This is a genomic window from Tahibacter harae, from assembly GCF_024437735.1.
Lineage (GTDB): Bacteria > Pseudomonadota > Gammaproteobacteria > Xanthomonadales > Rhodanobacteraceae > Tahibacter > Tahibacter harae.
Window position 1 is genome coordinate 401672 of sequence record NZ_JANFQO010000002.1, and the last position, 57671, is coordinate 459342.

Sequence of the window (57671 nt, forward strand, 5' to 3'; positions counted from 1 at the left end):
TAGCTCTGCCGCATCTCGTCTTCGATATTGACGCGTATGACTTCTTTGGCTAGTTCCGCCATCGGGATTCCAGGGTTCTGACGCCGGTTTCGTGCAGCGGCGGCGCCCTTCCGGGCCCGCGCCGAAAATAACGCGCAAGCATACCACAGAACCGGCCCGGACCGGCACTGGAAGCCCTTGGTTTGCTACGGTTTTTTGCTCGCGGCGGCGGCGCCCAGCGCGGCCAGCTCCTCGGCCAGCAGCACCGGCACTTCGGCCGCCTCGAACTGGCGCGCGAACAGCGGCACGGCAAAATGCAGCTGTTCGGCCCGGCGTGCGAACACATAGGCCAGCTGCAGGCGCGAGAACGCGCGGCGTATGGCCTCGACCTCGATCGCCGCATGCGGACGCAGCAGTTCCACCATGTCGGCCAGACTGGTGGCTCCCCGGGCCGCGACGCGGTAGACCGCGATGCGGTCCAGGCGCGAGGCCAGATCGTCGTGGCTGAGCCGGCCCCAGCCAGCCAGGGCGTCCAGCACGGCCTGGGAGCGCAGCGCCTGTTCCACGTCGGCGGCCTCGATCACGCCGCCGCCGTCCAGCCCTTCCAGGCATTCCTGGCACAGGATGGCGACCAGGTTGGCGCGGCGGCCGCTCTGCTCGACGATGCGCCCGACCAGGGCCGGATCGGCAAAACGCAGGTTGAGCACGCCCAGCGGCACGGTCGCCAGTTCGCGGCAGGCCTCCTCTTCCAGACCGCCGACGCTGATGACCTCGCCGAAGTTGCGCAGCGGCGACTGATAATCCAGCGCGGCCGCGGCGTACAGGTCCCAGAAGCCGGCCAGCAGGAAATGGCAGTGGCCTTCCTCCGACAGTGCGCGCAGCGCCGACAGCTCGGCATAGTCGCGCGCCGCATCGGCGCGGAAGAACGGATCGGCCTCGTCGATCAGCAGCAGCAGGCGCTTGCCGCCCTGCTGGCGCACCAGCTCGGCGACGATGGTGGAAAGATCGCTGTCCAGCGGCAGACCGCTCTGCGCCGCCAGGCGCGGCAGCAGGCGGTGGTCGCGCAGCACCACATAGATGCAGGCCAGGCGCGGGTGATCGCGCAAGCGCCGCTCTATCGCTTTCATCAGGCTGGTCTTGCCCAGCTGGCGGCCGCCGACCAGCAAGTAGTTCGACGGCTCGCGCTGAACCACCCGGGCCAGCAGCGATTCGCGGCCGAAGAAGCCCGAGGCGCGCGCGACGCCGCCGCGGGTCTGGTAGGGCGAAATGCGGCTGAGGCGCAGCTGGCGCGCGAGCTGGGCCAGCAGCAGGCCCAGCGGCTCGCGCTGCAGCAGCAAGCCGGTCAGCGTTTCCTGATCCAGGCAGACGTAGAGATTGCCGCGGTCGATGCAAAGCCGGCGCAGGGCCGGTTCGGCCGCCGCATCGGCGCCGGCGATCAGCAGCACGTCCAGGCCGGTCTGGGCCTGGCGCAGATGGCGCACCAGTTGCTCGCCGTCGGCCTGGGCCGGCACCAGCCACAAGAGGCAGCGTTCCAGCGATACCGGCATGTCGCCGGAAAATGTCCATTCGTAGACTTTTCCGGGCAGATTCCAGCCGCTGCTGGGACTGCTGCGTGCCGCCACGCGCAGGGCGAGCAGGTCGGCGCGGCGGTCCTCGGGCAGCGCCGCATAGCCCAGGGCCTGCTTCCAGTCCGCCGCGCTGACGCCGGCCGCGGCCAGGGTATCGCGGCGGCGGCGCAGCCAGCCCAGGGCCGCGTCCAGCCGCGGCAGCAGGTGCAGCGGCATGCGCCTGAGACGCGCCGGATCGCGCTGCACCGGCGCCAGCAACGGATGGCGCCAGACCAGCAGCAGCCCCGCCGCCAGCAGAACCAGCACTCCCATGACGATCAGCGAGAGCAACCAGCGGGTCAGGTCGGTGCTGTTGTCGCCGTCGCTGCGGCAGTTCATCGGCAGATAGCGCGACGGCAACGGCGGATCGCCGGGACTGCACTGCCATTGCAGACCGTTCTGGCCGTAGCGGAAGGTCACGCGGCGGCCGCGCACTGCACGCTCCACGCGCGGGTCGTCGCGCACGGTGGCGACCAGCACATAGGGCTGGGCGACACTGAACTCGAACACCTGCCCCTGCAGCGGCACCTGCAGCACATCCAGGCTGGCCGGCCATTCCTCCTTGTCGAGGACGTAGTCGTTTATATGCAGGCGCACCACGTTCACTTCGCTCCAGCCCTGCGCCATCCAGGCGGCAGTCTGCGGCCGGGTCACTACCCAGCCGGCGAGCAGCGGATTCCACTGCGGCGCGATCAGCGCCGTGCCGAAGAACAGGGTGGCGGCAACGATGACGGCCAGGCGCAGCGCATAGCGCAAACGGGGATTCATGCGCCGGCCTGGTCCCAGGCCGCGAGGATGCGCCGGCCGGCCTCGCGCACGGCTTCGCAGCGCCAGTGCAGCTGCGGCCCCTGCGGCGCGGCGCGCGCGGTGATGAGGTTGGCCCAGAACAGGCGCCGCAGCAGGCGGTCGATCAGGTAGGGCTGGGCCCGCCCCAGCGCCGGCTGCTCCAGCCAGGCGGCGATGCGGCCGCGGGCCTGGGCCTCGCCCAGCAGCGGCACGAAGCCTTCCCACAACCGTACGCTGCCCGCCAGGCACTCAGTCAGTTGGTGGTCCTCCAGGACGGTATCGACGGCATGCAGGCTCAGCGCTTCATCGATCAGGGCGGGATGACCGCCGCATTCGCGCTCCAGCCGCGCCAGCAGGCCGGCGTCGACCCGTTCCGGCGGCAGCTTGCGCGCGGCCAGCGCGCGCAGCTCGGCCGCGCCCGGATCGGGCCAGTTTTCCACGCTGGCAATATTCAACAGCGACAGATCTCCACTCTGGTACTTCAGCTCGGCCAGCGCCTCGCCGCCGCACAACATCAGGTGCAGGCGACCGCTGTACATCTCGCTCAGGCCGCGCAGGATGCCGGCCAGGGCCTCGCGCAGCGCGGCATCGCCCTGCTCGAAGCGGCTGACCAGGCAGAACACGCGCTCGCCGGCGGCCAGGCGTCGTTCCAGCGCGGCCTCGAAGGCGAAATCCGAATCCACACCGGCGAAACCGCACTGGGCGCCGATCGCGGCGAAATAGCCGCGCACATCGGCTTCCACACTGTAGGGCGGACGTATGTGCAGCACCGCGCCGGCGCCGTAGACCGGCTGTGCGCTGGCCAGCAGCGCATCGCGGAACGGCGGCTGGCCCCAGTGGGCCTGGCTCAGCAGCAACAGTATGGGATACGGCGCCAGGCGCTGCAGCCGCTCGAACAGCCCGGCGATGTAGTCCGCATAGGGCTGGCCCGGGGCCTGTCCGCCGACCGGGTATTCCGGCTCGAAACCGGCGGCCTGCAGCAGGCGGTCGGTCTCGGCCTCGCTCAGGCGCAGGTAGCGCGCGCAGTCCACCAGCTTGTGGCGATGCTTGCGGCTGGGCTGGGACAGGCCGTGGCGCCAATTGTTGACCGCTTCGCGGCTCATGCCGATCTCGGTCGCCACGCCCGAGGCGCTGGCGCGGATACGGCGCATGTAGGCGGTCAGCAGATCGGCGAAATCCTCGGACATGGCGGCGGGGTCGGACACGGGGGGAGCGCGCACGCTACGCGGCTGGTCGGCAAAGTCAAACAGGCGCGCCGCCGCCGCCGGCCACCCGGTCACGTTCCTTCCCATCGCCCATTCCCCCTGCCCTGCGGCGTTGCAGAAATTCTCGCCGCGTCCCGTATTCACAGGAAGACGGCAGTTGTCCGGCGCGCTCCGCGTTCGCTTGACACGGCGTCAAGTCTTGCCTTGAACCGCGCTACCGCGCTTTTCCCACCCACCACGAGGATCACCGCATGAACGCCCTACGTCCGCGTCATCTGCTCGCCTGCGCCCTGCTCCTGCTGCCGCTGGCCGCCGGTGCCGGCACGCCCACCACGTTCGCCGTCAGCGCCGGCAGTTTTTCCGCCTGGACCATCGACGGCCAGGCCAATCCGCCGCTGACCCTGGAACGCGGCCGCACCTATGTCTTCGACCTCACCGGCGTGTCGGCGGTGCATCCGTTCAACATCAACACCAGCAACACCACCGGCAACGGTGCGCGCTACAACAGCGGCGTGACCAACAACGGCGCCACCGGCAACACCGACATCACCTTCGTGGTGCCGCTGGATGCGCCGGCCAGCCTGCACTACAACTGCGGCAACCACGCCGCCATGAACGGTGCGATCACGGTGGTCGACCCGGTCGTGGATCCCGTCTTCGCCAACGGCTTCGAGCTGGGCGCGGGCCGGCCGGGCAAGTCCTCGCGCTGAGGTGCAAACGAAGAAGGCGGCCGACCGGCCGCCTTCTTCGGGTGCTTTTCCGCTGCGGGACTTCAGCCGAGCACGTCGGCCAGTTCCTTCTCTATCTTTTCCGGCGTATCGGTAGGCGCGTAGCGCTTGACCACATGGCCTTCGCGATCGACCAGGAACTTGGTGAAATTCCACTTCACCGCCTCGGTGCCGAGAAAGCCTGCCTTCTCGCTCTTGAGCCACTTGTACAGCGGATGCGCCTTGTCGCCGTTGACGTCGATCTTGGCGAACAGCGGAAAGCTCACGTCATAGGTGAGCGAGCAGAAATTGCGGATCTCGTCGGCGTCGCCCGGCTCCTGGTGGCCGAACTGGTCGCAGGGAAAGCCCAGCACTACCAGGCCTTCGTCCTTGTGCTTGCGGTACAGGGCTTCCAGGCCGGTGTACTGCGGCGTGAAGCCGCACTTGGACGCCACGTTGACGATCAGCAGCGCCTTGCCGCGGTAGGCCTTGAGCGGTTGCTCGTCGCCGTCCAGCGTGGTGGCGGAAAAGTCGTACGCAGTAGTCATGCTTCACCTCGTTGAGGACAGACGACGCCTGGCGCAGCAGCGGAGGACGCGCCGGCGCGTTCTCCGCCCGGCCGAATCAGTGGTGATGACCGCCCGGACCGTGCACATGGCCGTGCATCAGTTCTTCCGACGTGGCTTCGCGCACGTCGGTGATCTCGATGGCGAAATGCAGGGCCTGGCCGGCCAGCGGATGGTTGCCGTCGATGGTGACGGTATCGCCGTCCACCGCGGTCACGGTAACCGACATCGGCCCCTGCGGACCGTTGGCGTGGAACTGCATGCCGGGTTCGATGGTATCCACGCCCTGGAAGGCGGCGCGCGGCACTTTCTGGATCAGGCCGGCGTGATGCGGGCCGTAGCCTTCTTCCGGCGCGACCACGACATTGAAGGTGTCGCCGGCGCGCTTGCCCGTCATCTCGCGCTCCAGGCCCGGCACGATGTTGCCGGCGCCGTGGAGGTAGGCCAGCGGCTCGCGCCCGCTGGAGGAATCGATGACTTCGCCCTGCTCATTGGTCAGGGTGTAGTGAAACGCGGCGACACAGCGCTCGGCAATCTGCATGAAATTCTCGGAATGGCGCCCGGAACGGGCAGGAAGCCGGGCCAGCCCGGCGGCGGCGGAAGAATGCAGGCGAAACCCCGGGGTTTCAAGTCAGCCCGCGGCGGGCGCCGGCGCGGCGCCGTCCAGCGTGTCCTCCACCGGGCCGCGCTCAAACGCCGCGTGCATGCGCGCATCGTCGCGCAGGCCTTCCCAGCGCGCGACCACCATGGTCGCCACACCGTTGCCAATCAGGTTGGTGATGGCGCGCGCTTCGGACATGAAGCGGTCCACGCCCAGCACCAGGGCCACGCCTTCCACCGGCACCTTGCCGTTGAGCGCCGCCAGGGTCGCGACCAGGGTGGTGAAGCCCGCGCCGGTCACACCGGCCGCGCCCTTGGAGGTGAGCAGCAGCACGCCGATCAGGACCAGTTCGTCGCGCAGGCTCAGCTGCACGCCCACAGCCTGGGCGATGAAGATGGCCGCCATGGTGAGGTAGATGCAGGTGCCGTCCAGATTGAAGGAATAGCCGGTGGGCAGCACCAGCCCGACCACGGAACGGTCGCAGCCGGCCTGTTCCAGCCGCACCAGCATGCGCGGCAGGGCCGATTCGGACGAGGACGTACCCAATACCAGCATGAGTTCGCGCCGGATGAAGACGAGAAATTTCCACAACGAGAAACCGGACAGCCGCGCCACCACGCCCAGCACCACGAACACGAACAGGAAACAGGTCAGATAGACCGCCAGCAGCAGCCAGCCCAGCGAGACCAGCGCATCCACGCCGAAGCGGCCTATCGAGAAAGCCATCGCGCCGAAAGCACCTATGGGCGCGGCGCGCATGATGATGGCGACGATCTTGAACAGCACATGGGCGATCTCGTCGCACAGGTCCAGCACGCGCCGCCCGGCCGCGCCGCTGCGGGTCAGGGCGATGCCGAACAGCACCGCGACGAACAGTACCTGCAGCAGGTCGGCGCCGACGAAGGCCGAGACCAAGGTGTCCGGAATGATGTTGAGCAGAAAGGCGACGACGCTCTGGTGCTCGGCCGCGTCGACATAGACGCCGACTTTCTTCGCATCCAGCTGCGCCGGATCGACGTTCATGCCGGCGCCGGGCTGGGCCAGATTGGCCACGCACAGGCCTATGACCAGGGCCAGCGTGGTCAACACCTCGAAATACACCAGCGCCTTGACGCCGATGCGGCCGGCGTGGCGCAGCTCGCCCATGCGCGCCATGCCGACGACGATGGTCAGGAAGATCACCGGTCCTATGACCATCTTGACCAGCTTGATGAAGCCATCGCCCAGCGGGCGCATGGCCTCGCCGTACAGCGGCCAGAAATACCCCAGCAGCACGCCGGCCACGACCGCGGCCAGCACCTGGACATACAGATTCTTGTAGGCGTCGCGCCACATGTTTTTCGGCCTCCCCTGGGCAGGCCGAGGCTAGCCGGAAATTCCGGCGGACGGAACGGTGCGCGGGCCTGGCCGCGTCACGCGCGCAATAAAAAACCCCGGATGTTTCCATCCGGGGTCTTTCGGTAAACCGTGATCCGCGAGGATCAGCTCACCCGAGCTTGCTTCAGATCACCTGGACCTGGTCGGCCTGCATGCCCTTCTGGCCCTGCACGGCGATGAAGCTCACGCGCTGACCTTCCTGCAGGGTCTTGAAGCCGGTGCCCTGGATGGCGCGGAAGTGCACGAACAGATCGGCGCCGCTTTCCGGGGTGATGAAACCAAAGCCCTTGGCGTCGTTGAACCACTTGACGGTGCCAGTCTGACGATTCGACATACTCTTAACTCCATGAAACGATTTGGGAAAATCACGATCGCGGTGAATCCGGACCGAGACTGAGGTTGCAGGGAGCAAGCAGGGCGAATCGATGAAGCGGATCCACTCGGGATCAACCGCATCAGGCCACAATTTACCGTGACCCAGGCAAACACAGTGCCGCGAAGATACTCGTATTTCACATTCCTGCCAATAGGTTCAGGAACACTTTTGATGCCTGGCCGCGAAACGCGGCCGGCGCGCCGACCAGCGTAGCGCTGAGGCCGCCTGGCGGCCGCGGCCGCGTTCGCTCCTAACGCCGGCCTACGTTCTTCTTGTGCAGAATGAACCGGCCTGCCTACGGAGATCCACCATGACGTCCGCGGAAACGGTCTGGTCCGCCCCGCAGCGCGCGCTGTGGCAGCGGCTGGAGCAGCACGACTTCGGCACCTGCGGCCACCGCCTGGACTTCACCGCCCGCCTGGCGCGGGAGCACGGCTGGAGCGAAGCCTACGCCGCCGGCGCGGTGCGCGAATACCAGCGCTTCTGTTTCCTGGCCATGGCCAGCGGCCACGCGGTCACGCCCAGCGACGCGGTGGACGAGGTCTGGCATCTGCACCTGACCTACAGCCGCGACTACTGGACCCGCTACTGCCCCGACGTGCTGGGCGGCAACCTGCACCACGAACCCAGCCGAGGCGGCCGCGAACAGGCCGGCCTGCACTATGCGCAATACGCCCAGACCCTGGCCAGCTACCAGCATTGGTTCGGCCCGCCCCCGCTGGACTACTGGCCCGACGCACAAACCCAGAACGCCAGCCCCGCCCGCTACCGCCGCATCGATCTCAACCGCCACTGGCTGCTGCGCCGCCCGCGCCTGCCCCGCCCGCGCTGGAGCCAGCTGGGCCTGGCCGGCCTGCTGCTGGGTGCCGCGCCGCTGCTGCAGGCGTTGCCGCTGAACCCGCTGGACATGAGCGGCCCGGCCTTCCTGGGCCTGTTTATCGCCCTGCTCGTCCTTTGCTTCGCGGTCCAGGCCGTGCTGCGGCGCCGGCTGCGCGATACCGGCCCGGCCCGGCCGGGTGCGCAGCCGGATGAATGGTCCATCGCTTACCTCGCCGGTGGCACCCGGCGCGTGGTCGAGGCTGGCATCGCCCGGCTGCTGGCGGAAGACCGGGCGCAGTGGAATCGCAAGACGCGCCGGCTGGAATTCCCGCGCGGCCGCAGCGGGCTGGAATTCCCGCTGGACCTGATCGCCAGCCAGGCCGGCCGCGACATTGATGAAATGACCAAGCGGCTGGATCCGCAGCTGAACGAATTGCGCCGCAGCCTGCGCGACCGCGGCCTGCTGCTGCCGCCGCAGCGGCGCCGCCAGGCCGGCCTGCTCGCGGCCCTGCCCTTCGGCCTGCTGACCCTGTTCGGCATCGCCAAGGTCTGGATCGGCATTCTGCGCGATCGTCCGGTAGCGTTCCTGGTGATGCTGCTGCTGATCGGCGTCATCGCCGGCCTGATCGTGCTGTTCCGCATGCCCGAGCGCAGCCGCGCCGGCGATGCGCTGCTGCAGCAGCTGAACCTGAAATACGCCCACGCCCGGCGCGCGCCGCGCAACAGCGATGTGGGCCTGGCGGTGGCCCTGGCCGGCACGGCCGTGCTGGCGGGCACGGCCTACGCGGATTTCCATAACTACCGCGAGCGGAACTCCGGCGACAGCGGAGGCGGCGGCAGCAGTTGCAGCAGCAGCAGCGACGGCGGCAGCAGTTGCAGCAGCGGTTGCGGCGGCTGTGGCGGCGGCGACTGACGCCCGCGCCGGCTCAGGCCGGCTGGCGCTGCTGGGCCAGGTAGGCCTGCACCACGCGCACGTTGACGCCGACCTGGGCCACTGCACCCAGCAGTTCGTCCGGCGTGACGCCCCAGCGGGTGGACCAGTAGTTCACTTCCCAGTTCGCGACGATATTGATGCGGTCGCTGCTGTTGGACGGATCGGTGGTATGGGCATCGAGCATGGGCCTGCTCCCAAGTCGTGACGGCTGGCGCCTCGGACACTGCCCCCTGTGCACGGCAGCCTAGCCGCGGCCCGGAAAAGATTGCGTTAAGGCGGCGGAACGCGGTCACACAATCGCAATCCACGAATAAATAAACAAAGATCAATTTACAGGTTTTATCATTCCGTCATCCGCACCGTGCCTGTCCGGGCTTGCGCCGGCCCCGTCCCACGGCGCCCCGTCCGCCTGCCCGATGTGCGGCTGCGAGATCGCCCCTGTCCGCCGTCCACGCCGCCGTTGCATTCCTTTGCAGGAAAGCCCGCGCGCGCGCCTGCCGGCGTCCCGCCTCCGTAGTACCATGCCGCGGCCTGCCACCGGAGCCGCCCTGTGCCCGCTGTCCGCCCGGCCCCCACCTGCGTCAACGCGATACCTGCACCGCCGCCTACGCTCGGCACGCTGCTGGGCCGCTGGCTGCAGGCCCAGCTGGACATCATCGAACAGCAGTTGCGCCGGCGCACGCACCGGCACGGTGCCATCCATGAAACACGCAAGGCCGCCCGCCGCTTCCGCGCCGGGCTGGAACTGTGCGCCGCCTTGAACGACGACGCCGTCGCCGCGGCCGGCCGGCGCGTACGCCGCATCGGCAGGAAACTCTCCCCGCTGCGCGACGCCCATGTCGCCGCCGAAACCGCAGCAGCGCAGCGCAAGGGCCCGCTGGCTGCGCGCTGGCGCGAACTGCAGCAGGCACTGCGGCGGCGCCGCGACACCCTGCTGCACCAGGCCTTGCAGGCCGATCCCGCCTTCCGCCGCCTGCGCCGCCAGGCACAACGCGTCCGCACCGAACTGGACGCACTGGATTTCGCGCCACTGGAACCGAAACAGCTGCTGCAGGCCCTGCGCGACAGCGCCGCCCGCCTGCAACGCGCGCAGCGCGCTGCGCAGGCCGCCTCCGCCACCGTCGAACAGCGCCATCGCTGGCGCCGCCGCCTGCGCCGGCTGCGTCAGCAGCTGGACTGCCTGCAGCAGATCACCGCGGACGAACAAGCGCCCGCCGCCGCTCGCCAGGATGCCACTCTGATACTGACCCAGGCCGCCGAATTCCTGCCCGCCGCCGAACGCCTGAACGCGCTCACCGACGAGCTGGGCGGCCAGCAGGACAGCGCCAACCTGCGCCGCCTGCTGCGCCGCGAACCCGCCCTGCCGCATGGCGACGAACTGTGCCGCAGCCTGCCGCGCAAGCATCCCCTGCCGCAAGCCGTGCTACCGCACACCGCCGGCCGCAGGCCCAAATCACCGCCCCGCGCCCCGGCGTTACCTTCTGGCTGACGGCAGCGCCACGCAGCACACCGTGGACCCGGGATGCGCGCGACCATGATCGAAATCTCGCCGCCGCTGCTCGCGGCGATCGCCCTGACCTTCTTCCTCGCCGGCGCGGTCAAGGGCGTGAGCGGCATGGGAGCGCATCAGTCCGCCGTATTCCGACGCGGGTTCCTGGTCTGTCTGTTTCTGCCGGGGACGGGACTGGCGCTGCGCTAACGGTGCAATACAGACATCGCGCGGGACGGCGCGGCGCAGACAACCCCGGACTGCTAGCTCGACAAAATAGCCCGTACCGCCCGGATGAACCCCTGCGGAGGGTCGGACTGTTGTGAAAGGCCCTCGGCCAGCCTGCGCATTCTCCGTGCGTCGAGTTCGACCAGCGCGAGCGCGGCCACGTGCTCGGCGATCGGATCGAATTCAAAACGCCACATGACATCGCCCTCGACGTTGTACATACGCAGAATGCCGTCCTCCTTCAGCCGCTGCAGCAGCGCCGCGGCGAGTCTGGCATCATCGCCCAGCGCCCTGCTCAAGGCGGCAATACCTGCATCGTGCTTGACTGCCTTGGGCAGATAGTCCTCGGCGAGTTCACGTACCGCCAGCGCCTTGCAGGCCTTGAACAACAGCGCCTCGCTGTCGAGCTGCGAGTCTCCGGAAGGCTTGCGCCGATGCAGTTCGGCGAGATAGTCGAAATAGACCTGTACCTCCGAAGCGGTGATAGCGGGCGCTCCGGCATTTGCCGCGACAGCGGTGATCGCCTTGGCCAGATAGTTCTCGACGAACAACCGTACAAGCAGCGGCGAAACCGCTCCGGCACCAGGAAACATGCCGGAGAACGCTGTGAGCATGCCCCCCTGGATGTTCAGCACCTCGCCCGCTGGACGCGCAACGCCGCCGCTGCGCAGCAGAGAGGCAACGGTATCGATGAGCAATACAGTTGCCTCATGCGTACCCAGGTCACTGGTGCGACAGTAGGTGTAGTCGCGATTCGCGAAAGCCTCTTCCCTGCGCGTCGTCAGTACGACGAAGTTCCCCTGCTTGGCGAATTCCTGCCAGGCTTTCTGAAAATCGGCCGGCGCCTCGCTTACACCGTCGACGATGAACAGCAGGAAACGGTCTCTTGCCAGATGGCCGATGATCGCGGCTGGAAGCAAGGGCTGGCCGGCGATTTCCCGCACGCGCTCGTACATGCGTTCCGGCATTGCGGAGTCGGCGGAGAACCATAGCGGCAGCGACGGATTTCCCAGAGCACTTTCGTCCGCTACGAGCCGCGCGATGCGGCCGGCCAGCGTCGACTTGCCGGTTCCACCATTGCCGGAGATCACCATCGCCGCGAACGGGCGTCCCTTCACATGCCGCAGCGCATCGACCGTCACGCCCGCGGCGGACACCGGTGCCCCGGCGCCGTGACGCATGCCCAACGGCAACGGCACGTATTCGTATTGCTGCGGCCCATCGAGTTCCAGACGAGCCAGGAACTTGTGCCGGTGCGCACGCAACCAGGCCGCCAAGACCCGGCGGCGACTGAACGGCAACGCAAATAACAGGGGAAACAGAGACTTTATCACCGACTGAAGGAAGGGAACTCCCACCATTTCGGCCACTTTCTCCGCACTGCAAGCCAGCGAGATGACCCAGAACGGCCGCAGCCAGAACACCATGCCCAGCACCAGCAACAGCAGCGCGAGCGATGCGGCAGCGGCGATGCTGCGCCAGTCTGGCTTGTAGACCAATGCAAAGGCCTGGTCGCTGGAGGGATAGCGGACTCTGAAACCCGGCCCGCTCAGCGTGACAACGAGATAGATAGTCGAGTTTTCCACCGCGCTGAGCGTGGCAGCCGGGTCCAGCACAACGCGAACCGTATTCACGGCGGAACGGGAGATGGCATCGGAGTTGATCGGCCGCGGCGCGATCTTCGCTCGTCGCGCATAGTCGGCGCTGCTCCAACCGGCCACTTCGACGCAATTGCCTGTACAGAGACCGGACGGATCATCCAGTTCGAAATCGATGACGAGGTCGTTTCCGATCTGCCGCTGCGACTTGATGCCTGTCACCGCGGGCACGACGGCAGCCGATTCGGTGACAAGTCCGACCTGATTTCCAGGGACTACCGTGGCATCCCGCAAGGTCAGCAACCTGTTCGAGCCCGGCGCCGTCGCTTCCATCCTGGCCCAATTCAGGCCGCCGTCCTTGGCATCGTACAAGAAGCCCTGGTCGTCCAGCGCAAGCGCCTCACCGGCGGGGCCGCGCAGTGCGACATCAATAAAGCTGGTGAGATCCGGCGTTGCGAATGTGTTCCACACTTTTGCATCGGAGCCGTCGCTCAACAGATAACCGCCAGCCCCGGCCGCAAAGTAGCGCTGTCTCCTGTAATCGTAGGAAACCCGGTTGAGCGCAAATGTCGGCTCGGCTGCAACCATCCAGCTGGCGCCGCCGTCATCGGAAAGGACGACGATTCCCGACAACTGCTCGACAAGGATGTTGCCTGTGCTTGCCTCCCAACGCAGGCCGTTCGTATAGAGCGTCGATCGGCCCTTGCCAATCCGCATCAACGTTTCGCCGTAGCCGTTGGCCCTCCCCACCGCGACCACCGAATTTTCTCCGCAAGCGATGGAACGAAGGCCAAGGGCATAGCGCGTCGGATGCCTGCTCCAGGTTGCGCCGTCGTCGGCCGACCGCCAAAGCTCACTGGAATCGTCGACAGCAAGCGCAACCGCGGAACGCGGCACGAAGCAGACATCGACAAATCTTCCGCCGTCGCCCTCTCTCACCAGAGTCCATGAGGAATAGCTGCCGCCGGCAGTGCGAAACACGCGCCCGCTCGCCATGATCGCGAGCACACCGCCACCTCGATTGGCCACCAGCCGGATCACGTCGGGATCCGGCAGTGCCTTTTCCAGAGCCCACGTCATACCGCCGTCGTCGGAGAGATAGATCCCTCCTTCGTCGTCCGCCAGCAGGAATCGCTTGACGGCTGCGCTGTAAGTCGCCGCGACGAAGGGCCTCCCGCCTATCCACCTCCGCAGCCATCTTCTGCCGCCATCGCTGGTACTTGCGATCTGGCCATTCCGCGTGCCGATCACGGCGCGTTCCCCGGCATCGTCCGCTGCAAGTGCATTTGCAGCGATCTGCACTCCGGCAATTTCGCTCAGCTCGAGAAGCGCCGGCCGGAAAGGCGCCGCGCCGTTCGGTGCGACCGAAGCCATCACCTCGCCCAGGCGCGGCCTGGGCATGGATACCGTTTTCGCGTCCGCAGGTGCGGAAAGCTCGCCCACAGGCGAACCGGCTCCGTTGACGGCCGTTTCCGGAGCTGGAGAACCGGCCGTCGCGGCATCCGATCCTGTCTCTTCTGCCGCCGCCTGTCCGCTGATCCCGGGCGCTTTTTCGGCGCTGGCCGGGGGCGTATCGCTGTCCGCCTGCTGCAACTGTACGCCGCCCAGCACGCTATCGCTCGCACAACCCAGCACCATGCTCGTCGCCAGGAGGAAACTGCGCGCAACCCGTATTGCAGACCCCATCGGCACTTCCCAAAGGTGACGAAGACGTATAGTAGCTCAGGTGTTTATTTTGTCCCCAGCCGCCGCCACCGCGTCCTGTCGCTTGCGGCAATCGCCAGAGCGGTCCGGCGCGATGCCAGCGTGGCCGCTTTCAGGAAGCGCGTGCACCGCCAGTACTCCGCAATGCGGTGTTTGCCAGCGCAGCTGGTTCCGCCGTCGCGACTGCGGATGGACCGCAGTATGAGAGGACGGGCCGTAGGAATGCCCCGGGAAAAGCCGGTGGCAGATGACAACGGCGTGACAATCCCCTTGCCGCGGTCTGGGCCGCCTCCCTGCGGCCGACGCCTCCAATCCGGCATTTTCACGCCATGACCCCAGGCTCCTGCTGCTGGCGTACACGCCACCAGCCGCACCAGAGCTGCCGCGCCGCGCCACTTACCAAACCAAAAGCTCATATCGAACCAACCAGCCGCGATGATGGCGTCAACGGAAATGGCGTTTCATTTAGCAACCGTTTAACCGGCGGTTTGGCGTCATAGACACACGCCATGCGGCAACGGAGCTGCCGCCGCCAGCCCGGTTCGCTCATATCGTTCAGAGGATCAGCCATGGGTACGAAGGTTGCCATCATCGGCGGCGGCGCCGCCGCCGCGTTCGTGATAACGGAATTGCTGGAGCACGGCGTAGGCATGCCGGCCGAGCTGCACTGGTATTCGGGCCGCCGCGGCGGCAGCCGCGGCGTGGCCTATGCGACGCCGGTGGACGAACACCTGCTCAACGTGCGCGCCACGGCGATGGGGCTGAACTCGGCCGAGCCCACCGAATTCCTGGAATTCGCGCGCCAGCAGCTGCCCGATGCGCGCGGCGGGGATTTCCTGCCGCGCCGCCTCTATGGCGACTATCTCGAAGCGCGCGTGTCGCGCGCGTTTGAAGGCGCCTCGTTCCGCGGCATCCGCGCCTCGCGCCTGCGCACCGAGATCGAACGCATCGAGCCCGCGCCCGAAGGCGGCTATATGCTGACCGATTCCACCGGCTATCCCAGCCATGCGGACATCGTCGTGACTGCCGTCGGCGCCCTGCCCAACCGGCCGCTGCCGCAGGCCTGCGATACGCTGATCGAGGCCGGCCGCTACGTGCTGGACCCATGGCAGTGGCTGTCGGCCAATACGCTGCCTTTTGACCGATTGCGCAAAGTGCTGATTGTCGGCTCCGGCCTTTCCGCCGTGGACCTCGCCCTCAGCGTCACCGAACGCTGGCCGCAGGTGCACGTGACCCTGCTCTCGCGCCGCGGCCGCCTGCCCGCCGCGCATGTGCGCGAGGCACAGCTGCCGGCCGAGGGCCTGGCCGAATTGATCGAGGATCTGCGCGAACGCCCGGACCTGCGCCAGTGGACGCGCCTGGTGCGCGCCGCCTGCGACGAGGCCGACGACTGGCGCAGCGTCATCGACAGCCTGCGCCATGCCACGCCGCAGCTGTGGCAGTCGCTGCCGGACACCGACCGCCGCCGCTTCCTGCGCCATCTGCGCGGCATCTGGGAGATAGGCCGCCACCGCATGCCGCCGCAGATAGCCCGGCGCGTGCTGGAACTGCAGGCCGACCAGCGCCTGGAAACCCGCGCCGGCCGCATCCGCAGCTTCCGCGCCGGCCGCAACAACAAGCCGGTACTGACCTGGACCTCCGCCCCGGACCACACCCACGAACAGGTCGCCAGCTACGACCTGGTATTGCAGGCCGTGGGCATGGACACCGATGCGCGCGGCACCAGCCACAGCCTGGTGCGCTCGCTGCTGCAGCAGGGTCTGGCCCAGCCCGATCCGCTGGGCCTGGGCCTGCTCGTCGACGGGAACGGCCGTCTCGATCCGCAGCAGCGCCTGTGGACCCTGGGCGCGCTGTGCCGCGGCCGCGACTGGGAATCCACCGCCATCCCGGAAATCCGCCAGCAGGCCCGGCGCATCGCCGTGCAGCTGTTCCGCGAACTGGCCAGCGAGGCCGCGCAGGAGCGGCGTGCGCCGCGCGAGCGGTCGCTGGCGGAGACGGCGGATATCCACTGGTAACCCTGGCCGGCGCGACGGCCTGCCCGTCGCGCCGGCCCTTGCGCTCCGGCGCACTGCCGCAGCGGACACGGTGCGCCTGCGTTCACCGTACGGGCGCTGCGGCCCGCGCCGGCCTTACCGCCGTCGATCGAAGATGCCGCTCGCAGCGCGCCGGCGGCGGCGTCTTCTTGGCAGGTATCCGCCGCACCGGTAGATTGCCGGCCTTCCCGGAACTGGCCCCGTGGCCAGCCGCCGGCACAGGAACGGAACCCGATGAAACCTTCTTTCGGACTGGCTGCGCTGGCCGTGCTGCAGCTGACCGTCGCGCTGGCGCTGCTGTACTGGGCGGCGCCGCTGTTCTTCGATCCGCCGGTGCTCGGCAACGGCATCGACGGGGCCGCGCAACACCTGCACCATCTCTCGTCGCTGTACCCGCAGGAGTTCAAGCGCATCGACTGGGTCGGCGCTCACCTGCAGTGGCTGTTCAACCGCCATACCGAGGGCGTGCTCGTCGCGCTCGCCGCCAGCGCAGTCACCCTGTGCAGCGCGGCCGCGACCGCGTTTTTCGCCTTCGCGCTGCAACGCACGACGCCGAATCCCTGAATCCACCGCAACCGCACTGCACAACGCGGCGCTGCACGGCACGGCCTAGCCACCGCGCCCGCAATCCCCTACCCGCACGAAATCCAGGTCCGGATAGTCGTAGCTGAAGTCCGCGCCGGGATCGACGTGCGCCAGGCGCAGCCCCGCGGGCTTGCCGTCCGCGGCCGGAGCGAAATCCAGCCACGGCTCCGCGTCCACGCTGTCGTCGTCCCAGTCCACCAGCAGGCGGCCGTCCTGGCGCAGCAGCGGGCCGGACAGGCGCGGCGACTTGGCCGCCCTGAAATACACCGTGCTCCGTTGTGGACAGATTTCCACGTCGCCGAACCACGCATCGCGGTAGATGCCGCTCCACTGCGCCGCCTCCCGCGGCTTCACCGGACTGCGCGCCGGCGCAGCCTTGTCCGCGGCCGCCGCCGGACCACGCTCGCGCGCCAGTTCCCCGGCCAGCGCAGCCACGCTCACACCCTGCTGCGGCGCGCTGTAGTGCTTGACCAGGACCTGGTTCAGCACTGTGCGCGCCTCGCTGCCGTCGCCGTTGATCAGCACGACGAAGCCGACGCGCTTTTCCGGCAGCAAGGTCAGCACGGAATACATGCCGGCCAGGGTGCCGGTATGCGAGACCTTGAGCGTGCCGTCCACGTCAGACAGGCGCCAGCCATAGCCGTAGGCACTGAAATGCGCGTTGTCCCAGCGGCGCTGGCGTTCGCCCAGCGGCATCGCGATCTGCGCCGTCCACAGCACCTCGCGCTGGCTGCGCGACAGCCAGGGCCTGCCATCGGCACCGGCGGTTTCCGCATCCAGCCAGACCTGGGCCCAGCGCAGCATGTCGTCCAGGCTGCAGCGCACGCCGCCGGCCGCAGCCGAGGCCATGGCCGGTATCACCTTGTCGTCGGCGCGGATGACGATGTTGCGCTCGTCCTTGCGCATATGCGGCTGGGCCACATTGCCGACTTCGTCGCGGCGCCATTCGCCGACCTGGCAGCGGCGCAGGCCCAACGGCTGGAATACTTCGCGCCGCAGCAATTCCTCGTAGCTGGCGCCGCCGGCCGCCGCGGCGGCTTCGCCGGCGACGATGTAGAGCAGGTTGTCGTAGGCATAGCGCGAGCGGAAGCTGTAGGCCGGTTTCAGATGCGCCAGCCCGGCCAGCACGTCGGCGCGGCTGAAGTGGTTGGGCTCCGGCCACAGCATCAGGTCGCCGGCACCGGCGCGCAGGCCGCTGTTGTGGATCAGCAGATCGCGCAGCTGGATCTCCCGCGTCACCCAGTCGTCGTTCATACGGAAGCGCGGCAGGTATTTGCGCACCGGGTCGCTCCAGTCCAGCCGGCCTGCGTCGGCTAGGCGCGCAAGCAAGGCCGTGGTCATGGCCTTGCTGTTGGAAGCGATCTTGAACACGGTTTCGGCGGTCACCGCCTCGCCGCTGCCGGCGCGGGTCTCGCCGGCGGTGCGCTTGAAAACAACCTGGCCGTTTTCAACGACGCCGACAGCCAGCCCCGGCAGGCGGTAGCGAGTGAAGGTCTCGTCGAACAGCGCGTCGAGCGAGGCGCGGCGGGCCGCAGCGGCTTCCCGCGGCGGGATCTGCGTGCCCGATGCCGCAGCAGCTGCCGGCACGCCAGCCGGCGGCGCCGATACGGCCGCCGGCTCCTGCCCCTCGGACAGCGCAGGCACCGTTTCCCGGGCCGTATTCCGCGGCGGCGCAGGCTCCTGTGCTCCGCCGCGCGTCGCCGCCAGGCCGCAGACCGCCGCCAACACCCAGTGTTTCATGGCCATGCTTGCTCCGGCCGGCGCTGCCGGCTGTTCCAGGTTGCGATCACAGGATAGCGGCAGCGGATCGGTGATTCGCGGCCGCTGGCAGCCGCCGCCCGCAGTCCGCGCGAATCTAGCGCATGCGGCCAGTCCGGCGCGTGCGCGGCAGCCGGGCCGGAAAAAAAGCCGGCCGGGAATCCCTGCGTGACGTTCGAGGGGGAGGACGCAGGTTCCCGACCGGGTACCACCGAGACGCGCATCGCCGCGCAACGCCACTGCGCGGGATGCCGGCCGGCGCGCCCGCCGCGGCGCGCCGGCGCTGGTTCAGAAATCCACCTTCACCTTGAGCTGGGCGTAGCGCGGCGTCTGGTAATCGGTGCCGTAGCGGAAGGTGGGATTGAACTCGTCGCCGATATCGGTCTGCAGATCCTGGTCCACCGCCTGCACGCGCGAACCGTTGAACAGGTTGTATACCGCCAGGGTCACGTTCAGATCGGCCGCACCGAAGGAGCGCGCATAGCTGATGCTGGCGCCGACGTCGTAGGTCCACGGCAGCCGGCCGTAGGAGCCGCGCGGCGAATGGCGGTAGACGCGCTCGGACGGATTTTCCGCCGTGCAGTTCTGCACGCAGATGTAGAAGCTGTGATAGTTGGTGCCGTCGTACGGATTGCCCACGCCCAGGCCGCTGATCGGCGCGCCGGAGAGCGCGGTCAGGGTCCCGCCCAGGCGCCAGGAATCGCTGAGCGCATAGGCGCCGCGCAGCTTGATCTGATGGCGATGGTCGTTGGGCAACGGGCCTTCCGCGTCGAGATCGACATAGGGATCGTCGAAATGCTCGGTGCGGCCGGTGTCGGAGAAACCGGTGTCGGTATTGACCGGGCCTTCCGCATTGCCGCGGCTGTAGGACAGGGTATACGAGGCATTCATCGACCACAGGCCGTCCCAGGCGCGGTCCAGCTGCAGTTCCAGTGCCTTGTAGGTGCGCTTGGGCTCGACCCAGCCGCGCTCGCCGATGTAGTTGCCGTCGTCGTCGTACAGCGCCCAGCCGCGGCGCGAGGTGTCTATGGTCACGTAGCCGTCGTTGTCGCCGTCGCAGTCGGTGTCGGTATACACCGTCACGTTGCGGCCGGGATTGCCCATCACATAGCCGATGCTGCCCGGCTCGCCGTCGCAGAGCACGCCGTTGGAAGTCAGCTCCATGTCGTCGATGGCGTTGTGCAGCTTGCGGTGGATGCCACGCACGCCCCAGCCCCATTTGTCGTCGAACATGGACTGGAAGCCGAGGATGAATTCATCCTGGTAGACCGCGTCCATGTCCTTGTCGACCTCGCCGCGCAGGTCGCCGACGGTGCCGTCGCCCTGGGAATCGTCGACCGGCCCTATCTGCGGGCCGAATACGATGTTCTGGTAGGTCTGGCCGTTGTACTGGAACGGCGTGAAACCGTCGAAGGCCCAGAAGGTGCGGCGGTCGAGGAAGGCGCCGGCCTGCTTGACGTTGATGATATTGGACACCGGCAGGAAGTAGCGGCCGGCGTTGGCGAACAGCTTGGAGCGGCCGTCGCCGTTCATGTCCCAGGACAGGCCCAGGCGCGGCGCCAGCATGTCGTCCATCTTGATGTAGGTGGCACCCTCGCCGTTGCGGTTGTCGAAGCCTTCCAGGCGCAGGCCCAGGTTGAGCACCAGGCGCGGCGTGATCGACCAGTTATCCTCCAGGTAATACGCCGTGTTGATGGTCTCGAACGTGCCGCTGACTTCCTGCTGGCGCCCGCGCACATACGCCGTCACACCTTCGGGCACCACGCCGCCGTTGGCCAGGGTGGCGCCGGGCGAGGTGGTGAAGATCTCGTACAGCAGGCGCTCGGGGCCGGGATAGAAGCTGACGTTGTCGGAAGTGTTCTCTTCCCGGTCCAGGCCGAAGCGCAGCAGGTGACCGGGCAGCGACCATTCAAAATCCACGCGGTAAGCGCGGCGCTCGTCCTTGCCCTCCTCGATCAGGCCGCTGGTGGTGCAGCCCACGTCGCCGCCGCCGGAGCGGCGGTCGCGGATGCGGCTGCAGTCGATATCGTTGAGGCTTTTCTGGATGCGGTCGCGCTCATTGCCGCCGGCCAGCAGCTTGAGCGAGAAGCTGTCGCTGAGATAGCCGGTATAGGTTGCGGCGTAATTGCGTCCGCCGCTGTCAGTGAAACGGCGGTTGCTGAAGGCGCCGCGGCGGCCGGTGTCGGTGTCGAACAGATAGTCGTCGCGCACAGTGCTGTTCTTGTCGGAGAAGGCGAACAGTTCCAGCAGATGGCCGTCGCTGATCTGCCAATCCAGCTTGGCGCCCCAGAAATCGTCCGGGCTGCGGCCGCGGTAGAGCTGGGCCTCGTCGTTGGTGACAGTCGTGTCGCGGTAATCGCGCGCCTCATACATGACGTAGAAAAACAGCTTGTCCGGAATGATGGGGCCGGAGGCGTAGCCGTTGAGGCTGTAGCGGTCGTACTCGTCGTACTGGTAGCTGACCTTGCTGCCGTCGGGGTTGTACTTGTCCTTGCCTTCGGTCTGCAGCGAGCGCGGCTCCCACACCAGTTCCGAGCCGAACTTGAATTCGTTGCTGCCCGAGTTCGTCACTGCATTGATTACGCCGCCCGTGGTGCGGCCGAATTCGACCGAATAGCCGCCGGTCTTGACCTGGAATTCCTTGAAGAACGCGAACGGCACCGAGGAAAAGCCGATGCGGCGGTAGAAATCCGTCACGTTGAGGCCGTTGATATAGACCGTGTTCTCCGCCACCGAGGAACCGCCGAAGGAAACGCCGCCGAAGGCGCCCGTGGTCACGCCGGGCGCGAGCAGCGCCACGGCCTGGGCGCTGCGTTCCACCGGCAGGCGGTCCAGCTGCTGTTTGGTCAGATTGGTGGCCGATTCGGTGGAACTCACATCGACGATCAGGCTGGCGCCGGAGCCGACCACTTCGATCGCCTCCAGCGTCGCCGCGGCGGCCGCGGACAAGGTCATGTTCACCGCGGTCGCATTGCCCAGGCTGACGTGCACGTCTTCGGCGCGCGCCGGCTGGAAGCCGTCCTTGCGCACTTCGACCACATAGGTGCCGATGGGCAGGAACGGAAACCGATAGGAGCCGTCGGCCTCGGCCCGCACGCTGCGGGTCAGGCCGGTCTCCGTGTTGCGCACGGTGATCTGGGCGCCGGCGACGGCTTCGCCGGCACCGCCGACCAGCCGCCCCACCAGCGAACCGTCATTGGCCGCCGCCAGCGCCGGCGGCAGCAGCGACGACAGGCAAAGCCCCATGGCTACGCACAACGCACTCTTGCGCATACTTCTGTTGTTCATACCCCATTCCCCGTCTGGTCGGTTTGCGTGCGGCTGTTTTTCACAGCTCGTGTAATGGCGCCGGCCCTGGCCCGGCGCGGGTCTGGTCCGGCGCCGCCGGCGGCTGCGCCGGCGCCACCTGCCAGGTGAAGCGGTAGTCCCACTGGTCGAAGTAGAGATTTCCCCCTTTCCACTCCACCTCGCCGCGCTGCAGGTCTACGGTCTCGGAGCGGAAATGCTGCTTGGGCGGCACGAAATCGCGGCTGTAGTCGTCGTTGAAGGCAATGCGGTAGCCGTCCAGTCCGCCCAGGTAGAACCCTTCCAGTTCCGCCGGCGCGCCGGCCAGGCGGCCGTGGGTCACGTCCATGGGCAGCCAGCCGTAGGGGGCCAGATACAGCCAGCCCCAGTCGTGCATGGTGTCGAAATCGCGCTCGGCGAATTCCCAGCCCGACTGCCAGCGCGCCGGAATGCCGTTGAGGCGCAGCAGCGCCATCAGCAGCAGGGTCTGCTGGCCGCAATCGGCGTGGCCGGCGTGCAGGGCGTAGTCGCTGATATTGGAAATCGTCGAATATTCCCGCGCCGTGGCCCAGGGAATCGCATCGACCGCGGCGAACAGTTTCTGCGCGATGCGGTACGGGTTTTTCTCATCGCCCACCACCGCGCGCGAAAAGCGTTTCAGCGCCGGGGTGAACACGATATGCGGCGGCCGCTCGCCCCGGTGCGGCGCCAGCTCCGCCGTGACCGGCGCCGGCACGACCTTGTCGGCATCCACGGCGTGATAGGTCGCGTAAGTGACCAGTTCGTAGCGGATGGAGAACGTTGTCGTCACGCCGGCCTGGGCAGTCTTTTCCAGATACACCGTGCGCTGCAGCGCCGATTCAGGCGCGATCTGCGCCTGCGGCGGCTCGCTGGCCAGCAGCTTGAGCTGTTCCTGCTGGCCTGCAATCGCGCGCGGATACGGCAGCCAGGCGCGCACAGTCTCGCCGGCGGGCACGGCATCCGCATCGACGCTGAGGGAATAATCCACCGTGATGCGCCGCGGCGCGACACTGGCGCGGCCGGCGTCCAGCGCGAGCCGGCGCACTTCGGCGTGATAGGGCGTGTAGCGGTACAGCGGGCCGTCGTTGGATGGCAGCGGTGTGGCACGGCGCGCGGCGGCCTTCGCGTCGATGCGGAACAGATTGTCCACGGCGGACTTGAAATAGCGCGTCTCGCCGTCGATGCGCAGCTGCTCCAGCAGGCGCGGCGTATCCCAGGCACGCAGTTCGCCGGCGCGCAGATCCGGCACGGCCTGGCGCAGGCGCGCTTCCATTTCGCTGCGCGGGAGGCGGAAATCCAGGCGGATGCGGCGCATGCGCTCGCGCTCGAATTCGAGTTCATTGCGCTGCACGGCCGCGGTGGACGGCTGCGCCAGCGCCGCGGCGATGGCCGCTTCGGCGCCCTTGAAATCACCGCGATCGACCGCGGCGCGCACCGCGCTCAGGCGCTCCTGCGCCGCCTGCACCGGCAGCGATGCGAACACGGCGCAGCACAGTGCGCCCGCCGCCAGCCTGACCGCCCTCGCCGCTGCCCTGTCCACGCCGTTGCCACCCTGCGTTCATGGCTTGAAAGGCCTGTGTAACATGGGCAATCCGGTCGGTCAATAAATTATTCTTGACACCATTCCAATGCGAAGCAGATATTCCGGCAACGGCGGGAACGCTCCCGGTCCGCAGCAAGACGGGAAACGATGATCCAGTCGGTCTGGCCTTATCTCGGGTTGATGCTGCTCGCCGCCGGGCTGTTCCCCGTGCTGGAACAGCGCCTGCGCTGGCGCCTGTTCGAGGTGCTGCCGCCCATCGTGCTCACCTATCTGCTGGTGCTGCTGCTGGCGGTGGCCGGGCTGTGGCAGTCCGGCGCGGAGATCCAGGCCGCCCAGCGTGCCGTGGTTGCACAGTTGCTGCCGGCGCTGCTGTTCCTGCTCATGCTCGGCTGCGATCTGCGCGCCATCCTCGCCCTGGGCCCGCGCCTGCTCGGCGTGTTCGCCTGCGCCATGGCCAGCATCCTGCTCGCCATCGTGCTGTGCTATCTGCTGTTTCGCGCGTGGCTGCCGGCCGAGGGCTGGAAGATGCTGGCCGCACTGTCGGCGACCTGGACCGGCGGCTCAGCCAACCTGCTCGCGGTGAAACAGGTCATAGGCCTGGACGACAGCGCGCTGTCGCCGGTGCTGCTGGCCGATGCGCTGTGTTATTCGCTGTGGGTGGTCGTACTGTTTTCCTCCGCGCCGCTGGCCGCGCGCTTCAATCGCTGGTCGCGCGCCGCGGCACGGCCGGCACCGCCGCTGCGCGAGGCGCCGGCGCGCACGGCCGCGGGCGGCGGCGACATTCTGCTCTGGCTGGGACTGGGGCTGCTGGTGGCCCAGTTGTCTCAGGCCGCGGCCGTGCAATTGCCGGCGGCGGGCTTTCTCACCACGACATCCTGGTCGCTGCTGATCGCCACCGCCGCCGGCCTGGCCGCCGCGCATACGCCGCTGGCGCAGCTGCCCGGCGCGCCAACGCTGGCCTCGGCCCTGCTCGCCGTGCTGGTCGCGGTGCTGGGCTCGCAGTCGAGTTTTGCGGGCATTGCCGCGGCGCCGCTGTTTGTACTCTGCGGCCTGTGCGTGCTGGCCGTGCACATACTGCTGCTGGCGCTGGCGGCGCGCCTGTTCCGCTTCGAGCTGCACCTGTGCGGCATCGCCTCGCTGGCGCAGATCGGCGGCGTGGCGTCCGCGCCGCTGCTGGCGGCGACCTACTCGACCGCGCTGGTGCCGGTCGCCGTTCTCATGGCCATGCTGGGCCTGGTGCTGGGCACCGGCGTGGGATTGTTCATGGCCAGCGTGCTTGCCGCGCTGGCACCTGCCGCGAGCTGAATCCATGCGTGCGTATCTTTCCGTCCTGGCCTTGGTCCTGCTCGCCGCCTGCACGCATCATCCGCCGCGGGAGCGCGTATTCCCGCCGCATGGCGTACCCGATGTCGAAGCAGCCCAGCTCGATGCGGACTATTGGATACAGCGCCAGCACGCGCCGCAGCAGCTGCTGCTGAGCACCGCCGCCATCGCGGCGCAGAACCGCCGCCTGTTCGCGCAGGACCGCTCCATGCACGATCTGGAAGCACTGCCGGCACAGCTGCCGCGCGCGACGGTGGCGCAGTGGCTAGGCGTATCGGCACGGCCGCGGAAGACCTTGTACGACGAGCGCGGCGCAGAAGTCCCCGCGGCAACGCTGGATGCGCTGGTCGCCGATGCCGCCGCCGACGCCTTGCCGGAACAGATCGCGCCGCGCCACGGCCTGGTCGTGCGCCGCGCCGATCTGCGCGCGTTTCCCACGCGGCTGCGCGTGTTCTCGCGGCCCGGCGACACCGACATAGACCGCTTCCAGGAATCCGCGCTGTTCCCCGGCACGCCGGTGCGCTTGCTGCACGCCAGCCGCGACGGACGCTGGCTGTTCGTGCTCTGCGCGCAATACGCCGCCTGGATCGAAGCCGACGTCGTCGCCGAGGGCGAGGCCGCCCAGGTATTCGGCTACGGGCGCAAGACACCGTACCGCATCGTCACCGGCGCGATGGTGCGCACCGTATTCACGCCGCAGCCCGCGGCCGTGTCCGAACTGCAGCTGGACATGGGCGTGCGCGTGCCCGTGCGCGCCGACTGGCCGCCGGACCAGCCCGTCAACGGCCAGCATCCCTATACCTCGCATGTGATCGAACTGCCGCTGCGCAACGCCCAGGGCCGGCTGGAATTCACGCCCGCCCTGCTGCCGCGCAGCGCCGACACTGCGCCGGACTACCTGCCGCTGACCACGGCCAACCTGCTGCGCCAGAGCTTCAAGTTCCTCGGCGAACGCTACGGCTGGGGCCATTCCTACAACGCCCGCGACTGCAGCGGCTTCGTCGGCGAGGTGTACCGCAGCTTCGGCGTGCTGCTGCCGCGCAATACCCGCGACATGGGCACCAGCCCGGCCTTCGACCGCATTGCACTGGACGAGAACGACAGCCGTGAGAAACGCCTGGCCCTGCTGCAAGCGCTCAGGCCCGGCGACCTGGTGTTCATCCCCGGCCACGTCATGATGAACATAGGCAACATCTACGGCGAACCCTATGTGATCCACGACACCAGCGGCATCACCTACACCATGCCGGACGGCCGCCGCGTGCATGCCGCGCTCAACGGCGTGGCAGTGACGCCGCTGACGCCGCTGCTCGGCGACGAGGCGCCCTTCGTCGACCGCATCTACAGCATCCAGCGCATCAGGAACTGACTCCGACCATGAGAATCACCGACATCCGCCTGTCCATGCTGCGCGTGCCGCTGAAGACGCCGTTCAAGACCGCGCTGCGCACGGTGGAGACTGTGGAAGACATCGTCGTCGCCATCCACACCGACACCGGCCATGTCGGCTACGGCGAGGCGCCGGCCACTGCCGTCATTACCGGCGACACCCACGGTTCCATCGTCGAAGCCATACGCAAGTTCATCCAGCCGCGCCTGATCGGCGCGGAAATCGCCGATCTCAACCGCATCACGCAGCTGATCCAGACCGCGCTGGAAAAGAACTTCAGCGCCAAGGCCGCGGTGGAGATCGCCGTCTACGACCTGTTCGGCCAGCTGTACAACGCGCCCTTGTACAAGATGCTGGGCGGCGGCGACCCGGTCATCACCACCGACATCACCATCAGCGTGGACTATATCGACAAGATGGTGGCCGACTCGCTGGCTGCGGTGGAGCGCGGCTTTGAATCGCTCAAGATCAAGGTGGGCAAGGACATCGGCGTGGACATCGAACGCACCAAGGCGATCTACGCCGCGGTCGAAGGCCGCGCCCTGCTGCGCCTGGACGCCAACCAGGGCTGGACCGCCAAGCAGGCGGTCTACGCGATCCAGGCGCTGGAAGACGCCGGCGTACACCTGGAACTGGTCGAGCAGCCGGTCAAGGCGCAGGATCTTGAAGGCCTGAAATACGTGACCGAGCGCGTGCACACGCCGATCATGGCCGACGAGAGCGTGTTCGGCCCCATCGAGGTGATAGAGCTGATCAAGCTGCGCGCGGCCGACATCATCAACATCAAGCTGATGAAGACCGGCGGCATCTCCAACGCCATCCGCATCGCCGACATCGCCGCGCTGTACCAGGTCGAGTGCATGATCGGCTGCATGATAGAGACCAGCATCAGCGTGTCGGCCGCCGTGCATGTGGCCGTGGCCAAGTCGGGCGTGATTACCAAGGTCGACCTGGACGGCCCTTCCCTGTGCCAGTTCAACCCGGTCGACGGCGGCGTGCTGTTCAACGAATCGGAAATCACCATCACCGACTCGCCCGGCCTGGGCATACGCGAGATCCGCGGCCTGCAGCCGCTGGCCGCCTGAACCCATGTCGCCGCTGCTGAAGATCCGCGCCGAGCGCGATCAGATGTCGGCAATAGAACGCCGCATCGCCGACTTCATCCTCGACAACGCCCACCTGCTGCGCGACTACTCCTCGCAGCAGCTGGCCGATGCGCTGCAGATCAGCCAGTCCAGCGTGGTGAAGTTCAGCCAGAAGCTGGGCTTCAAGGGCTATCCGGATCTCAAGTACGGCATCGGCGAATCCATTGCCCACCACCGCGCGCAGGAAAGCACCGCACCGCGCACGGCCGCGGATCCCTTCGCCGCCTCGGCCGAGGCGCTGTGGCGCCGCAAGCAGGAAGCGGAAAGCGAAACCCGCCTGATCAACCCGCCGGCGCAGATCCGCGCCGTGGCCGCCGCGCTGACCGCGGCCACGCAGGTGTTCGTGACCGGCCTGGGCGAGGATGCGCCGCAGGCGCAGGCTCTGGCCTTGCGCCTGGCACTGCTGGACATACGCGCCAGCTGCCCGGGCGATGCGTTTGTCGTTTCCGCCGCGCTGTCCGGCGCGGCGCGCAACGACGTCCTGCTAGTGCTGTGCGAGCACGGCAGGCAGCCGGCCCTGGCCCAGCTTGGCCGCGAGCTGCGCGCGCGCGGCGGCAAGCTGGTGTCGGTGACGCGGCACAGCGCCAATCCCCTGCGCAGCCAGGCCGATCTGGCCCTGCTGGTCTCCGCCCATGACGAACGCGCCCATGTGGAACCGCTGCTGTACCGCGCGGCGCTGCAGCACCTGCTCGATGTGCTGTACCTGGAACTGTGCGAAACCCGCCGCGACGCGCTGGCCCGGCTGCAGGCCAATGCCGAGCGCCTGCGCCGCCTGCTCGAATCCTGAACGAGGATGCCCATGCCTGCCCTGCCCTTGCGACTGACCGCCGCGGCCCTGCTGCTGTGCTGTGCCGTGGCCGCTGCCGACAACACGAAACCGGCGGCGCAGAGCGCGGCTGGCGACGGCAGGAATCCGCCCATGTCCGCCGCTTCCGCACATGCCGCGGCCGGCGAGAATCAGGCGGCCGCCGTTGCGCAGCAGCCTGCGCCAGCCGCTGCTGCTGAAGCGCTGGCCGCTGCGGAAAACGCGAGCGACCCGCCCGCAGCGCAAGCCGAAGCCGCGCGCTGGCGCGACGCCGGCCAATTGGTGCTGGTCACCACGCCCGACTGGAATGCCGACCACGGCAAACTGCGCACCTTTCTGCGCAAGGACGGCCGCTGGAAAGCCGAAGGCCGTGCGGTCAACGTCAGCATAGGCCGCGCCGGCTCCGCCTGGGGCCTGGGCCTGCACGACAGGCATGCCGGTCCGCGCAAGCGCGAAGGCGACGGCCGCAGTCCCGCCGGCGTATTCCGCCTGGGCACGGCCTTCGGCTATGCCGGCACACTGCGCACCGCGCTGCCCTATGCGGCCATGCAGGCCACGCACTACTGCGTCGACGTGACCAGCTCGCCGCTGTACAACCGCATCGTGGACACCCGCGATGTCGGCGAAGCCGCGGTGCAGGGCTCTACCGAACCCATGCGCCGCGATATTCACGCCGACGGCGACGTGCGCTACAAGGCCGGCTTCGTGATCGAACACAACAGCGCCGGCCTGGCCGGCGGCGGCAGCTGCATCTTCGCCCATCTGTGGCGCAAGCCCGGCGAAGCCACCTCCGGCTGCACCGCCATGGACGAAGCCGCGATGCAACGCCTGCTGCGCTGGCTGGATCCTAAGCAAATGCCGGTTTTCGTTTTGCTGCCGCAGGCCGAATACGCAAAGCTCGCCGCTGGCTGGCAGCTGCCACCGGCTGCCGACTGAGCGGACGCGCGGCAGCTAGCCCGATTCCACGCGCCCGCTTCCGGCCGGCCCTTTCTCACGTTGCGGAAAACTCCTTCATGACCAGTGCGACCCGCGTACTGCTGGGCCTGATCCTCGGCGCCGTCATCGGCCTGTTGCTGGGCCATTACAACGCCGCCACGGCCACTACCGTATCGGCCGTGCTGCAGCCGCTGGGGCGGCTGTGGCTGAACGCGCTGCAGATGACCATAGTGCCGCTGGTGGTGTCGCTGCTGATCGTCAGCGTCAACCTCACCCGCGATGCGGCCGCCTCGGGCCGGGTCGCGCGCCGCGCCGTAGTGTGGTTCCTGGTGCTGCTGCTCGGCGGCGCGGTATTCACCGCGCTGTGCGCGCCGGCGGCGCTGTCGCTGCTGCCGCGCGATGAAGCGCTGATTGCGTCGCTGCGCGCGGCGATGGGCGCGCCGGCCGCGCCCGCCGCACCGGTGGGACTGGCCGACTGGTTCGCCAATCTGGTGCCGACCAACGCCATCGCCGCCGCGGCCCAGGGCGCAATCGTGCCGCTGGTCGTGTTCACCCTGCTGTTCGCCTTCGCCCTGAGCCGCATCGACGCGGCAAGGCGCCAGCCCGTGCTCGGCTTCTTCCAGGCCATCGCCGACACCATGACGGTGATCGTAGGCTGGGTGCTGTGGGCCGCGCCGGTGGGCGTATTCGCGCTGATCCTGCCGGTCTGCGCCCAGGCCGGCGGCGGCATGCTGCAGGCGCTGGGCTGGTATATCGCCCTGCTCTGCGCGCTGTACTGCGCCGCCGTATTGCTGCTCTACGGCGTGGTCGCCGTGTTCGGCCGCGACCCGCTGCACCGCTTCATCGCCGCCGCCGCGCCGGCCCAGGCGGTCGCCGCCAGCACCCAGTCCTCGCTCGCCTCGCTGCCGGCCATGCTGCAGAGCACGCAGTCGCGCCTGGGCCATCCGGCCGCGGTCAGCGCCCTGGTGCTGCCGCTGGCGGTGTCGCTGTTCCGCATCACCAGCCCTATCCAGTACATCGGCGTCAGCGCCTTCGTCGCCTGGATCTACGGCATCGACATCACCGCCGCCCAATGGGCCCTGGCTTGCGCCCTGGCCGTAATCATCAGCATGGGCTCGGCCGGCCTGCCCGGCCAGGCCATCTTCATGGGCACCAACCTGCCGGTGGTGCATTCGCTCGGGCTGCCGGTGGAACCGCTGGCGCTGCTGCTGGCCGTGGACATGATTCCCGACGTATTCGCAACCGTGGGGAATGTGACGGCGGATCTGGCGGCGGCGAGTGTGGTGGCGAAGGGGGAAGGCGAAGGGATGGACGCCGGCGGTGCGGCGGCTGGAGAAGAAGAAGCCGGAAAGCTGGAGTTCCCGGAGCCTTAAAGCCCAGCTTGCTCATGCGACGACGCGACCGTGAACTTCAGGCCCATGCAGCTCGATCCGCTTCGAACGCGCCCCGATCGTTCTCAAGTGAACGGCGGCAGCTACACCGTCAAATTGACAAATTCCCACAAAATTCTGCCGCTGCCGCCGATCACTCAGCCGGCCCCCTACTCCTGACTCTCGAATCCCCGATCCTGAATCCCAAACCACGAATCCGGATCCCGAGCCCCGAATCCCAGCCCTACTCCCCTCCAGCCAGTTCCCTCAACGCCGCCTCCCGCTCCTTCGTGAAATGGCTGCGCCACGCATCCGCGTTCACCGCCGGATATTTGCGCGCGCCGAAGGTCACCCAGGCATCGCGATACTTGATCCAGGCGCGCTCGGCCGCGCGTATGCCTTCGGGGCGGATTGTGCCGAGGTTGCTGAAATCCTCGCCTTCGACTGGCTTGGCCGCCTTCATCGCGGCGGCATAGCTCGCGTTCAGCGCCTTGTCGGCGGCGGCGAACCGGGTGGCGTCGTCCTTGGGCAGGTCGCCGCGTTCGAACGCGGTCAGGTTCTCTACCAGCGAGTTTTCCAGGTCTTCGCGCGCGCCTACGGCCATGGCGCCGCGGGCGGTGCCGCTCAGGTCGACTTCGCCGTCGACCACTGCGCCGAAATAGGCGTCGGCGGCGGCGCGCAGCTTGGCGAAGGCGGCGCGGTCGGCCGCGCTCCAGTTCCTGCTCAGTGCGGCGATGCGCTTGTCGCGGTCGACCTTGGCCGCGTCGGCGCCGCGGCTGGCGCAGAAGCCCATCATGTAGCCGCTGGTGATGTCATCGCAGAGATCGAATGTTTCCGCCTTGGCGCCGGCCTTGGCCATCTCATCCAGATGCGCCAGGCGGCCGTCCAGTTCGGCCGGCGCGCCCTGCACAGCGCAGGCGAAGCGCTTGGCCAGCGGGATATTGCGCGTCACGCCCTGGCCGTTGGCGTAGATCATCATGAGCACGGCCGAGCCGCCGAACACCAGTTCGTCGCCCTTGTCGCGCTCCAGGTAGGCGCACAGGCGCGCATCGGCGTAGTCGGGCTTGCCGCCGTCGGCGTAGTACAGCGATTCGGAATCGCAGCCGCCCAGGCGTTCGCGCGCGGCGGCATCGGGCTGGTCGGCGGCGGGAATGGCGATCTTTTCCAGCGCCGCACAGGCCGGGTTGGAAAGGGAGTCATCGGCCGCTGCCGCGCCCGCGGCCAGCAGGGCCGCGGCGGCGGCGATGGCGTGCATTCCTCGCAACATGGGCGTGTCCACAGTTCAGGGGAGGCCGCAGTGTAGTCGCGGCGGCGGCGCTTGCGAATCGCGCTGCGCCGTGCCGATGCGCGGTCGGCCGCGCCGCCGCGCCCGCATCGCCGCAAGCCGCCGCGACAGGCTACTCTCGCGGCCTGTCCCGCCGCCCGCCCCATCCATGCGAAAAGCGCTGCGTCCCGATCACGTCCTGGTCTTCTCGGTCTTCGTCGTCGCCTCCAGCGGGCTGGCCTACGAACTGGTCTCCGCCGCCCTGGCCAGCTATCTGCTCGGCGATTCGGTGCTGCAGTTCTCCACCGTGATCGGCTGTTACCTGTTCGCCATGGGTGTAGGCTCGCACCTGTCGCGTTTCGTGCGCGACGCCGATCTGCTGCGGGTATTCATCGAGGTGGAACTGCTGATCGCGCTGGTCGGCGGGCTTTCCGCCAGCCTGCTATTCCTGCTGTTCGGTGCGCAGGGAGTGCCCTTCCGTACGCTGCTCTACGCGCTGGTGTTCTGCATCGGCGTGCTGGTCGGCAGCGAGATCCCGCTGGTCATGCGCCTGCTCGATGCACGCAAGCGCGAGACCGGCCTGGCCCTGGGCGACATGCTCAGCCGCGTGCTGACGTTCGACTACCTCGGCGCGCTGATCGTCTCGCTGCTGTTCCCGCTGCTGCTGGCGCCCTGGCTGGGCATGGCGCGCACCGCACTGGTATTCGGCCTGCTCAACGCCCTGGTCGCGCTGTATACCCTGCACGCTTTCCGCGCCGAACTGGCGGTGCGCGGCCTGCTGCTGCGCGCGCTGGCGGTGATCGTGCTGCTGGCCGCGGCGCTGGCCGGCTCCGGCAAGCTCACCGGCTGGTCGGAGCAGCGCCTCTACGGCGACACCATCGTGCACGCGCAGAGCACGCCCTACCAGCGCATCGTACTGACACGCTGGCGCGACGACCTGCGCCTGTACCTCAACGGCGAACTGCAATTCTCCAGCCGCGACGAATACCGCTACCACGAGGCGCTGGTGCATCCCGCGCTGGAAGGCAGCGGCCGTGCGCGCAAGGTGCTGGTGCTGGGCGGCGGCGACGGCCTGGCGGCGCGCGAGATCCTGCGCTATGCGGACGTCGCCAGCATCACCCTGGTCGACCTGGATCCCGCCGTCACCACGCTGTTTGCGCAGCAGGAGGAACTGGTCGCGCTGAACCGCGGCGCGCTGTCGGATGCGCGCGTGCGCGTGGTCAACGCGGACGCGGGGCAATGGCTGCAGAACAATGACGAGAGCTTCGACGCCATCATCGTCGACCTGCCCGACCCGACCAATTTCGCCCTGGGCAAGCTGTATTCGGTACCGTTCTACCGCCTGCTCGCGCGCCGCCTGAGTCCCGGCGGCCTGGCCGCGGTCCAGGCCACGTCGCCCTATTACGCCCCGCATGCCTACTGGTGCGTGGAGGCCAGCCTGCGCGCGGCCGGCCTGGCGACCTGGCCCTACCACATCTATGTGCCTTCGTTCGGCGAATGGGGCTTCCTGCTCGCCGGCCGGCGCGCGGATTTCACGCCGGCACAGCACTACCGCCTGCCCATGCGCTATCTGGATCCGGCCGCGTCAGCCGCAATGTTTACTTTTTCACAAGACCTGCCGCGGCCGGAGGTCGAGCCCAACCAGCTCGATACCCAGGCCCTGGTGCGCTACTACGAGCGCGACTGGCGCAACGTGGTGCGCTGAACGCGGCGCGCCGTCACTGCGCCGCGTTCAGCGCGGCTGCGGCTGCCACCAGAACACGCGGCCCGTGGCGCCGCTGGCCTGGCCGGCGCGGGTAGAGCCGCTGACCAGATAGAAGCGTCCATCCGCCGCCGCGCCGCCCACGCCGTGCACCGCCACTGGCATGCGCGGCCCCACTTCCCAGCGTTCGCCGCCGGCGGCGAGCACTTCGGTCTGGTCGATCAGATACGGCTGTCCAGTCAGGCCTTCGCCGCCGCTGACCATGATCTGGTTGCCCACCACCGCCGCGGCAAAGCCGCCGCGATGGCGCACGAAAGAAGGCCCGGCGCGCCAGGACTCGGCCACCGGATCGTAGATCGCCACCGTGTTGGTATCCGGCGCGCGGCCGCCCAGCACCCAGATCTCGCCGAGGAAAGCCTGCACCTGCGCATGATCCCGGCGCGTGCGGTCGGGCGGCGCGATCATGCGCCCGCTGCGCTGGCGCGGATCGAATTCCTGCAGCGAGCCGTCATCCCAGCCGATGTAGACGCGGCCGTTCAGCAGCGCGGCCTGGCTGCCGAAGGTCGTGCGCAGCTCCGGCACCGGCTGCCATTGCTGCGTGGCGATGTCGTAGCGGAAGCCCGCGGGCCCGGTCGCGCCGCCGCCGAGGTTGTCGCCGCCGACCATGTAGACCTGTCCGCCCGTAGCGAACGCCGCCAGATGATGCCGGCCCGAAGGCAGCTGCGGCAGCACGCTCCAGCTGTTGCTGGCGATGTCGTAGCGCTTGAAGCCGCGCGGATCGCCGTAGCCGCCCAGCGCGTAAATCTGGCCCTGATAGGCCACCGTCGCCAGTTCCGACTGCGCCGGCCCGGGCATGGACGCGGCCTCCACCCAGTTGCCGCCGGTCAGCGCCTGCGGCGTGCCGTCCAGGCAGGGCGCACCGGCCAGTTCGGTCAGGCGCTGCGCCTGGTATTCGCCGCTGCCGTAGGCCGCGTCGCTTGCGGCGTAGCGGAAGCGCGCGCGGTTGCAGTCGAGGAAGTCGAATTCCATGCGGCCCCAGCGTTCCTGGCGCAGCGCGGCCGGATCGAAGCCGTCGCCAAAGCGCGTGCCGCGGACACGATAGGCGTCTACGCCCAGCGTGTTCTGCGCCGTGCGCTCGCCCTGGCCGATCAGCCACAGCGGATTGCCGGCGGTGTCGAAGGTGAACCAGTAGACCAGCATGCGCCCGTCGGGCAGGTCTTCGATGAACCAGCCCTCGCCGGAACGCGCCGGCACGAACCAGTTGCCATGGCGTGCGCGCAGGCCCTCCAGCGCGCGGCCGCCGCCGGCGGCGAGGCGGCGGCCGCCGTTGCATGAAAGCTGGTCCAGCGTGGTGATGCGCTCCAGCTGGCGCGTGCCTTCGCCGTAGGCCGCGTTGCCGCGGTAATGCAAGGTGGCGCGGTTGCAGTCGTGGAACTGGAATTCCCAGCGGCCCCAGAATACCGGCTGCACCTGGGCCGGATCGAAGGCAGGGCCGAAGCGGCCGCCGCTGGAGCGATACACCTGCTCGAATATCAGCGTGTCGCCGCGCATCTCGCCGCCGGTGGCCACCAGCCAGGCCTGTTCGCCGGGTTCGCCGGCGGCGGGAAAGGTGAACCAGGCCGCGACGCTGTTGCCGTCGGGCAGGATTTCGAGAATGAAGCCTTCCCCGCTGCGGTCCGCCTGGAACCAGGAGCCGCTGTGCGCCGGGCTCACCCAGTAAGGCCCCTGTACCACGCTGCCTTTGGTTGCGGCCGCCTGCAGCAGCGGCGCGGCGAGCAGCACATTCAACAGCAGGGCGATAGCAGCGATGCGGCGCATGTCGTTCTCCCACGGTCGGCTGCGCCGGAGAGTCATACGAACAAATTCGTATGTCAATCCGCACGGCAGCCTCGGCTATGCTGCGCCGATTGCCCTGCCCTGCGAGCCACCATGCGTACCTCTCTGTTGCGTGCAACGCTGTTCTGCCTGCTTGGCGGCGCCGCTGCGCCGGCCTTCGCGGCCGATGCGTCCTGGCTGATCGTGCAGGCCGGCCAGTTGCTGGACCGTCCCGGCCAGGCCGCGCGCGGCAAGTCCACGGTGCTGATCCATGCCGGCCGCATCCAGGCCGTGCGTGAAGGCCATGTCGACGCCGCCGCCTTCAGCGAAGCGCCGGCCGATACGCGCGTGCTGGATCTGCGCAACCAGTTCGTGCTGCCCGGCCTAATCGACAGCCATGTACACCTGCGCTCGGACAAGGCCGGCGCCGAAGGCCAGCTGGAACAGGTCACGCGCAGTACCGCCGCGGCGGCGTACGAAGCGGCGCTGAATGCGCGCAAGACGCTGGAAGCAGGCTTCACCACCGTGCGCAACCTCGGCGACCAGGACGGCGTCACCCTGGCCCTGCGCGACGCCATCGCCGCAGGCAAGCTGCCCGGGCCGCGCATACTCGATGCGGCCAATGCGATCTCCACCAGCGCCGGCCACATGGATCCGACTCTGGGCTTCCGCGAGGAACTGCACGAGGCACTGGCGCACGAACACAACACCTGCGACGGCGCCGACGACTGCCGCCGCGCCGTGCGCCGCCAGATCGCCCGCGGCGCCGACGTGATCAAGATGGCCACCACCGGCGGCGTCAACAGCCGCATCGGCGCGGGCCTGGGCCAGCAGATGTTCGAGGACGAGGCACGCGCCATCGTCGAGACCGCGCATCTGTACGGCAAGAAGGTCGCGGTGCATGCGCACGGCGCCGACGGCATCGCGCTGGCCCTGCGCGCGGGCGCCGATTCCATCGAACACGGCACCCTGCTCGATGCCGACACGCTGGCGCTGTGGCGCAAGAGCCGCGCCTACTACGTGCCCACCTTGTCCACGGTGAACGGCTACAAGCAGCGTCTCGCCGCCAACCCGGACGCCTATACCGGCGAGGTGCGCGCCAAGATCGAATGGCGCATCGGCATCACCGGAAAGTCCCTGCGTCAGGCCGCCGCCGCGGGCATTCCCGTCGCCTTCGGCACCGACGCCGGAGTCAGCCTGCACGGCCGCAATGCGGATGAATTCGAGCTGCTGGTGGAACACGGCCTCAGCCCGGCCCAGGCGCTGCGCGCGGCAACCGTGAACGCGGCCGACCTGCTCGGCCTGGGCGCGGAGATCGGCAGCCTCGAAGCCGGCAAACGCGCCGACCTCATCGCCGTCGACGGCGATCCGCTGCAGGACGTGCGCGTACTCAAGCGCGTGGCCTGGGTTATCAAGGACGGCCGCGTGGAAAAGGCGCCCTGAACGCTGGCGGCAGCGGAGCCGCGCCAGGCGCCCGCCGCCTTCACACTAATTTACTTTTGGATTAATCCACCGGACGGCGGAACCCGGCTGCACGGGCGGGAAACACGGGCGCAAGCTGCAGTCGCTGCAATGCCGGCGGCGTCCCGGACAGCGCCTGGAGCCGCCGAAGATACTCGAAAACCAGGCCACGCAACGCTTGCACTGCAACAAGTCGCGCGAAGAGCGTCGCAATACCGGCCGAAAGCGTAAGAAATCACAGAAACCGCTTAAATCTTGCGCTCCTGATGCAGTAAAGTGTCGCCGCCGACACTGGCCGCCCGCCGATGACCGCGCGGGCGAAACTATCTGTCACCGAGAACCAAGACCCATGGCCAAGAAAGCAGCAACCAGCAAGACCAAGAGCGCCGCCAAGTCCACCGCCGCGGCGGCCCCGAAGCCGATCAAGGACAGCTTCACCAAGTCTGAACTCGCCAAGCACCTGGCTGAACAGACCGGCGTGGAACCGAAGTCCGTCAAGGCTGTCCTCGGCGCCCTCGAAGCGACCATGCTGGGCTCCATCCACAAGAAGGGCGCCGGCAGCTTCACCCTGCCCGGCCTGCTCAAGGTGACGGCCCAGGCCGTGCCGGCGAAGAAGAAGCGCTTCGGCAAGGATCCGTTCACCGGCGCCGAGCGTTGGTTCCCGGCCAAGCCGGCCACCGTGCGCATCAAGGCGCGCGCGCTGAAGAAGCTGAAGGACGCTGCACTCTGAGTTCGCCGGGAGGCCGCCGGCCTCCCGCCGCCGAACCCTCACAACCGGGCGCCAGTCGCCCGGTTGTCGTTTCCGGATCCCGCTACGCTGCTGACCTGCCTGCGCGGCGCTGCTGTCACGTGGTGCCGTCGCGCTGTCAGGCACGCCCAGAACTTCGCCCGCGGCCCGCGCATTCAGTTACGGCGCAAGACCTGTTGGCAGCCCCCACCCTGCGGAACGAAGCGCGCCACGGGTGCGCCACGAAATACAACCGCTACATCCGCTGCCCGCCCGGTGCTTTCCGCCGCACGGAATGTGACGAACGCATCCGCAGACGCCTGACACTGGCCACTCCGCCGAATGCGCCGGCCATGTCTGCCGCGTCAGACCCCAGCAACAGCGCCAGCACACCGCACGGCGGCTACCTCAAGCAATGACAACCGCTGATCGCTTTCCCTTGCCGGCAGCGGATTCCATCCCCGCCGCCGAGCACGCTTCAGCCTGCGGGCCGGCGCAATTCAGCCGCGCAGCAGGAAATACGGCAGCGCACACAGCGCCACCAGCGCCGCGGCCGCCAGCAACGCGGCCAGCAGGCGCAACGGCCGTGCGCGCAGTTCGCTCCACAGCGTTGCGCCGCTGCCGTCGCGCCGCGCCGCCTCATAGGCCGCGCGTGAGCTATCCCGGCGCTGCTGCTGGTAGTACCGCAGCGCATCCAGCGCCTGCACGGCCTGGCTCTCGTCGGAAAGCCAGATCGAACCGGCGGAGACGCCCCAGCGGCTGGGCGGAGTCTCGAAAAAACCGATGGACTGTTCCTGCAGCAGGCGGCGGACTTCATCCGCCTCGTCCTCGGGCACGTGGCGCAGATTGAGCAGCAAGGTAGGCATCTGGCTAGGATACGGGATTCGGGATTGGGTGATCCGGGATCGCAGGAACCAAATGCGTTTTGCCGGTCCTGGGAAGCGGCGGCCGTTGCGGCCTGCGAAGTCGTCCTGGCGCGTACGCCCATCACCGCCATGGAAAACGATGGCGGCAATCCGCAGGATTTTGGACTCGCCCGGCCGCTCCGCCGCGATCTGCAAGCCGCCAGTACCCCGTGAGAGTTCCTGCGCTCGCGCAACAGTCTGTAGCCAGCGCCGGCTGGAAGTCCGTACGGCCGCCCTGCCCGATCGATTTGGGGGATGGCCGGCTCCGAATCGTTTACGGCGATGCAGCGCCGCAAGCGGCCAGTCCTGAAAACCCGATCACCGACCCAGCGACCATCAATCCCAAAATCCCCAATCCCACCCAGTCACTTACCCGACAAACATAAGAACGTACCGAAACTACATAGGTCCGTTTTCGGCAAATTGCTCCATCCAGAACGGTGGGTAATTTTGCCTGCCGCCGCCGCCGGGCTATGCTTGGCGCGGGGAATCCGGAGTCAGCGCAACCATTTCGCCCTGGACTTGGGCGCGTAGACGCAGCCGGTCGCATCAACGCAACGAACGCACGGCCTTTCGCAGGCCTGTGCTCGTCTGCGTCATGGCAGATGGTGCATCGATGCAAATTATATCCAAAGCAATTTTGTCGCTTTTCGCCCTGACCGCCGTCCCGGCGCAGGCCGGCGAGTTCCGCGTGGTTGCGATTTCCGCCGATCCCGATGCCGTGGTGCTGGCCGACGCCGCTGGCCGTCTGCAGCGCCATGCTGCCGGCGAGGCGCTGGCCGCGCCCGACTGGCGCGTCGTCGGCGTCAGCGGTGGCAAGGTCGTATTTGAACAGGCCCTCGCCGTTTTGCGTGTCCAGGCCGGCGTCGGCGACCGCCTCGATTTCGACGCCCTCGCCGCACGCGCCCGCGCGCCGTCAAGCGCTGCCCCCGGCAAGCCCGCCAACGGCCGCTGAAACCGCACTACCTGCCAGCAAGGAAGCTGCTGCCATGCTTCGATTCTTCCGTCCGTTCCTGCGCACCGCGCTGTTTGCCGCGTTCGCCGCCAGCGCCGCCGCGCAAGGCAATGCAGGCCAGTGCGTGGAAGCCCCCAAGAGCGGCGCCGCCCCGGCCGACTTCAGCGTCGGCGCGAGCCGCGACTGGGGCAATATCAGCCAGATCGAATTCAGCGGCGACTACGCCCGCGGCCTGACCGCGCCGCGCCAGGCGATCACGCAGCGTTTCCTGGAAACCCATCCGGACCGCTACGACTTCCTCATCGTCTTCACCACCTTCGAATTCCCCACCGGCGATGCGGTCGCGTTCTACAACCCGGTGCGCAACGATGTCGGCGGCATAGGCCAGGCCGTGTTCGACCACAGCGCCGCCTACGGCAGCGCCGGGCGCCTGCAGGGCTATATCGACATGGCCGCGCTGCGGCGCTACGTGCTTTCCCTGCGCGCGCCGGAATTCGAAAACCTGCGCAATACGCTCGCCCACGAGCTGATGCACCGCTGGGGCGCGGGCGTGTCCTACCACGATGCCCAGGGCCAGCCGCGCGGCGACCTGCGCGGCCGCGACGGCACGCACTGGAGCTATTTCCTCGACAGCGACGCCTCGCTGATGTACGGCAACGACTGGGAGCGGCGCGAAGACGGCCGCTACGCAAGCCGCAACGTCACCTACCGCTACAGCGCGCTGGACCTGTACCTGGCCGGCTTCGCCGCGGCGGAGGAAGTCGCGCCCATGGACCTGATCCGCGGCGGCGACGGCAACGCCGTGGACATGCCGCGCCTGGGCGCGATCAGCGCCGGCAGCGCCGAGAGCGTACGCATAGAACAGATCATCGCCGCCGAAGGCCCGCGCCAGCCCGGCGTGGCCGCGGCGCAGAAGGAATTCCGCGCCGCCCTGATCGTGCTCACCCGGCCGCAGGAAAACATCCCCGCCGACACCCTGGCCGCACTGGAAAACCTGCGCGTACGCGCCCAGCAGCATTTCGCCCAGGTCACCAACGGCCGCGGCACGCTGCGCATCTACAACGAAATGCGCGAAACGGCGCAGGCCCAGCTGCCGGCCGTACTCGAAGGCAGCGGCGATGTCGTCCACCCCGGCGGCATCAGTGCGGCGCTGGACTGGCTGCGCCAGCGCCAGCTCGCCGACGGCCGCTGGCAGGACCGCCCCGCCACCGCCCTGCGCGATACCGCCGCCGTGATCGAGCTGCTGCAGGAACTGGATCCGGCCTACGCCGGCCTGGCGCGCGCGCGCAGCTGGCTGACGGCCCAGGCCGGCGCCAATCACGATCAGCAATCCGCACGCCTGGTGCTGGACGGCGACGCTGCACTGGCGACGAAGCTGATCGCCGCGCAATCCGCCGATGGCGGCTGGGGCCTGGCCGCGGGCTTCCAGGACAGCGTGACCGATACCGCCCTGGTCGCCGCCGCGCTGGCCGGGCGCGAATCCGGCGCCGGCAGCGTGCGCGCCGCCCTGCAGCAACTCGCCGCGCGCCAGAACGGCGACGGCAGCTTCGCCCTGGGCGCGCAGGGCCGCGGCCATATGCTGCCCACCCTGTACGCGGTACGTGCGTTCGCGCAGGCGCCGGCGGCGCAGGCCGATCCGGTGATCGCGGCCGCTTCGGCCTGGCTGCAGGGCAAGATCCGTCCCGGCGGCGGCTACGGCGATGACGAGACCTCGCTGGCCGACAGCATCGAGCTGTCCACGCTGGCGCGCACGCTGCAATTGCCCGCCGGCGCCGACACGGCGCTGCATGATTTCCTGGCGCAGCGCCAGCAACTGCAAGGCGACTGGCAGGGCAGCGTCTATCTCACCGCGCGCGCCGCCCTGGCGCAGATGCGTGCGCAGCGGGCGAACCTGCGCATCGACGGTGCGCTCAGCGCCGTACCGGCCGCGCCGCTGGACGGCGACCTGCTCACGCTGGGCGCGGTCGTGCACAACAGCGGCGGCATCAGCACGCCGGCCAGCAGCGCGCGCTGGTTCGACGGTGATCCCGCCCAGGGCAGTACGCCGCTCGGCAGCGATATCGCCGTACCTGCGCTGATTCCCGGCGCGCGCTTCAGCATAAGCCAGCACTGGGACAGCAGCGGTCATGCCGGTGCGCGCCAGTTCTGGCTGCAGCTCGATGCGGCGGAAGCGATCGACGAACTCAACGAAAGTGACAATCTCGCCTCGCTCGCGTTGGATATCGCGCCAATACCGACGCAGCCCGACCTGGAACTGCGCGGTGCCGATCTCATCCTGAATCCCGCCAGCGTCACCCAGCTGCCGACCACGGTGCAGCTCAGCGGCAGCGTGCGCAATCTGGGCGCCGCCGCGGCCAGCGACGTACGTCTGCGCCTGCTCAACGAAACCACGGCGCAGGTGCTCGCGGAAACCACGCTCGCTGTGGCCGCGCGCAGCAGCAGCGCATTCACCCTGCAATTCAACGTAGCGACGGCGGCCACGCTGAAACTGCGCCTGGTCGCCGATCCCGATAACCAGACCGCCGAAGCGCGCGAAACCAACAACCAGGCCAGCCTCATCCTGCCCTATGGCCCCAGCCTGGACCTGGAAGTACTGCCGGCCGGCCTGAGCCTGGCCGATGCGAATCCGCCGCAGCAGGGCCGCGACGTGAATTTCCGCATCGTCGCGCACAACCGCGGCACGCAGGATTCGCCGCCGTTCCAGCTGCTGGCACAACTGCACCAGGGCGCCGTCACCAGCACCCTGCTGGACCAGCCCGTGCAGATTCCCGCCGGCACCAGCATCGAGCGGCGCGTGAGCTGGCGCGCGCAGGAAAGCGGCCCGGCGCAGCTGACGGTACAGCTGGATGCATCCAATCAGCTGGCCGAACTGCGTGAGGACAACAACACCGCGCAGTTCGATTTCACCGTCGCCACGCCGGACAAGCCCGATCTCATCGCCGTACCCGACAGCCTGGGCTTTGCTCCCGAACCCGCACTGCAAGGCCAGCCGCTGACGGCCAGCCTGCTGCTGCGCAACGCCGGCGCGGCAGCCGGCGCGTTCAAGGTCGCGCTGTATGCGGCCGATCCGCGCCAGGGCGGCACACGCCTGGCCGAAACCAGCCTGGCCGGCCTCGCCGCCGGCGCCGAAACATTGGTCAACTTCGCCATCCCGGCGCTGGACCTGCGCTACGACACACCGCTGTTCGCTGTCGTCGACGCCGATCTCGCCATCGAGGAAAGCGACGAAACCAACAACCTGCTGCTGCGCCAGCTGCCGGTGCGTGCGTATGCCGATATCAGCGTGAGCAGCGCGGCGATTGAACTGCAGCCTTCGGCGCCGGTGCCTGGCGCGCCGCTGCAGGCCGTGGTGCGCGTACGCAACATCGGCGGCCAGGCGGCGCAGGACGTACGCGTGCAATTGCGCGAAGGCGATGCCGTCACCGGCGTACTGGTCGCGCCGGAGCAGACCATCGCCGAGTTCGCCCCCGGTGCCGAAGCCGTATTGCAGTGGAACTGGAATTTCGGTCTGCAGCCCGGCGTACGCCAGCTCAGCGTGCTCGCCGACGCGGGCGCGACCGTGCGGGAGAACGTCGAGGAAAACAACATCGCCATACTGCCGGTGGCGTTGCAGGATCAGGATTTCTACGCCAGCGAAGGCTATTTCTCGCCCAATGGCGATGGCGTGCGCGACCGCACCAGCCTGGTGTTCCGCCGCACGGCCGCGGCGCAGCGCATCGAGATCCGCAATGCAGCCGGGCGTACCGTGCGCAGCTACGACAGCACCGCTAGCAACGAAGGCAGCGATCAGGTCAACTGGGACGGGCACAACATGCACGGCCGCGTCGTTCCCGACGGCATTTACTACCCCGTGCTGCTGACGGCGGGCGTGGAAACCGCACGCACTGTCGTCGTCGTCGACACCGACCGCTCCAGCTTCATCGCAGCAATCGGTTCGCCGCTGCTGCTGGAAACCAAGCAGCCGCGGCCACACTGGTTCCATCCGCCTGCAAGCAGCGAATTGCAGCATCTGTTGTTCAGCAATACCCATCCCCTTTCCCCCCATCCACGCATGGACGGTCTCTATCGCAGCAGCGCGCTGGCACCCGCACTGGATGCGACCGTTTCCTCCGAATGGGTTGAGCAACGTGTCGCGTTCGAGGTCGGAGCTGCGCTCCCCGAAGACCACCTTTTGCCGGTCGACGCGAGCAATTTTTCGCCGGACGGTCAATGGGTCGTGTTCGGACTGTTCAACCACGGCAAGCTGGAACTGGCAGTCGCGGCAACGACCCAAACCAACAAGGTGCGCGTGCTGGACGCCGACGTCACCGCCGGCAGCCCGGTCGGCGGGGCCATAAATCCGCGATTCATCGACTCCAACCACGTCATTGCCGGGGTGCTGCCGCAGCTGTACATCTACAACCTGGACAGCGGTGGCAAGACTCCGCTGCGCAGCCTGCCGGCCGATACGCAGAAAGTGCAGGTGTTCTCCCACGGCCTGTATCTGTGGACCAATATCAGTAACAGCCAGGCACCATCACACTACGCGCCACTGGATGCGCAACGGCCGATGCTCGCGCTGCCGCGAGCGGACGGCAGCAGGCAGTTCCGCATCATGCTGAACGAGGACGGCGAAAAAGCCCTGGTCTACCGCTTTGGCGACAGCGAAGAATCCGTCAGCCTGTTCAGCGCCGACGCCACGCCACTGCGCGTACTGCAGCACCGCACGCCGCAGACTTTCGCCTATCCCTTGCTGGCCAGCCCGAGCCACGTGCGCAGCCTGCAGGCGCAATGGGTCAGCCGCGACGGCAGCGTGCTGCTAATCGATGCAGCTCAGCGGCGCGTGCGCATCTTCGAACGCAGCGGCCAGCAGCGCAGCAGCGCGCAGCTACCGCCGCCCGATTCGCAGCTCGACCTTGGCCCGCCCGACGGCAGCTTCATCGGCCCCAGCGAGCGCATCGAAGCGCTCTACGAGGGCAGCACCTGCGTCAGCGCCGCGGTGGATTGCGAAGCCTCGCAATGGCTGGTCAGTGAACCGCGCCGGCAGTGGTTCGATCCCGTGCAGCGCGAAATCACCGTGGTGTTGACCAGCGAATACGTCGGCGTCGCCCCGTGCGAAGCGGTGTACTGCTTCGACCGCCATCCGGCAACACTGGAAGCCTTCGCCGTCGATATCGACAGCGGTACATTCAGTCGCGTGCTCGCCGGCCAGCGCGGCGCCGACCTGACGTCGACGCTACGTCCGCGCTACGTGTTCGGCGATGGAGCGCGGTTGGCGCATGACGGCCGCCATGCAAGAGCCGGCACCGCGCTGTCCTTCGAGGCCTGGGCCCCAGCCGAGAATATTGCCGGCTGGTATCAGGACGCGGCACCGTTCAACAGCGGCGACGACGGCGTGTTGCTCGGGCTGGACAACGACGCGCGCGTACGCCGCAATGCGGCCAGTCTCGCCAACCTCACAGCCCAGATCTGGGCCGGCAGCAGCGGTCGCGCCATCCAGCTGCATGGGTTCGCTACCGACCTGAATTTCGCCTACTACCAACTCGATTGGACGAAATTCAGCGGCGACACCGACTGGCACGCGATAACGCCACCGATGCGCGACCCGGTAATCGGCGGCGAGTTCCTCAGCTGGATTCCACCTGAACCGGGCCAGTACCGCATCCGCCTAAGCGTGGTGGACAAAGCCGGCAATCGCGTCGTGCACCATACAGCCGCGGTTTCCCAACACGGAACCCCGATCTCCACCTTCGAACTGGAGCCGCGCTATTTCTCGCCCAATGGCGATGGAGTGAAAGATACGGTCAGCGTGCACTACAGCGTTCGGCAAACCGCGGAAATCAGCGTGCGCGTGCTCAATGACCAGGGCAGGCTGCTGCACGAGCAGACACATACCCTTGATGCCGGCAGGCATTCTTTCAGCTGGGACGGACGCGACCAGCAAGGCCAGCTGCAGCCTGACGGGGTCTATCGCATTGATGTGGCGGGTGTCGCCAGCAGTACCGTCCTCGATACAACGCCACCGCTGGTGAGCGGCGAAGTGCTGCAGCCCTTCCGACGCAGTCCGATCACGGGCGCCGTGCCATGGGAGCCCGGCGTCCGCTTCGCCGCCGAGGACGCCAACCTCGATACAAGCTACCTCCAGGCGGCAGCGCACAGCAGCAACGAATGGCAGGACGCCGCCATGTCTTCACGCGTCAGTTTCCTGGCTGGCAAGGATTTCCGCGTTGTTGCGCTCGATCTCGCCGGCAATCGCCGTACGCTTGAACTGGGTGCGATGGAAGATCACGTTCGCATCATCGATTGCTCAAACGTCTGCGAGGACCCGGTACCCGGCAGTTATCCGCGCAGATCGCAGCCCGCACCGGAAAGACCGGTACCCGATACATTTCCCGACCGCCATACCATCGTGGTCGAGGATCCCGCCAAGGTGGAACTGTTTCTCCAGGACGTCAGCGCCGGCCTCGCCGCCATCGAGATCGAAACGGCAAATGCAGATGCGCCGGGAATTTGGAGTGTACTCAGTCACCTGCCAGGCACTGCGCCCCCTTTCGTTTTCGACAAACCGGGCGATCGCGCGCTCCGCTTGGTGCTGCCGCTGCATCAACTGCCCGCAGGCTCCGACATCTATCTGCGTCCGGTCGGCATCCGTTCCGATGGCAGCCGCGTACCGGGTAACCAGATCCGCCTGCTGATGCGCGGCATCGGCCAGCCGAACATTCTTTGCTATTCCCCGACGCCGGATCTTTCCATCATCCCGCTTCCGTTGCAGGAGCTGGTGCAAGCGCAGAATCCAGCCCAGATCCAGGTTTTCGTGCAGACCTTTGTTCCCGGTCTGTCGGAGCCGCTGAAACTGGCCGTTGCACCATCCTCGGCGCATCTTGCCCAGGGCATCCACACACAACTGCAACCAGTTGCCCGCAACGCCCATGGCGCCGTGTTTCTGCTACAAGCTTCCAGCATGGGCGGAACCGCAAGTTACGGGGCGGGCGCCGTCAATCTGGCGGGCAATCGCGTGATGCGCGGCGAAATCGCCAGTTTGAGCTGCAGCTACAAGCCAGGCGACGAGCACGACGAACTGGAAACCAGCAACGCAATGCAGGTAGACCCCCAATGCGGGTCGTTGCCGACAGGCCAGGGACGCGTCTCTTTCATGAGTCCGGCTGAACTACCGTTCGCCTCGGCCCTGGTAACGGCAGGCAGTCAGGAAAGCAAAGAAACCCTGTTGAACGAATTTCCGGTGCGCAACGACGCCACCGCCGGATCCCCCTACGGCTGGCGACTGGATCTGCCCATCGCCACCGCACAGCGCGCGCCCGGCACCCTGCGTGTCGATGCCACGATCAATCGCCTGGGCGCCGTAAAGACCGGCATCGTCTACCTGCCCATAGACCACACGCCACCGCTGGCCGATCTCGACGAACCGGCCAGCGGCAGCCGCTTCTGCGCCACGCGCAAGGCGGACAAACAGGCTCTACGTTTCGCCGGACGCTTGCGCACCGACACGGCAGCCGAATGGCAGATCGAACTTTTCCACCCCGAACTGCTCGGCGGAAGCTACAGCTGCATATTCAATGACGCCAACCGCACCACATTACAGTCCGGGCGTTGCCCGGTGCAGAACGAGCTGCATCCGACCACCGATGCTGACTTCCAGGTCACCGTCGAAGAGCAGCTGAACAGCGACGGCAACGGCGGATTCAGCAGAATAAACGGCCCGGTCCAAGCACAGCTGCGCACAGCAGACTGGTCAGGTGCGACAGTCTGTAGCAACAGTGCGTTCTATCTCGACAGCGCAGTGGAGCTCGGTGAAGCAGCACTGCCGCAGCCCCAGATCGGCCAACGCCAGTTCAGCGTTCATGGAGCCGATCTACCGGAGTTCGAAACGGTCTCACTCGGCCTCTCCCGCAACGGTTCACCGCGCTATCGGAACGTGACCGTGTCACTTCTGGCCGGCGAACCGCTTAACTACACCATATCCCTGCACGCCATCGACGCTGCCCGCCAACTCGGTCCCGAATTGCAGCAGCTCGGCACCGGCAACGCCATCAGCGGCAATTTCGGCCTGAGCTGGGACGGCCAGGTGAACGGCAGCCCGGCCGCGGATGGCTTCTACGCCATCGTGATCCGCGCCACTGACAGCTGCGGCTGGAAAGCGGCGCGCGCCTATCTGGTCGACGTGGACTCCACCGGCCCCGAACTGGCGCTGACCGAACCAGCCGCCGGCAGCGTGCTCAATGCGGCCACGACCGAAGTACGCGGCACCGTGGACGATGTGCATTTCGGCAGCTTCGATACCGCCCAGCCGTACTGGCAGCTCGGCGTGCGCGTCGGCGGCAGCCCCTTGCAGCTGATCAATGAACAGGACTACGCACTGCCGCAGGCCGCCCTGCTCGGCCACTGGAACCGCGGCGATGCCCAGGGCACGGCGCAGTTCGCCCTGCTCGGCGTCGACGATTTCGGCAATACCAGTGAAATCGCCCTGCCCTTCAGCCTGGGCACGCCGCTGCGCCTGCTCGGCGCGGCGCGGCTGCAGCCGGCGCTGTTCTCGCCCAACGGCGACGGCCGTCTCGACCAGACCCGCCTCAGCTTCGACCTGCTGGCTGCAGCCCGGGTCGATGTGACGATTTCCGGTCCGCAGGGAAGCCTCGTGGCGCAACTCGCCAGCGACCGCGCGTTCGATCCCGGCACTGCCACGCTGAACTGGGACGGCGCTGCTGCCGCCGACGGCGAGTACATCGTTACCGTGACCGCACGCGATCCCGCGCAGCCGGCACTCAGCGAGAGCGCGCGCCTGGCGCTGGGCGTGGACACCACGCCGCCGGGCGTGCTGGAACTGGAACCCGCGCAACCGTTCGCGCGCCAGGGCGCTATCGCCCTGCGCCTGGACGAAGCGCATCTGGACCGCTACGACATCCGCCTGCTCGATGCCGCCGGCAAGGTCGTCGCCCAGGACAGCGGCGCGCAATCCGGCCGGCGCCTGCTGGGCCGCGTGGAAAACCTGGCCGATGGCGACTACCGCCTGGAAATCCTCGCCCAGGACCGCGCCGGCAACCGGCGCGAACTCGCCCATCCATTCCAGGTCGACCGCGTCGCGCCGGAACTCGCCCTGGATACACCGCCGCAGGACCAGGTACTGCCGCGCGCCGCCACCGCGGTCGCCATCAACGGCAGCGCGACGGACACGAATTTCGCCCGCTATGACGTAGACATCGCCCACGCCGGACAACAGGACTGGAACAACCTGGGCAGCGGCACCAGCGCCGTAAGCCATGCGCTGCTGGCGCACTGGCTGGTACAGCAGGCCGATGGCGACTACCAGCTGCGCCTGCGCGCCGAAGACCAGGCCGGCAACAGCACCGAACTGCTGCGCGCCGTCGGCATCGACGGCACACCGCCGCTGGCGCAGATCAGCGCGCCGCAGGACGGTGCCGCCGTCAGCGGCGCGCTGCGCGTGCTGGGCAGTGCCAGCGACACCTATCTGCAGGACTACCAGCTCGCCGTCGCCACACCCGACGATGCGGCCGCCGGGCGCTGGACGCCGGTGTTCCGCGGCGTCAGCCCGGTCAGCGACGGCGAACTCGGTGTGCTGGACCTGGCCCTGGCCGAAGGCGACTACCGCCTGCGCCTGCGCGTCAATGACCGCGCCGGCCACAGCGCCACTGCCGTGGCACAGTTCCGCATCGACCGCAGCCCGCCGCCCGTGCCGCTGCAATTGCGCGTACGCCTGGCCGGCGCCGATGCGCAGCTGGACTGGAACGCGGTGGCCGCCGGCGATCTTGCCGGCTACGCGGTCTATCGCAACGGCGAGCGCATCAATCCGCAGCTGGCACAGCAGCCGCGCCATGTCGACGCGGCGATTGGCGACGGCCATTGGCGCTACCACGTCAGCGCCATCGACCCTGCCGGCAACGAAAGCGCACCGAGCAACAGCGTGCAGCTGGATGTGGACCGTACGCCGCCGCTGGTCATGCTGCAGTCGCCGCGCAGCGACGAGCGCCTGGGCGGCATCCGCGCCGTCGTCGGCAGCGCCTACAGCCTGGACGACGATTTCGGATCCTGGGAGCTGTCCGTGCGCCGCGCCGACGGCAGCGGCGCCGTGCAATCGCTGGCCCGTTCCGGCTTGCCGCAGCAAAACCAGCCGCTGCTGCAATGGGATACCCGCAGCTGGGCCGAAGACAGCGCGCTGATCCTGCGCCTGGCCGCCCGCGACCGCAGCGGCAACGAAGCCATCGCGGAAGTACCCGTGCGCATCGACAACCTCGCCCCGGCCGCGCCGACCGGCCTGAGCGCCGTACTGGCCGGCGCCGATGCCCAGGTCAGCTGGAACGCCAACGCGGAAACCGATCTGCTCGGCTACGTGCTCTACCGCAACGGCCGTCCCGTCAACGGCGGCGCGCAGCTTCCCGCAGACCTGCGCGTGCTGGCGCTGAGCGACACCGGCTATCTCGACGCGGCGCTGGCCGACGGCACGCACCAGTACGTGGTGCATGCCATCGACCGCGCCGGCAACCTGAGCCCGCCCTCGCAGCCGGCCAGCGTCGGGCCGCTGGACAACGGCCCGCCGCGGCTGCAGATCGATACGCCCGAAGAGGGCCATGCCTTCGAGCAAAGCCTGGAAATCCGCGCGTCCAGTGCAGACCAGGATATCGCCAGCGTTGAATTCGCCTACCGCGCCGCCGGCGCCGGCACCTGGACGGCGCTGCAACCCGTGCTCGCAACCGCGCCGTACCAGATCACCTGGAACGCGCAGGGCCTGCCGCCGGGCGACTACGAAATCCGCGCCCTGGCCCAGGACAGCGGCGGCCTCTCCGACCCGCAGCCGCCGCAGCGCCGCGTGCGCCTGGCCGACCTCACCGCGCCTTCGCCGCCGCTGCACGTGCGCGCCCGCGGCGACGGCGGCGGCGTGCGGCTGGAATGGCTTGCCAGCACGGCGGCCGATGTCAGCGGCTACCGCATCGAGCGCTGGGACGGCGGCAGCTGGCAGCTGGCCGGCGACACCATTGATGCCACCACGTTCAGCGACACCGGCCTCGACGACGGCACCTGGCGCTACCGCGTGCGCGCCAAGGACGCCGCCGGCAACCTGTCCGGCGCAGTCGAAGACACCGCCTTCGTATTCGGCCTGACGCTGGAACAGCCGTATACGCCGACCAGCGCCGCGCAGACCGCCTTGCAGGGCCGCGGCGCACGTCCCGGCAGCGTGGAAATCCGCGTCGAAAACGGCGCCGGCAACAGCACGCTGCCGGCCCTGCAGAGCGGCGCCGACGCCCGCTTCAGCGCCGCCGCAATCGCGCTGCAGCCCGGTGAAAACCGCCTGCGCGCGCAGATCAGCGACAGCCTGGGCAACCGCAGCCGCGAAGCCGAAGTCTGGCTGCAGCAGGGCCAGCCGCCGTCGGCGCCAGGCGGCCTCGCCGCCAGCGCCCAGGCTTACGCCGCGCGACTGGACTGGAACCTCAACCCCGAGGCCGACGTGATCGGCTACCGCGTACAGCGCAACGGCCGTCCGCTCGCCGCCGACCAGGCGCTGGGCGGACTGGGCGCGGAATCGGGCCTCTGCTGCGACACGCCATTCGCCGTCGACGGCGATCCCGCCACGGCCTGGAGCTTCTACGCCGGCTATGCCGCGCTGGAAGAAGCCTCGGCCCTGGATCCGGCGCTGGAAATCGGCCTGGATCAGCCGCAGCTGCTGACCGCGCTGCAGCTGGACTGGCGCAGCGCGGCCGAGGCCAGCGGCAATGTGGACATTTATGCCCGCACGCCGCGCGCGGCCTGGGTACGCATCGCCCGCCTGCGCGGCGCCGCGGCGGCGCACGGCACGGCCGTGTTCGAGCCGCCGTATCGCAGCGACCGCCTGCGCATGGTCGTGCGTTCGCCGGGCGGCCATGCCATGGAAGTACCGCTGGCCCTGGCCGAGCTGCGCCTGATGGCCCGCCCGCTCAAGGCTACGCCGCCGCAGCAGGAAACCCTGCTCGACGGCCTGCACAGCTACCGCGTCAGCGCGGTCAATGCGCTGGGCTTTGAAAGCGCGCTTTCCGTCGCCGCGGAACTGGCCATAGGCGATGCGACCGGACCCGACGCGGTCGAACTCAGCGGCACGCTGGACGGCAACAGCGCCCAGCTCAGCTGGAGCGCCAGCGCCGCCGCCGACCTCGCGCGCTATGAACTCAGCCGCGACGGCAGCGTCATCGCCAATCTGCCGGCGCAGGCGCCGCGCAGCCACACCGACGCCAACCTGATGCTGGGCGAACACCGCTACCAGGTCATCGCCTACGACAGCTACGGCAACGCCGGCGCGCCGTCCAATGAGATCACGCTCGTCGTCGCCGGCGAGGCGCCGCAGATTCCGCAGAACGTGCAGGTGACGCGCGTGCCCGCGGGCGGCGCGCTGGATGTGAGCTGGCAGCCGCCGGCCGCCGGTCCGGCCGTGGCCGCCTACGCCCTGCGCCGCGGCGACAGCGCCGCCGGTCCCTTTGTGGAACTGTCCACCGCAGCGACGCTCGCCCGGCGCGACGCCGGTCTGGTCAACGGCCGCAGCTACTACTACACCGTGCAAAGCATCGACGCCGCCGGCAACCGCAGCCCGCAGAGCGCGCCCGTCAGCGGCACGCCGCGCGATGAGCAAGGTCCGCCGGCACCGCTGCTGACCTGGCCCACACGCGCCGGCCAGCCGTTGCAGACCGGCGCGGGCGCCAGCGCGGTCTGCGGCCTGGCCGAAGCCGGCAGCCTGATCGACCTGGAACGCGACGGCGTAGTCCTGGGCCAGGCCCGGGCAGCCGCGGCAGACAGCTACCGCAGCACGATTCCCGCCGGCCTTACCAACGAGATCCGCGCCGCCGCCGACGGCGTACATGTCTCCGGCCGCGGCAGCGACGACCGCCTGCGCATCGTCGACCTGTCCACCCAGGCCAGCGAAGCCCTCTCCGACACGGCGCGTCTGGCGCAGTGGTCGGCGCGCGGCGGCACGCTGTACTACGCCGACGGTAGTCGCCTGCTGGCGCAGCAGCCCGGCGTGGCGGCGGTGGATCTCGGCTTCGCACTGGACGAACTGCGCCGCTACGCCGTCGGCAGCGACGACAACCAGGTGCTGCTGTACGGCGCGCCGGCCGGTGCCGCCGACGGCGTCTGGCTGCTGCGCCGCGACGGCACCGCTCCGCGCCGCTACGCCGTGCTCGACGGCCATGACCTGCTCGACACTGCGCCGCTGCTGGCGCCCGATCTGCGCCATGCCCTGCTCGCCACGCCGCAAAGCCTGCTGCTGCTGGATCTGCGCAGCGGCGAACTGCGCGCCGAGATCCCGGCCGACAGCGCGGTCGCCCCGTCCTGGGCCGCGGACAGCCGCCGCTTCGCCCATGCCAGCGGCATCGGCGGCAACTACCGCCTGGAGATCTACGACGCGATCGCGCTGCAGCCGCTGTCCGGCACCACGCTGGCCCAGCCCGCCAGCCGCGTCGCCTGGTCGCCCGACGACAGCCAGGTCGCCGTCGCGGCGGACGGCCGCATTGGCCTCTACGCCGCCGACAGCGGCCTGCCGCTGCCGGCGCCGCCGTTCAACCTGGCGATCAACGATGCAGAAAGCCTGGCCTGGACGGCGAGCGGAACACTACTGTTCCACACGGGAACAAACGTGGGCACCTTCACACCGGCCGGCTGGTTCTGCAGCACGCCGCTGCCGCTGCGTCCCGGCGACAACCGCATCGGCGCCAGCGCCGTGGACGATGCCGGCAACCGCGGCCCGGCCGCCGCGCCGCTGCTGCTGCAGTCCGCGGCTGCCCTGCCCGACCTGGCACTGAGCAGCGCCGACCTGTTCTTCGTGCCAGCCGCACCCGCGCCGGGCCAGGCCGTGACCGCCCTGGCCACGCTGCGCAACACCGGCCAGGCCGCCGTCGCCGTGCCCACCCTGGCGGTACAGCTGATTGCGCCCGACGGCAGCATGCGCACCATCGCCCTGGCCGCACCGCTGCCGGCGCTGGCGCCCGGCGGCGCGCGCCAGGTCACGCTGGGCCTGGGCACGCTGGAACAGTCCGGCTACTACCGGCTGCGCCTGGAAGCCGATCCGGAACAGCAGCTCAACGAAACCCGCGAGGACAACAACCGCGCCGAGGCCGCGCTGGCGGTGACGGCCAGTGCCGATCCGCTGCTCGATCTCAGCCTGGCCGCCAGCCTGTTCCGCCCCGGCGAAACGGTCCGCGGCGAAGTGCGCGTCAGCAATCCCGGCCGCGAGTTCGGCGGCGGTCGCGTGCGCCTGGAAATCGTCGATGCGCAGGAATGGCGCGTGGCCGATCTCGGCGAAATCAGCGTTCCGGCGCTGGATCATGCGCAGCAATGGCAGCAGGTACTGAACTGGGATGCCACCGGCGTGCTCGCCGGCGACTACCGCCTGCGCGCGCGCCTGCTGCGCAGCGACAGCAGCAGCCTGGCCGAACATACGGCCGCCTTCGGCATCCTGGCGCTGCGCCATGTCGCGCTGGATATCGCCAGTCTCACGCCGGCGCCGCGCAGCGGCAGCAGCGTGCAGCTGCGCAGCGCGCTGCACTTCCTGCAGGGCAATGCGCTGCTGCAGAACGCCACCTTGCGCGCCTCGGTGCACGGCAGCGACGGCGCGCAAGTCTGGAGCGCCACCCAGACCCTGGGCGTGCTGCAGCCGGGCTACGAACTGCAGCGCGAAGACAGCTGGGATACCACCGCAGCCGCCGCCGGCGTCTACACCTTGCGTCTGACACTCAGCGCGCCGGATTTTGAACAGGAAGCGAGTTCCAGCCTGCAATTGGCCGGCGCCGTGAGCGATCCCGTACGCCTGTCCGGCAGCCTGACGCTGGCCCCGGGCGCGCGCCTGATCGCCGGCCAGGACGGCGCGCTGCGCTATCGCCTGGTCAACGAGGGCAGCGCCGCATTGTCCACACTGCAACTGCGCCTGCGCCTATACCAGAGTCCGCAGCAGCCCGCCCTGCTGGATCGCGAGGAAACCCTGGATCTGGCCGCCGGCGCCGCCTACGAAGGGAGCGTGGCACTGCTGGCGCCGCCGCTGCAGCTGCAAAGCCATGTCGCCCTGCTGGAAGCCCGCGCCGCCGGCGATGCCGCAGGCCAGTGGCGCCTGCTCGCCAGCCAGGGCTTCGATGCCGTCGACGCGCTGCCGCCGCAGATCGGCGTACTGGCGCCCGGCAGCGCGCTGCAGCCCGCCATCGTGCCGCTGCGCGCGCGCATCACCGATGCGCATTCGGCCATCGCCGAAGCACGCCTGCGCATCGACGGCGGCGCCTGGCAGCCGCTGAGCCGCGGCAGCGACGGCCTGTTCACGCGCCATCTCGGCGGCCTCGCCGATGGCGCGCACCAGGTCGAATTCAGCGCCCGCGACAGCTGGGGCAATGAAACCTTCAGCCCCGCACAATCCTTCACGGTCGATGCGCTGCCGCCGCAAATCATCATCAGCGGCATCGGCGAAGGCCAGCTCGCCAACCACGATCTCAGCGCCGCCGTCAGCATCAGCGACGCCAACCTCGACCCGGCGCAGACAAGCATCCACCTCGACGGCCAGCCCTATGTCCCAGGCACACCCATCCAGGCCGAGGGCGAGCATGTGCTGGGCATCCGCGCACTGGATCTGGCCGGCAACCAGAGCCTCGCCGCCCACCATTTCCGTATCGACCGCACGCCGCCGCCGCTGCTCATCACCGGGCCGGCCGACGGCGCCGTCGTCGCCGAAAGCCGGGTTGCCGTACAGGTGCTGAGCGAAGCCGGCGCCGCAGTCACGCTGGACACCGGCGCCTACAGCGCCCAGCAGGTCGCCACCGGCGGCGGCATCGCCGAATTCGCCGGCGTGCCGCTGGCCGAAGGGGACAACCGCATCGAAGCCGTGGCCCGCGATGCCGCCGGCAATGCCAGCCCCGTCGCCGCGATCACGGTGCGCTACGAAAGCGCGGCCGCGCAGCCCCTGGTCGGCACCTTGCAGCCGGCCGCGGCCGAAGTCGCCCACGGCCAGCCGCTGCAGCTCACGCTGCGCCTGCGCAATCCCGGCGCCGTGGCACTGCCCGCGCAGAGCCTGCGACTGGATGTGCTGGGCCCCGCCGCGCAGTTGCTGCAGCGGCGCGAATACCAGCGCGTCTTCGCCGCCGGCGAGGAGTTCAGCGAGATGCCGGAATTCGCCACCACGGAATGGCCGCTGGGCCTGCTCATGCTGCGCCTGGAAATCCTGCGCGACGGCAGCTGGATCATGCTGGACAGCCAGAGCATCACCCTGGCCGACCGCACGGCGCCGCAGCTGCAGGCCATCGCGCCCGCGGCCGGCAGCGTGCTGCGCGCGCCGCTGCGCCTGCGCGCCAGCGCCCACGATGCGCTCAGTGCCCCGGTCAGCGCCGAATACAGCCTGGACGAGGGCCTGTGGCAGGAACTGTCCGCGGCCGGCGGCGATAGCTTCGAAAGCGCGCCGCTCAAGCTCGCCGACGGCGATCACAGTTATCGCCTGCGCGCCCGCGACGCCGCCGGCAACCTGGCCGAAGGCGCAGCGACCGGCTTCGCCGTGGACACCACCGCGCCGCTGATCACGCTCAGCGGCGTGGCCGACGGCGATCTGCTCAACCACGCCGTCACGCCGCTGATCGGCATTGACGAGGCACATCCGGCCAGCAGCAGCATTCGCCTGGACGGCCAACCCTTCGTCAGCGGCAGCGCAGTCAGCATCGACGGCGAGCATCTGCTGCAGGTCGAGGCCACCGATGCCGCCGGCAACAGCGCGACCGCCCAGCTGCGCTTCACCCTGGATCTGCAGGCGCCCGCGGTCAGCGTGAGCGAACCCGTGCCCGGCTCCACCGTCACGCTCGCGCAGCAGGAAGTCGCCGGCAGCACGGAGCCGCTGGCCTCGGTGCATATCCAGGCGCCGGGCCTGGTCACCACCGTACAGGCCGACGCCCAGGGCCGTTTCCGCAGCGCCGCAGCCACCTTGCAGCCCGGCCTCAACACGCTGCGCCTGTACGCGATCGACCGCGCCGGCAATACCGGCGCGGAGATTACCGCCGACGTAACCTATCAGCCCTCGCAGGCGCAGAGCGCCAGCGCGCAATGGCTGGATACCGACCTGCTGGTGCGCCGCGGCGATCCGCTGCAAGTGCGCTATCTGCTGCGCAATACCGGTACGGTCGCGCTGGCCGCCACGCCGTTGCGGGTGGAATTGCGTACGCTCGACGGCGATGTGCTGGCGCAGGACGAATACGCGCTGGATCTCGGCGTCAACGCCGAAACCACACGCAGCTCGCTGTTCCCCACCGGCACGCTGCGCTACGGCGAATACCGCGTGGCCCTGGCCGCGCAGCTGCGCGATGCCGCCGGCACGTTGCAGTGGGTTGCGCTGGGCACGACCAGCGCGCGCATCAGCGGCTGTCCGTACCGGCGCCCGGCCGATGCCGTGTTCTGGAACGGCTTTGAACCGCCCGGCACGGAAGACGGCCTGTTCTGCGATGACTTTGATTTCCCGCCGCCGGTGGTTGCGGCGGCATCGCGCAGGAGCGTCGAAGGCACTGCAAGGAAGCAACCATGAGCTGCAAGGAAGCAATCACGAAACCCGCCATTGCTGTTTCGCTGTGGCAGCGGCCGCTGTTGAGCGCATTGCTGGCTGGTGCGACGGCCGTGCTGACGACGGCGGCCGGGTTGGCTGGGCCGCTGCCGGCGACTGCACCGGCGATCTTGCCTGCGATGCAAGCGGCATCCATTACGGTATCAACATCGCTGTTGCAGCCTGCGGTGACGGTGACGGCAGGGCCGGCAAATCGCTCTGCGGGAGCGCCACAGCAAACGAAGGCACTCACGGCGAAGCCCGCGGGTGATTCCGTGGCGCTGCCGCAGGCGGATGCGACGACGGCCCCAGCGACGAACGGTTCCGCAGCGTCACTGCATGCTGATGCGACGACCGCCATAGCAACGAGCGATTTCGTAGCAGCGCCGCGTGCCGATACAACGACGACCATAGCAACGAACGATTCCGCAACGCCGCTGCAGGTGGATGCGACAACGGCCGTAGCGGCAAACGACTCCGCGACTTCGTCATCGCGACTGGAAGCGATGACGGGAGAGCCGGCAGATGACTCCGCCATACCGCAGCACTACACGGCTGCAGCGACGGCAATGCCGGCCGGCGATCCCGCGCTGTCGCCATACCCGGCGATGTCGGGGGCAATGCCAACTGGCGATTTCATCGCATCGCCATCGCACACAGCGGCAGCACGGCCGTCGGTCGTGACGGAGTCTGATGCGTTCTCAGGCATGCGGGTTGCGCTCGCGGCGGCGTTGCCGGCGACAGCACGGCCTACCGCGGCGTACAACGCGTCTACAGCGCATGCCCCGCGTGTTTCGACCGCGATGCCCGTCACTAGCGGGGCCGGCGTTCCATCGGTCACACCGGTATCCCTGGCGACATATGTCTCGACAAATACGCTCGCGGCCTTCGGGGCTGCACGGGCGAAGTCTCAAGCAGGTACGAAGCCAGACGAGCAGGCCAGTGCATCGAGCGATATTCCGGCCACCATCCCTGAGCGAGCGACCGCTGCGCAGGAACGGTCGCAGGCAAGTGTTGGGTCAGACAAGGCGGCAAATGCATCGGCGAACACGTCGGGCAACGCCTTCGCAGGCGCTACCGCACAGACAGCAGCCCAGGCACTCGCGGCGCCACACAAGCCAGCAAATTCAGCGGCCAACACATCACCC

At 68.5% G+C, this 57671-nt stretch carries 32 protein-coding genes (1 of these 32 cut by a window edge); 17 read left to right on the forward strand and 15 right to left on the reverse strand.

Features of this window, described 5'->3' with window-relative positions; translation table 11 throughout:
- The 3 genes from gyrA to NM961_RS03295 all read right to left on the reverse strand — a co-directional run.
- Positions 1-62: the beginning of a DNA gyrase subunit A gene (gene gyrA, locus NM961_RS03285; RefSeq protein ID WP_255911236.1), read on the reverse strand. 2599 nt of this gene lie to the left of the window's left edge; the window shows 62 of its 2661 coding nt (coding positions 1-62); the start codon lies at positions 60-62; the stop codon falls past the left edge of the window.
- Positions 63-185: 123 nt separating this feature from the next.
- Complete coding sequence (locus NM961_RS03290) at positions 186-2354, reverse strand: AAA family ATPase (protein WP_255911239.1); 2169 nt, start codon at positions 2352-2354, stop codon at positions 186-188.
- Positions 2351-3577: a hypothetical protein gene (locus NM961_RS03295; RefSeq protein WP_255911242.1), complete on the reverse strand. Its 1227-nt coding sequence runs from the start codon at positions 3575-3577 to the stop codon at positions 2351-2353. Before NM961_RS03295 ends, NM961_RS03290 begins: the two co-directional genes overlap by 4 nt.
- 251 nt (positions 3578-3828) lie before the next feature.
- Here NM961_RS03295 and NM961_RS03300 point away from each other — a divergent pair, with 251 nt between their 5' ends.
- On the forward strand, positions 3829-4287 hold the full coding sequence (locus NM961_RS03300) for a cupredoxin domain-containing protein (protein WP_255911244.1): 459 nt from the start codon (positions 3829-3831) through the stop codon (positions 4285-4287).
- Positions 4288-4349: 62 nt separating this feature from the next.
- Here NM961_RS03300 and NM961_RS03305 read toward each other — a convergent pair whose 3' ends face one another.
- The 4 genes from NM961_RS03305 to NM961_RS03320 all read right to left on the reverse strand — a co-directional run bounded on the left by NM961_RS03305 (position 4350) and on the right by NM961_RS03320 (position 7162).
- A complete protein-coding gene (locus NM961_RS03305) occupies positions 4350-4832 on the reverse strand; it encodes a glutathione peroxidase (RefSeq protein ID WP_255911246.1) in 483 nt (160 codons plus the stop codon).
- Positions 4833-4908: 76 nt separating this feature from the next.
- On the reverse strand, positions 4909-5391 hold the full coding sequence (locus NM961_RS03310; protein ID WP_255911248.1) for an FKBP-type peptidyl-prolyl cis-trans isomerase: 483 nt from the start codon (positions 5389-5391) through the stop codon (positions 4909-4911).
- A 90-nt stretch (positions 5392-5481) separates the two neighbouring features.
- Entirely contained in the window at positions 5482-6786 is a 1305-nt protein-coding gene (locus tag NM961_RS03315; protein WP_255911250.1) for a dicarboxylate/amino acid:cation symporter, read from the reverse strand.
- Positions 6787-6952: 166 nt separating this feature from the next.
- Complete coding sequence (locus tag NM961_RS03320) at positions 6953-7162, reverse strand: cold-shock protein (protein ID WP_255911252.1); 210 nt, start codon at positions 7160-7162, stop codon at positions 6953-6955.
- Positions 7163-7514: 352 nt separating this feature from the next.
- Between NM961_RS03320 and NM961_RS03325 the strand changes: the two genes are divergently transcribed.
- The gene (locus NM961_RS03325; RefSeq protein WP_255911254.1) at positions 7515-8936 is read left to right on the forward strand and encodes a TIGR04222 domain-containing membrane protein; all 1422 of its coding nucleotides are present in this window, start codon (positions 7515-7517) and stop codon (positions 8934-8936) included.
- Between the two features lie 13 nt (positions 8937-8949).
- Here NM961_RS03325 and NM961_RS03330 read toward each other — a convergent pair whose 3' ends face one another.
- Positions 8950-9141 (reverse strand): DUF3606 domain-containing protein, encoded by a 192-nt coding sequence (locus NM961_RS03330; protein ID WP_255911256.1) that lies wholly within the window; start codon positions 9139-9141, stop codon positions 8950-8952.
- Positions 9142-9507: 366 nt separating this feature from the next.
- On the opposite strand from NM961_RS03330, the gene NM961_RS03335 reads away from it, so the two are divergent.
- Both NM961_RS03335 and NM961_RS03340 read left to right on the forward strand, forming a co-directional pair.
- A complete protein-coding gene (locus tag NM961_RS03335; RefSeq protein WP_255911258.1) occupies positions 9508-10446 on the forward strand; it encodes a CHAD domain-containing protein in 939 nt (312 codons plus the stop codon).
- Positions 10447-10491: 45 nt separating this feature from the next.
- Positions 10492-10656: a hypothetical protein gene (locus NM961_RS03340; protein ID WP_255911260.1), complete on the forward strand. Its 165-nt coding sequence runs from the start codon at positions 10492-10494 to the stop codon at positions 10654-10656.
- A gap of 53 nt (positions 10657-10709) precedes the next feature.
- Here NM961_RS03340 and NM961_RS03345 read toward each other — a convergent pair whose 3' ends face one another.
- Positions 10710-13910, reverse strand: coding sequence for an NACHT domain-containing protein (locus NM961_RS03345; RefSeq protein ID WP_255911262.1), 3201 nt, complete (start codon positions 13908-13910; stop codon positions 10710-10712).
- A 635-nt stretch (positions 13911-14545) separates the two neighbouring features.
- On the opposite strand from NM961_RS03345, the gene NM961_RS03350 reads away from it, so the two are divergent.
- Entirely contained in the window at positions 14546-15991 is a 1446-nt protein-coding gene (locus NM961_RS03350; protein WP_255911264.1) for an FAD/NAD(P)-binding protein, read from the forward strand.
- 252 nt (positions 15992-16243) lie between these two features.
- Positions 16244-16573 (forward strand): hypothetical protein, encoded by a 330-nt coding sequence (locus NM961_RS03355; protein WP_255911266.1) that lies wholly within the window; start codon positions 16244-16246, stop codon positions 16571-16573.
- A gap of 45 nt (positions 16574-16618) precedes the next feature.
- Here NM961_RS03355 and NM961_RS03360 read toward each other — a convergent pair whose 3' ends face one another.
- The 3 genes from NM961_RS03360 to NM961_RS03370 form a co-directional block, all read right to left on the reverse strand.
- Positions 16619-18340 carry a serine hydrolase gene (locus NM961_RS03360; protein ID WP_255911268.1) on the reverse strand — a complete coding sequence of 574 codons (1722 nt, stop codon included), beginning with the start codon at positions 18338-18340 and terminating at the stop codon, positions 16619-16621.
- 300 nt (positions 18341-18640) lie between these two features.
- Entirely contained in the window at positions 18641-21640 is a 3000-nt protein-coding gene (locus NM961_RS03365) for a TonB-dependent receptor (protein WP_255911270.1), read from the reverse strand.
- A gap of 40 nt (positions 21641-21680) precedes the next feature.
- Entirely contained in the window at positions 21681-23141 is a 1461-nt protein-coding gene (locus tag NM961_RS03370; protein WP_255911272.1) for a transglutaminase-like domain-containing protein, read from the reverse strand.
- A gap of 207 nt (positions 23142-23348) precedes the next feature.
- Between NM961_RS03370 and NM961_RS03375 the strand changes: the two genes are divergently transcribed.
- The 6 genes from NM961_RS03375 (at position 23349) to NM961_RS03400 (ending at position 30173) form a co-directional block, all read left to right on the forward strand.
- A complete protein-coding gene (locus tag NM961_RS03375) occupies positions 23349-24506 on the forward strand; it encodes a DUF819 family protein (protein WP_255911274.1) in 1158 nt (385 codons plus the stop codon).
- Between the two features lie 4 nt (positions 24507-24510).
- Positions 24511-25893 (forward strand): C40 family peptidase, encoded by a 1383-nt coding sequence (locus tag NM961_RS03380; protein WP_255911276.1) that lies wholly within the window; start codon positions 24511-24513, stop codon positions 25891-25893.
- Between the two features lie 8 nt (positions 25894-25901).
- A complete protein-coding gene (locus NM961_RS03385; protein ID WP_255911278.1) occupies positions 25902-26999 on the forward strand; it encodes a dipeptide epimerase in 1098 nt (365 codons plus the stop codon).
- A 4-nt stretch (positions 27000-27003) separates the two neighbouring features.
- A complete protein-coding gene (locus NM961_RS03390) occupies positions 27004-27846 on the forward strand; it encodes a MurR/RpiR family transcriptional regulator (RefSeq protein WP_255911280.1) in 843 nt (280 codons plus the stop codon).
- Positions 27847-27858: 12 nt separating this feature from the next.
- Positions 27859-28800: a L,D-transpeptidase family protein gene (locus NM961_RS03395; RefSeq protein ID WP_439334190.1), complete on the forward strand. Its 942-nt coding sequence runs from the start codon at positions 27859-27861 to the stop codon at positions 28798-28800.
- Between the two features lie 77 nt (positions 28801-28877).
- The gene (locus NM961_RS03400; protein ID WP_255911282.1) at positions 28878-30173 is read left to right on the forward strand and encodes a dicarboxylate/amino acid:cation symporter; all 1296 of its coding nucleotides are present in this window, start codon (positions 28878-28880) and stop codon (positions 30171-30173) included.
- A 241-nt stretch (positions 30174-30414) separates the two neighbouring features.
- On the opposite strand, the gene NM961_RS03405 is transcribed toward NM961_RS03400, so the two are convergent.
- The gene (locus tag NM961_RS03405) at positions 30415-31437 is read right to left on the reverse strand and encodes a lysozyme inhibitor LprI family protein (RefSeq protein WP_255911284.1); all 1023 of its coding nucleotides are present in this window, start codon (positions 31435-31437) and stop codon (positions 30415-30417) included.
- Positions 31438-31603: 166 nt separating this feature from the next.
- Here NM961_RS03405 and NM961_RS03410 point away from each other — a divergent pair, with 166 nt between their 5' ends.
- Positions 31604-33139: a polyamine aminopropyltransferase gene (locus NM961_RS03410; RefSeq protein ID WP_255911286.1), complete on the forward strand. Its 1536-nt coding sequence runs from the start codon at positions 31604-31606 to the stop codon at positions 33137-33139.
- A gap of 27 nt (positions 33140-33166) precedes the next feature.
- On the opposite strand, the gene NM961_RS03415 is transcribed toward NM961_RS03410, so the two are convergent.
- A complete protein-coding gene (locus NM961_RS03415; protein ID WP_255911288.1) occupies positions 33167-34954 on the reverse strand; it encodes a Kelch repeat-containing protein in 1788 nt (595 codons plus the stop codon).
- Between the two features lie 111 nt (positions 34955-35065).
- On the opposite strand from NM961_RS03415, the gene NM961_RS03420 reads away from it, so the two are divergent.
- Positions 35066-36394 (forward strand): metal-dependent hydrolase family protein, encoded by a 1329-nt coding sequence (locus NM961_RS03420; RefSeq protein ID WP_255911290.1) that lies wholly within the window; start codon positions 35066-35068, stop codon positions 36392-36394.
- Positions 36395-36761: 367 nt separating this feature from the next.
- A complete protein-coding gene (locus tag NM961_RS03425; RefSeq protein WP_255911292.1) occupies positions 36762-37142 on the forward strand; it encodes an HU family DNA-binding protein in 381 nt (126 codons plus the stop codon).
- A gap of 497 nt (positions 37143-37639) precedes the next feature.
- Here the strand turns inward: NM961_RS03425 and NM961_RS03430 are convergent, their stop codons facing one another.
- A complete protein-coding gene (locus tag NM961_RS03430) occupies positions 37640-38005 on the reverse strand; it encodes a DUF6164 family protein (protein WP_255911294.1) in 366 nt (121 codons plus the stop codon).
- A 622-nt stretch (positions 38006-38627) separates the two neighbouring features.
- Here NM961_RS03430 and NM961_RS03435 point away from each other — a divergent pair.
- Together NM961_RS03435 and NM961_RS03440 are read left to right on the forward strand one after the other, a co-directional pair.
- Positions 38628-38999 (forward strand): hypothetical protein, encoded by a 372-nt coding sequence (locus tag NM961_RS03435; RefSeq protein ID WP_255911296.1) that lies wholly within the window; start codon positions 38628-38630, stop codon positions 38997-38999.
- 34 nt (positions 39000-39033) lie between these two features.
- Positions 39034-56508 (forward strand): CARDB domain-containing protein, encoded by a 17475-nt coding sequence (locus NM961_RS03440; protein WP_255911298.1) that lies wholly within the window; start codon positions 39034-39036, stop codon positions 56506-56508.
- Positions 56509-57671 lie beyond the last annotated feature (1163 nt).

Bases quoted from the DNA above. Each gene is read 5' to 3' on its own strand.
- NM961_RS03290 (WP_255911239.1), bottom strand. From the start codon at position 2,354: ATGAATCCCCGTTTGCGCTATGCGCTGCGCCTGGCCGTCATCGTTGCC.
- NM961_RS03300 (WP_255911244.1), top strand. From the start codon at position 3,829: ATGAACGCCCTACGTCCGCGTCATCTGCTCGCCTGCGCCCTGCTCCTG.
- NM961_RS03305 (WP_255911246.1), bottom strand. From the start codon at position 4,832: ATGACTACTGCGTACGACTTTTCCGCCACCACGCTGGACGGCGACGAG.
- NM961_RS03310 (WP_255911248.1), bottom strand. From the start codon at position 5,391: ATGCAGATTGCCGAGCGCTGTGTCGCCGCGTTTCACTACACCCTGACC.
- NM961_RS03315 (WP_255911250.1), bottom strand. From the start codon at position 6,786: ATGTGGCGCGACGCCTACAAGAATCTGTATGTCCAGGTGCTGGCCGCG.
- NM961_RS03320 (WP_255911252.1), bottom strand. From the start codon at position 7,162: ATGTCGAATCGTCAGACTGGCACCGTCAAGTGGTTCAACGACGCCAAG.
- NM961_RS03325 (WP_255911254.1), top strand. From the start codon at position 7,515: ATGACGTCCGCGGAAACGGTCTGGTCCGCCCCGCAGCGCGCGCTGTGG.
- NM961_RS03330 (WP_255911256.1), bottom strand. From the start codon at position 9,141: ATGCTCGATGCCCATACCACCGATCCGTCCAACAGCAGCGACCGCATC.
- NM961_RS03340 (WP_255911260.1), top strand. From the start codon at position 10,492: ATGATCGAAATCTCGCCGCCGCTGCTCGCGGCGATCGCCCTGACCTTC.
- NM961_RS03345 (WP_255911262.1), bottom strand. From the start codon at position 13,910: ATGGTGCTGGGTTGTGCGAGCGATAGCGTGCTGGGCGGCGTACAGTTG.
- NM961_RS03350 (WP_255911264.1), top strand. From the start codon at position 14,546: ATGGGTACGAAGGTTGCCATCATCGGCGGCGGCGCCGCCGCCGCGTTC.
- NM961_RS03355 (WP_255911266.1), top strand. From the start codon at position 16,244: ATGAAACCTTCTTTCGGACTGGCTGCGCTGGCCGTGCTGCAGCTGACC.
- NM961_RS03360 (WP_255911268.1), bottom strand. From the start codon at position 18,340: ATGGCCATGAAACACTGGGTGTTGGCGGCGGTCTGCGGCCTGGCGGCG.
- NM961_RS03365 (WP_255911270.1), bottom strand. From the start codon at position 21,640: ATGAACAACAGAAGTATGCGCAAGAGTGCGTTGTGCGTAGCCATGGGG.
- NM961_RS03375 (WP_255911274.1), top strand. From the start codon at position 23,349: ATGATCCAGTCGGTCTGGCCTTATCTCGGGTTGATGCTGCTCGCCGCC.
- NM961_RS03380 (WP_255911276.1), top strand. From the start codon at position 24,511: ATGCGTGCGTATCTTTCCGTCCTGGCCTTGGTCCTGCTCGCCGCCTGC.
- NM961_RS03385 (WP_255911278.1), top strand. From the start codon at position 25,902: ATGAGAATCACCGACATCCGCCTGTCCATGCTGCGCGTGCCGCTGAAG.
- NM961_RS03390 (WP_255911280.1), top strand. From the start codon at position 27,004: ATGTCGCCGCTGCTGAAGATCCGCGCCGAGCGCGATCAGATGTCGGCA.
- NM961_RS03395 (WP_439334190.1), top strand. From the start codon at position 27,859: ATGCCTGCCCTGCCCTTGCGACTGACCGCCGCGGCCCTGCTGCTGTGC.
- NM961_RS03400 (WP_255911282.1), top strand. From the start codon at position 28,878: ATGACCAGTGCGACCCGCGTACTGCTGGGCCTGATCCTCGGCGCCGTC.
- NM961_RS03405 (WP_255911284.1), bottom strand. From the start codon at position 31,437: ATGTTGCGAGGAATGCACGCCATCGCCGCCGCCGCGGCCCTGCTGGCC.
- NM961_RS03410 (WP_255911286.1), top strand. From the start codon at position 31,604: ATGCGAAAAGCGCTGCGTCCCGATCACGTCCTGGTCTTCTCGGTCTTC.
- NM961_RS03415 (WP_255911288.1), bottom strand. From the start codon at position 34,954: ATGCGCCGCATCGCTGCTATCGCCCTGCTGTTGAATGTGCTGCTCGCC.
- NM961_RS03420 (WP_255911290.1), top strand. From the start codon at position 35,066: ATGCGTACCTCTCTGTTGCGTGCAACGCTGTTCTGCCTGCTTGGCGGC.
- NM961_RS03425 (WP_255911292.1), top strand. From the start codon at position 36,762: ATGGCCAAGAAAGCAGCAACCAGCAAGACCAAGAGCGCCGCCAAGTCC.
- NM961_RS03430 (WP_255911294.1), bottom strand. From the start codon at position 38,005: ATGCCTACCTTGCTGCTCAATCTGCGCCACGTGCCCGAGGACGAGGCG.
- NM961_RS03440 (WP_255911298.1), top strand. From the start codon at position 39,034: ATGCTTCGATTCTTCCGTCCGTTCCTGCGCACCGCGCTGTTTGCCGCG.